The 52,474-nt window shown below is 56.3% G+C and carries 32 protein-coding genes, 1 tRNA gene and 3 pseudogenes (1 of these 36 running past the window's edge); 13 read left to right on the top strand and 23 right to left on the bottom strand.

Annotated features, from left to right (window positions below; all coding sequences use genetic code 11):
- The 3 genes from HY788_13220 to HY788_13210 form a co-directional block, all read right to left on the bottom strand.
- The coding region (locus HY788_13220) for a mechanosensitive ion channel (GenBank protein MBI4775112.1) at positions 1-311 on the bottom strand (311 nt) is incomplete at its 3' end.
- A 2,134-nt stretch (positions 312-2,445) separates the two neighbouring features.
- Complete coding sequence (locus tag HY788_13215) at positions 2,446-3,216, bottom strand: crotonase/enoyl-CoA hydratase family protein (protein ID MBI4775111.1); 771 nt, start codon at positions 3,214-3,216, stop codon at positions 2,446-2,448.
- Positions 3,217-3,317: 101 nt separating this feature from the next.
- A complete protein-coding gene (locus tag HY788_13210) occupies positions 3,318-3,812 on the bottom strand; it encodes a DUF3124 domain-containing protein (protein MBI4775110.1) in 495 nt (164 codons plus the stop codon).
- Positions 3,813-4,265: 453 nt separating this feature from the next.
- Here HY788_13210 and HY788_13205 point away from each other — a divergent pair, with 453 nt between their 5' ends.
- Complete coding sequence (locus HY788_13205) at positions 4,266-5,933, top strand: GMC family oxidoreductase (protein MBI4775109.1); 1,668 nt, start codon at positions 4,266-4,268, stop codon at positions 5,931-5,933.
- Between the two features lie 483 nt (positions 5,934-6,416).
- On the opposite strand, the pseudogene HY788_13200 reads toward HY788_13205, so the two are convergent.
- From HY788_13200 to HY788_13185, 4 genes and pseudogenes are all read right to left on the bottom strand, one after another.
- A pseudogene (locus HY788_13200) lies at positions 6,417-7,335 on the bottom strand (hypothetical protein).
- A gap of 242 nt (positions 7,336-7,577) precedes the next feature.
- Complete coding sequence (locus HY788_13195) at positions 7,578-8,222, bottom strand: pyridoxamine 5'-phosphate oxidase family protein (protein MBI4775108.1); 645 nt, start codon at positions 8,220-8,222, stop codon at positions 7,578-7,580.
- A 167-nt stretch (positions 8,223-8,389) separates the two neighbouring features.
- On the bottom strand, positions 8,390-8,707 hold the full coding sequence (locus HY788_13190; protein ID MBI4775107.1) for a hypothetical protein: 318 nt from the start codon (positions 8,705-8,707) through the stop codon (positions 8,390-8,392).
- Positions 8,674-8,976 carry a hypothetical protein gene (locus HY788_13185; GenBank protein MBI4775106.1) on the bottom strand — a complete coding sequence of 101 codons (303 nt, stop codon included), beginning with the start codon at positions 8,974-8,976 and terminating at the stop codon, positions 8,674-8,676. Before HY788_13185 ends, HY788_13190 begins: the two co-directional genes overlap by 34 nt.
- A gap of 882 nt (positions 8,977-9,858) precedes the next feature.
- On the opposite strand from HY788_13185, the gene HY788_13180 reads away from it, so the two are divergent.
- The 3 genes from HY788_13180 (at position 9,859) to HY788_13170 (ending at position 13,204) form a co-directional block, all read left to right on the top strand.
- Positions 9,859-12,003 carry a Cache 3/Cache 2 fusion domain-containing protein gene (locus HY788_13180; GenBank protein MBI4775105.1) on the top strand — a complete coding sequence of 715 codons (2,145 nt, stop codon included), beginning with the start codon at positions 9,859-9,861 and terminating at the stop codon, positions 12,001-12,003.
- 404 nt (positions 12,004-12,407) lie between these two features.
- On the top strand, positions 12,408-12,785 hold the full coding sequence (locus tag HY788_13175) for a hypothetical protein (protein MBI4775104.1): 378 nt from the start codon (positions 12,408-12,410) through the stop codon (positions 12,783-12,785).
- Positions 12,785-13,204: a hypothetical protein gene (locus HY788_13170; GenBank protein ID MBI4775103.1), complete on the top strand. Its 420-nt coding sequence runs from the start codon at positions 12,785-12,787 to the stop codon at positions 13,202-13,204. Before HY788_13175 ends, HY788_13170 begins: the two co-directional genes overlap by 1 nt.
- 552 nt (positions 13,205-13,756) lie before the next feature.
- Here the strand turns inward: HY788_13170 and HY788_13165 are convergent.
- The 7 genes and pseudogenes from HY788_13165 to HY788_13135 form a co-directional block, all read right to left on the bottom strand.
- Positions 13,757-13,833 (bottom strand) — tRNA-Met (locus HY788_13165).
- Between the two features lie 114 nt (positions 13,834-13,947).
- Positions 13,948-14,307: an acyl-CoA thioesterase gene (locus tag HY788_13160; protein ID MBI4775102.1), complete on the bottom strand. Its 360-nt coding sequence runs from the start codon at positions 14,305-14,307 to the stop codon at positions 13,948-13,950.
- A gap of 53 nt (positions 14,308-14,360) precedes the next feature.
- A complete protein-coding gene (locus HY788_13155) occupies positions 14,361-15,554 on the bottom strand; it encodes a cofactor-independent phosphoglycerate mutase (GenBank protein ID MBI4775101.1) in 1,194 nt (397 codons plus the stop codon).
- Between the two features lie 63 nt (positions 15,555-15,617).
- The gene (locus tag HY788_13150) at positions 15,618-16,961 is read right to left on the bottom strand and encodes a homoserine dehydrogenase (protein MBI4775100.1); all 1,344 of its coding nucleotides are present in this window, start codon (positions 16,959-16,961) and stop codon (positions 15,618-15,620) included.
- Positions 16,958-18,130: an aminotransferase class I/II-fold pyridoxal phosphate-dependent enzyme gene (locus HY788_13145; GenBank protein MBI4775099.1), complete on the bottom strand. Its 1,173-nt coding sequence runs from the start codon at positions 18,128-18,130 to the stop codon at positions 16,958-16,960. The genes HY788_13150 and HY788_13145 overlap by 4 nt, the downstream gene beginning before the upstream one ends.
- 98 nt (positions 18,131-18,228) lie before the next feature.
- Entirely contained in the window at positions 18,229-19,599 is a 1,371-nt protein-coding gene (locus tag HY788_13140; protein MBI4775098.1) for an MATE family efflux transporter, read from the bottom strand.
- Between the two features lie 348 nt (positions 19,600-19,947).
- A pseudogene (locus tag HY788_13135) lies at positions 19,948-20,366 on the bottom strand (YjbQ family protein).
- Between the two features lie 570 nt (positions 20,367-20,936).
- Between HY788_13135 and HY788_13130 the strand changes: the two are divergent.
- A complete protein-coding gene (locus HY788_13130) occupies positions 20,937-21,569 on the top strand; it encodes a hydrolase (GenBank protein MBI4775097.1) in 633 nt (210 codons plus the stop codon).
- 171 nt (positions 21,570-21,740) lie between these two features.
- Positions 21,741-23,672, top strand: a complete 1,932-nt coding sequence (locus HY788_13125; GenBank protein ID MBI4775096.1) for an amidohydrolase — start codon at positions 21,741-21,743, stop codon at positions 23,670-23,672.
- A 310-nt stretch (positions 23,673-23,982) separates the two neighbouring features.
- Here HY788_13125 and HY788_13120 read toward each other — a convergent pair whose 3' ends face one another.
- From HY788_13120 to HY788_13085, 8 genes are all read right to left on the bottom strand, one after another.
- A complete protein-coding gene (locus HY788_13120; protein MBI4775095.1) occupies positions 23,983-25,737 on the bottom strand; it encodes a hypothetical protein in 1,755 nt (584 codons plus the stop codon).
- Between the two features lie 274 nt (positions 25,738-26,011).
- Positions 26,012-26,605 (bottom strand): DNA-3-methyladenine glycosylase I, encoded by a 594-nt coding sequence (locus HY788_13115; GenBank protein ID MBI4775094.1) that lies wholly within the window; start codon positions 26,603-26,605, stop codon positions 26,012-26,014.
- A gap of 14 nt (positions 26,606-26,619) precedes the next feature.
- Positions 26,620-28,254 carry an AMP-binding protein gene (locus HY788_13110; protein MBI4775093.1) on the bottom strand — a complete coding sequence of 545 codons (1,635 nt, stop codon included), beginning with the start codon at positions 28,252-28,254 and terminating at the stop codon, positions 26,620-26,622.
- Between the two features lie 13 nt (positions 28,255-28,267).
- On the bottom strand, positions 28,268-29,014 hold the full coding sequence (locus HY788_13105) for an ATP-binding cassette domain-containing protein (GenBank protein ID MBI4775092.1): 747 nt from the start codon (positions 29,012-29,014) through the stop codon (positions 28,268-28,270).
- A 4-nt stretch (positions 29,015-29,018) separates the two neighbouring features.
- Positions 29,019-29,795: an ABC transporter ATP-binding protein gene (locus HY788_13100; GenBank protein MBI4775091.1), complete on the bottom strand. Its 777-nt coding sequence runs from the start codon at positions 29,793-29,795 to the stop codon at positions 29,019-29,021.
- On the bottom strand, positions 29,780-30,778 hold the full coding sequence (locus HY788_13095) for a branched-chain amino acid ABC transporter permease (GenBank protein MBI4775090.1): 999 nt from the start codon (positions 30,776-30,778) through the stop codon (positions 29,780-29,782). Before HY788_13095 ends, HY788_13100 begins: the two co-directional genes overlap by 16 nt.
- A 7-nt stretch (positions 30,779-30,785) precedes the next feature.
- A complete protein-coding gene (locus tag HY788_13090) occupies positions 30,786-31,658 on the bottom strand; it encodes a branched-chain amino acid ABC transporter permease (protein ID MBI4775089.1) in 873 nt (290 codons plus the stop codon).
- Positions 31,659-31,728: 70 nt separating this feature from the next.
- Complete coding sequence (locus HY788_13085; protein MBI4775088.1) at positions 31,729-33,009, bottom strand: ABC transporter substrate-binding protein; 1,281 nt, start codon at positions 33,007-33,009, stop codon at positions 31,729-31,731.
- 473 nt (positions 33,010-33,482) lie between these two features.
- Here HY788_13085 and HY788_13080 point away from each other — a divergent pair, with 473 nt between their 5' ends.
- The 7 genes from HY788_13080 (at position 33,483) to HY788_13050 (ending at position 51,447) form a co-directional block, all read left to right on the top strand.
- Positions 33,483-35,273: an acyl-CoA dehydrogenase family protein gene (locus HY788_13080; protein MBI4775087.1), complete on the top strand. Its 1,791-nt coding sequence runs from the start codon at positions 33,483-33,485 to the stop codon at positions 35,271-35,273.
- Between the two features lie 478 nt (positions 35,274-35,751).
- A complete protein-coding gene (locus tag HY788_13075; protein MBI4775086.1) occupies positions 35,752-39,258 on the top strand; it encodes an AsmA family protein in 3,507 nt (1,168 codons plus the stop codon).
- Between the two features lie 33 nt (positions 39,259-39,291).
- Complete coding sequence (locus HY788_13070) at positions 39,292-39,879, top strand: DUF1318 domain-containing protein (protein ID MBI4775085.1); 588 nt, start codon at positions 39,292-39,294, stop codon at positions 39,877-39,879.
- Between the two features lie 191 nt (positions 39,880-40,070).
- Entirely contained in the window at positions 40,071-48,419 is an 8,349-nt protein-coding gene (locus HY788_13065; GenBank protein ID MBI4775084.1) for a tetratricopeptide repeat protein, read from the top strand.
- A gap of 69 nt (positions 48,420-48,488) precedes the next feature.
- A complete protein-coding gene (locus HY788_13060) occupies positions 48,489-49,001 on the top strand; it encodes an SH3 domain-containing protein (protein ID MBI4775083.1) in 513 nt (170 codons plus the stop codon).
- A gap of 170 nt (positions 49,002-49,171) precedes the next feature.
- Positions 49,172-49,978: a M48 family metalloprotease gene (locus HY788_13055; protein MBI4775082.1), complete on the top strand. Its 807-nt coding sequence runs from the start codon at positions 49,172-49,174 to the stop codon at positions 49,976-49,978.
- Between the two features lie 77 nt (positions 49,979-50,055).
- A complete protein-coding gene (locus HY788_13050) occupies positions 50,056-51,447 on the top strand; it encodes a hypothetical protein (protein ID MBI4775081.1) in 1,392 nt (463 codons plus the stop codon).
- 98 nt (positions 51,448-51,545) lie between these two features.
- Here HY788_13050 and selD read toward each other — a convergent pair.
- Positions 51,546-52,474, bottom strand: a pseudogene (selD, locus tag HY788_13045) (selenide, water dikinase SelD); it runs 62 nt beyond the window's last position.

Raw genomic sequence — 52,474 nt, 5'->3', positions numbered from 1 at the left:
ATGAGGGCGGCGTTGTCCCAGGTCTGCACCACCGTGGATCGAACGTTTATCTTACGGACCACCCCCCATACCCCGTTGATCTCTAGTGCGTCTCCCACCTGAATGGGTCGCTCGAACAGGAGAATGAGTCCGCTTACGAAGTTGTTGAAGATGTTCTGGAGCCCGAATCCGAGCCCGATTACCAGAGCGCCCAGGACCACGGCCATGGATGCGGTGCTGAAACCGAGCACGTTGAAGGAGAGGAGGATTCCAAAAACCCAGATCGTGTAACCTGTAATCTTGACAATGGATTCCTGCAGGCCGGACTGCAGACCGCTGTCGGCGAGGAAGCGGGTCAGAAGAAAGGAACTCGACAGCCGGGCCACTGCGTGGGTGATCAGCAGGATGACGAAGGCATAGACCAGGCTCGACAAACTCAGGCTTATGCTTCCTATGGAAACAGGCGATCTCAGGGCGTTCAGGACCTTGAACAGGAAGGAATATCCGGCGCCCCAGGCCATAAACAGACTCATCAGAAGCAATCCCATCCATGCCAAGCCGCAGAGTCGCGTCAGGAACCACTGGAGTGTCGGACTTGCAGCATGCGCCTGGACGCCGGTAAGCGCCGCCGCTTCCTTGAGCCGGCGACTCCAACCCCGAAGGGACAGGATCAGCAGGCCGGCCCAGAGGAGGACCACGGCCGTGCGGCCCCAAGACGTATACCAGTAAAGGGCAAAGGAACCATATCCCGACAACTCCAACACGATCCCCCCAATGCCGATCCCGTAACACGCGGCGGACACGAATGCTTCCAATCCGGGCGGAGTACCCTTTTGCATCAGGCCTGGTTGCCCTTCCTCTTGTTTCAGATGCATGGCAAACCGGCTGCACCAGAGCACCAAACCCACTTCCATGAGGAACCGTACGAGAACCAGGATCGTGCTCGATCCTCCGAGAAACCATTGGGCCAACAAATACGTAGTTACCAAGGCGCGCACGGAGACGAGAAACAGGCGAACCGAGGGCAGGAGCGACTGGAGGGCGCCGGGTTTCTTTTCCGAGAGGCATACCTTCACAAAGCGGAGGCCCCATTGGGTGAAGAGCCAGAGGACCAGCAGTTGAATCAGGAGACGAATAATAGGTACTCCCGGATAGAAACTTTTGGTGAGTGCGTATGAATACAGGAAGAGCGCCGCTCCCGCCAGGGGAAGGGAGTTTCCGAATACCTCCAGAGAGACCTTCCACCAGAAGTGCCTGCGGGCTCGAGGCCTATCGAGCCATTTCCCGAACAGACTCCGGACCCGCCATGCGAAGTATTGCACCAATGCGAGCAGCAGCACGAGCGGAAAAAGCAGTTCCAGTCCGGACTCGCCGATGGTCCCGAACTGTCTCGACCAGTAGTCCGGGGAACCAATCGTCCGGACTTTGCCCCCAAGATCGAGTACTTCGGATCGGATCTCGCTCAAGGCCGACAGGGTCAGGGGGCCGAACTTCCGCTGGAATAGAGCTTCCTTTCTTTCTTGCTGTATGTACCGTTCGTACTGTTTGTCCAACGCCTCGTAGGCTCGATGCACATCCTGCAACCGGGCCAGCTTGTCGGAATACAGGTTTCGAAGCTTTTCCGTGGTGCTTCGTTTCTCTTGAAGGAGTCGTGTCAGCTCGCGAAGGGGTCCCAAAAGTTTTTCCCGGCCCACGGCTTGGGGTCGCTCCGATGCGATATCCTCCAAATACCGCGAGTTCAGAGCGAGCTGTTCCTCGATTTTATTGAACGCATGATCGAATTGGTCACGTTGCTTTCTCAAGTCCGCGGACTGTCGAGATATGAGGTCCAGGGAAGCCGAGATCTCGCTTCGGATGTTCTGGAGGTCTTCGATCCGAGTGTCGTTCAGATGAAGGAGACTGCCATGAGCGGCAATTCCGGCGTTGTACCTTTCGACTTCTCGATCGATTTCCCGGGCTCTAGCTTGGAACTCTTCAAGGGTTTGTTTTAGTACCCCGAGATTGACTTTCTCGGATGCTACAGCCTGTTCGATGGAGGATGCCGGGTTTTCCGACGGCGAGGAACTTCTTCCAGCCGGAACGCCGGGCGTCTGGGCCGAAGAAAGCCCTGAACACAGAAGAGTCACTGATAGGATCAACGTTCGAAAGGCCCCGAGGGCGACCCGTCGAAGCCTATCATTCCCGAGCGGTCCCGCGATGATTTGGAAAGCTTCTATGAACATGGGTTCCTCTGGACGTGAATACTGTTTAGGGTGGGCCAAGGTAGAGCGATCGGTCTTGTTCGACATCCGCTTGAAAAGCCCTGGGCCCCTCGAGGTAGGTTGCCTTGTGATCGCTCCCGCGCTTTTTCCTCGATTTCGTTCAGTATGCCTGCAGGCATGCAAAAGGTTGCTTTGAAATCAGAGCATAGGGCGCTTCGAATCGGTATCCTGTCCATGGCAACGACCGAGATCAACCCATACGACATCAGCTCTTGTCGAAGGCGCCCCCACGTCCGGCCCCGGACGCAAACCGGGCGGCGCCGGTCTTAGCCTCAGCCATGAGCGGTTTGAGCCCTTGCCGGCCCTCATTCTTGAGGGCTTCCTCGATCGTCAGATCCCACTGCCGGTACGCGGATTCGCGATCCGTACGCATGCAGATCTGCGGAAAACCGGCGATGTCCCGAGCCAAATCCTCCGCCGCGGTTCGCGCCTCCCCTGAAGGGGTCACCCGGTTGGCCAAACCCCACTCGAGGGCTTCGCGGGAACCCACGGGCCGGCCCGTGAGGATCATGTCCAGTGCTCTGCTCAGGCCGATCAAGCGCGGCAACCGCACCGTACCGCCATCCACCAGGGGCACTCCCCAGCGACGACAGAACACTCCGAAGACGGCGTCCTCCGCCATGACGCGCATATCGCACCACAGGGCAAGCTCGAGGCCGCCCGCCACGGCAAAGCCCTCCACGGCGGCTATGACCGGCTTGGAAAGAAGCATGCGGGAAGGGCCCATCGGACCTTCGCCTTCCGGTTCGTAGATGGATTCCACGTCTCCCCGGGCCGCGCTTTTGAGGTCGTACCCCGCGCAGAACGTACCTCCGATTCCGCAAAGCACGGCCACCGAGGCGTCCGGGTCCTCGTTAAAGGCCCTAAACGCGTTTCTCAGTTCCAGGCAGGTCTGGTAATCCACCGCGTTGCGCGCTTCCGGACGGTTGATGACCACCGTGGTGACCGGTCCCGCCTTTTCAACCAGCACTCGCATAGTACCTCCCTTCCAGATGGATGGAGCATTCTGATCCGATGCTCCGGACTTTGTGGTGAGGCCCCCCTCGATACCTTATTCAAGGCGTATCCGCGAACACGTTATTCGGTCTCTTCGATGACCTTTCCTCGAGACGTAAATGAGATTCCCTGCTGGCGCTGCGCACCGATCATGACCGATTCGACGATGGGCGGATTTACCATTTTTTCCGATTTCCATTGCACAAGGAAGTTCGCTCCGGAGCCTCCGGTCTTGTCCGATTCTTTTACCACGTATCGAGTCGACGCCATTGGATCCAGGACCACCGCTTTTTCTAGATATTTCTTCAATAGACTACCGGCGGAATCATAGTAATCCACTTTCGTAATCGTTATTTGATGGTTCGGATCCACATTTCGAATACTGAGAGTGGCGGCCAAGTAGAACGGCTGCTCCTTATCGCCGCTGTAAATGTGCGAGTAGATGGGCGCGTACACGGTCTGTCCCCTGGATAAGGATAGGGTGTTCCCGGCCCATGAAGCGCCCGAGCAAAAACAGGAGATTACGGCGACGAGCAGAAATCGGCTTAAGATCACCGACGTCCTTTGGCTGGTCATGGGATGATCTCTCCTTGTGTTAAAAAATGAGGAGTTACCCTGTTGCAGAACGCCCGTTCTCGGCCGGCCCGCGAGACGAACCGGTTTCGGATCTGCGCCGGCATGACGACCAAGCAGAAGGGGCTCCCGTCCACCCCATGCAAGCACGGGGCATTTGCCCGCCTATACTACCTGCTCCGGCCCCCGCCGGCAATGCCCTCGAGAGAATGATTAATTGTTGACAGGCAAGTGAAGGTTGTCGGAGTATAGGTCTGTTGTGGCGTTTCCAACGAGCCGGATCCGGAAGAAAAGAGCCGAAAACCGTATACCGTTCGCGCCGAGTATTCCGCTGCACGTCACAAACGGATAGATACCGTAAGCGGCCGTTCTTCTCAAGGCTCATACTGCGCGGGTCCGTTATTTTGCTTCTGGGTCGCTCCATGGACGATGTCCCGATCCACCTTATGCCGAGGAATGTTTCACCATCTGAATCGAGTTAGGCAAGAACCAATACACTGTCGCAGCCGAAAGGGGTCCAAGGTGTCCGAAGCATACGACTTCGATTTCATTGTGATCGGTTCGGGATTCGGTGGCAGCGTATCCGCCATGAGGCTTTCCGAAAAGGGCTATTCCGTGTGCGTGCTCGAGCGAGGGCGGCGGTACCGTGCGGAAGATTTTCCCAAGACGAACTGGAACCTCCGAAGGTTTCTCTGGGCGCCCAAAATGAAACTTCTGGGGATTCAGGTCATTACTCTCTTCAAGAACATTCTGATTCTGAGCGGGAGCGGTGTCGGCGGGGGCAGCCTGAATTATGGAAACGTACTGATGGAGCCCGGAGACGCGTTCTACAACGCCGAAAGCTGGAAAGGTCTTCGGAATTGGAAAGAGACGTTGGCGCCCTGTTACGCCGAGGCCAAACGAATGCTGGGCGTGGTAAAGAACCCAAGATCCACCGTTGCCGACGAGACATTGCTCGATGTCGCCCGCGGGATGGGACGCGACCGCACGTTCAGAATGCTCGACGTGGGGGTCTTTTTCGGGGAGCCGGAGAAAACAGTACCGGATCCGTACTTCGGCGGAGGCGGCCCCGACCGCGCGGGATGCAACTTCTGCGGAGGATGCATGGTCGGGTGCCGGTACAACGCCAAGAACACCCTGGACAAGAACTATCTTCATTTTGCCGAAAAAAACGGAACCAAGATCGTTCCGGATGCGCAGGTCTATGACATCCTGCCCATACAAGAAGGAAAAGAGGGTTATACGGTTCTTTTTCAGGACCCTTCGGCCTGGCTGACGAAGAGTAAGCGCCGCCTCACGGCTCGGTCCGTGGTGGTGGCCGCCGGCGCTCTGGGCACGGTGGACCTGCTTCTGCGGTGCAAGGAAATCAACCGGTCCCTTCCAAAGCTATCGGCCCAATTGGGCCGCAACGCCCGCACCAACAGCGAAACCCTCCTGGGCGTCACCACCAGAGACAAGAGTATTAACTTTTCCGAAGGTGTGGGCATCACGTCGGGCTTTTACCCGGACGACGTCACGTATATCGAGCCCGTCCGCTATCCGGAAGGCTCGTCGTTTATGAAGCTCGTTGCCGGACCCTTGACGGAAGGCCGATCCCGGCTGACTCGAGCCGTCAAGTTCATCGCCAACATATTCCTGCACCCCTTGGATTCGTTTCATCTGATCTTTCATCTCAACTGGGCGCGGAGCAGCATCATTTTTCTGGTTATGCAAACAGTGGACACCCGGCTTCATTTCAGCATAAAGCGGAGCATGCCGCCGTTTCCCGGAGCGAAACTGGTCACCACTCCGGACAAAGGCAAACGGATTTCCGCTTACATTCAAATCGGCTACGACGTGGCCAAGCGGTTCTCCAAGAAAGTGAAGGGCATTCCCCAAAGCACCATCACGGAAGCGGTTTTGAATATTCCGGCCACGGCTCACATATTAGGGGGCTGCGTCATCGGTAAAGATCCCGCGCGCGGCGTGGTGGACGAGGATTGCCGGGTCTTCGGCTATGACAATCTGTATGTTGTGGACGGCTCCGTCATTCCCGCCAACCTCGGCGTCAATCCGAGTCTCACCATTACCGCTTTGGCGGAGCATGCGATGAAGGGCATTAAGGAGAAAGAGCAGAGCGCATGATCGGTCGAAGGGTGCACACGGGAGCAACCAAATCGGATGAAAGGGGAGAGAGGAACGTACGATCCCGGGAGTCGTGCGAGGAAACCGTGAGGATCGGCCGACCGGATGAGACTCAATCCCATCGCTCCCGTTCGATGACGCACGTCACGCCCTCATCCCGGCCTTCTCCCAGGGAGGGTGTCGATTTTGGCGTTCCTTGACCCCGACGACCTCGTAGACCATTCATGCGCGGTAGGGGCGGTTCGCGAACCGCCCCTACTCGAGGCCGGTGGTCGATTGATAGGATACCTTCGTAAGAGATTCCCAAGTCCTCCTGCCGGACTTGATCCGGCATCCGAAAGCATTTGAAATAACGGGATTCAGGCTTTCGCGCGAATGGCGAAAGAGGGCCTCCTGCGCTTCTTCTGTGTGTTTATCAGCAGAAGTAGGGTGCGCGCCGCGCACCGTCGAGTTGTCTGAAGTGGACGGCAATGCAGCGCTTTTTCAGTTTCGCCAGAAAAACCGCCGGCACGTCCGCTCGCTCATCAATCCGCACAGGCGAACCAGCACACCGATGACCGCCAGCGAGAACAACAGCCTGGCCCACAGAATCCCGGACAGATGTCCGCCCCCCACCACCATGAGCAGGGTGTCCTCGATGAGGCCGTGGCTGAGTCCCATCAACGATAGGGAGAAGAAGATGTCCCTGGGTTCGACCTGGCCCTGATGTGCTTCATGGATTGATGGAGGAGGCCTTTGGCCGCACTCCCATGAGCTTCAACACCGGTTTGAGCAGACGTTCCATGAGATCGATGATTTTGATGCGGCGAAGGAATTCCACCACGAGCATCAGCCCCGTAACAATAAGAAAGACGTACACCAGATTGCGGATTTCCCCCAGGACCCAGAACAGAATCGTTTGGCCGCCCTTCAGAGCCTCCGGTTCGACGTGCAGCAGGATATGTGCGGGGCCTTGCAGCAGTCCGGATCGGGAGTAGGCGATATGAAGCAGCCAACCCAGAACAAAGGCGCCGCTCACCCGGAAAACCAACTGAAACAGGGGCCGGGCGCCGCATTCCTGCGCGATTCTCAGCTCCCAGGGAAGGGCGTGGGCTACCAGCATCATGGTGCATAGTATCGTGGCCTGGGCCTGCGTGATGGGCGTTTTCGCCGTCAGGGCCGCCAGCACCACGAGAGCGGTGTAAAGATTGTTGAGCATGGCTGTGGCCCACACAAGACCCAGTTCGGCCGGCAGCCCGACAATCTCCATCACGGGTCCGAGGGGCAGGGCGAGGTATTGAATCACGTGCAGTTCCTGGAGGATTTTGACCAGGACGATCACGGGTATGAGGATCTTGAACAGTATAAGACAGACCCGGCCGGAGTTTCGAAGGGCGCTCCAGATCACTCCTATCCATCCCATGCGTTGAGTCCGCCGAGGTTCAACGGGATGTCGATCCTGCACGTTCCGTCCTTTGTCGACCTCGCCTGCCTTCCCGGCAGGCAAATTAAGCTTCGTGAATATTGCTGGATAGAGAGCCTGAACCGCGATCGGCTACTCGTCAAAAAAGTCAATCGGCCAGCTATGAACCGGGGGAATTCCACCGGCCGGAAGCAACCCCGGACCCCTTTCGAGCGCTCCACTTCTCCCGTGCGCCATGGTCCCTATCCGTCGGTGGGCCCTTGTCTGATCTTCCAACCGCCCGATCCGCCTTTTTCGATCTCATATCCCATGGCCTCCAGGGTCTCCAGATCGACGGGAAGTCCCCGTTTGGCCAATTGTTCCGCGATAAAATCCCGGTAGGGGCGTTGAAACGAGGACTGTCCCAGATCCGCCTTGGCCGTGGTGCGGATGGGCGTAATTTCGACCACGTGACACCTGGCGTGGCCCGGCGCATCCGGCGTGACTCGTTGAAAATCCGGATGCTGTTCGTGCTTGGCAAGGAGCGCGTTGAGGGCCGCTGTTTTCAGTGCGGGATCCGTAACGATGCGGGCGCGGCCCCGTATGACCACGCTCCTGTAGAATTGGTGAGCCCTGCAGGGCAAGCGGTCGGGATTGAATCGAACCTCGAGGTACGCCAACGGCCGGTCTACTTCAAATCCGACTTTGGGTTCGCGAAGCAGATTATCGAGCTTTTCGCCCTTGAGCGCGCAGTGAAAATAGATCCGCTTATCCATGAAAACGAAGTTGACCGGCGTGACGTAAGGATATCCTTCAGCATCCATGGTGGCCAACCGGCCGATGTTGGTGGAATCGAGAATCCGGGCGATCTCCAATGAATCCGTAATTTCACATTTGGCGCGGTGCATGTGGTTCCTTGTAGCACAGTGTTAAGGGACAGAAGCCTATGCGGCGGTCTCCAAGGCCGGCGTTACCGGGTGCAAGGAGTTTAGAGGATGTCCGGTCGGTTTTCAACGACCTAAACGACATGAAACGTTTCAGAGACGTCCGTGAGGTGTTGATATTTGGTGCATTTTCAGATGGGTGGAATTCGAGCTATGGCAAGCGCCCACGTGCGCGAACAGGACTTTCGAATGACCGGGACCAAGGGTTCGATGTCGGGAAGATGGCCGGCGCACGACGTAAACCCGATTCGGATCTCGTCCGGATGCGCTTCTTTCTCCACACCGTCCAGCATACCAAAGTCATAGAATGCGGGAAGCACCTCGACGGTCGGATTTCGCCTGCGAACGTCCTCCGCCAGGATCTCTGAATTGACAATGACGCACGAGGCATTCCCGACCATCTCGTCGAGCGTATTCACCAGGTCCGTGTTATCCCGGAACTCTTCCATCTGATTTCGTCTCCATCCCGCCAATCCAGCTCGCTTTTCGGGATGTGAAAAGCCAGATGAAGCCCGGCCGTGCTCGAGCATAAAAAGTGAGCGTGGGGGAGCCAGGTGGATGTTTTCCACGCCGTCTCGAACTCCAAGGTCTTGAACCCGAGCCCTGTCCAGCCTGCGGTAAAACACTCGCGGATTTGGTCGAGACACTCGTCCACCCGGTACTTGGGCAAAAAGGGTATCGGCAATCCCGCCGTTATTGGGTTCGTCGAAAAGGTCATCGTCGGAAGCTCCTGGAATTGGAAATCGTCGGTCCGCGGGAAAAAATAGCCTCCGGTGCGGGGAATGTCAAAGCAAAAGGCGGAAGACGGTGGAACGTTTCTCAGCAGAGGTGGATGATGCGAAAGGGTGTTGGAATCCTTCATCGGACGGAAGACAGCAGATATGATTGTACGGTCCGTCCTCACGAAGCGGACTAAAAGGGGGTTTCGATTCACCTTGACCTCAAAGACGGTTCTTCCTACACTCCCTGACCAAGAGCGCGTTTTGTCGAGCAGGGTGGAGTTGTTCGCACCAAGGCTCGATAGGCGCGCGTATTCGCCCGTCAGTGAAGGAGTGCATGAGCGCCATTGCAGGAATCATCCATACTTGGAGACTGCCGTGAAGTGTTGATATTTGTGATATTCAAGAATGAAAACCGGGCGGTCTTTCATGGCTCGAAGAGGGCCCGTGAGCGCAAGTAACGGCCGCCGGAAATCGCCTTGTGTCCCGGTGGATGCCTATATAAACCACCTCCTATGTACGGATTGCGCTTCGGGATACCTCCCAAAACATCCTCCTTCTATCCCGTGCGCTGATCAGGAAGCCATTCGCGACTTCATAAGAAAACGTCCGTCCCTTATTCCTCCGTCCTCGTGCGGCATAAAGCCGGAGCACCACTCCATCCGCCGAATATGGAATATCCGCTTTCGGCGATCCGCCGCACGAATCGACCGGACCTTCCGTCTTCACACGATGTTCGCAGATCTGTAAGACAGAATACGCGTTTCTAAATCAGCTCCATGAAATAAAGGGCTCAACTTGGATGGAAAAGTGCCGATTTTATTTCTATGGTGAAAAGTCGGTTTGGCCCAATCCGGTAACCTCAACACAGGTGAGCAAACATGTTAAGAAAAATGTCGCTGCGTTCAAAGCTGCTCTCGTTCGGAGTGGCGATTTCGATCATCCCGTTCGTAATCAGTCTGATGCTCTCCTACATTACCAACAATAAAATGAGCCGCATCGCCGCGGAAGAAGCTCTGAATATGGCCAAAACCGGCCTGAGGCACATCGTAGGCGGTATTTTTGACATGAGCGTCGCCCAGAACGATTTGGCGCAGCAAATGGTGGACAATGCTCTGAAAACGGCGCGCAATATTCTCGATGAAACCGGTGCGGTGACCTTTGCCGAGAACGATACCGCCTCCTGGAACGCGATCAATCAATTCACCAAGGACGCCACAACCGTAGATCTGCCCAAAATGCTGGTTGGGGGCCAATGGCTGGGCCAAAACACTGACATGAAGACCTCGTCCATGATCGTGGACAAAACTCGGGATCTCTCCGTAGAAACCTGCACGGTGTTTCAACGCATGAACCCCAAAGGCGATATGCTGAGGGTTTGCACCAATGTGGAAAAGCCGGACGGTACTCGCGCCATAGGCACCTATATTCCCGCGGTTAACCCAGACGGCAAACCCAATCCGGTTATTGCCACTATATTGGACGGCAACATCTATCGAGGACGCGCGTTTGTCGTGAACGCCTGGTACGTCACGGCCTACGAGCCGATTCGGGCTGAGAACGGTTCCATTGCGGGCATTCTATACGTGGGTCTCAAACAAAACACGGTGGCGAAAGGCGTTATGGCCGAGATCGGCGATACAACGATCGGGCAAACCGGATATGTCTTTGTTGTGGATTCAAAAGGCGGGTTTGTCGTGCCTGAAAAGAACGGCCGGGGGGCGTTGGAGAACGGTCTGGATGCGACGGACGCCAATGGCGGACGATATATTGAGGAAATCATCGGCAAGGCCGTAGCCGCGCCGGACAACGACATCGTTACGCACACCTACGTGTGGAACTCACCCAACGGTGGGACTAGGACCAAAATTGCATTGGCGAAATATTTTAAGCCCTGGGATTGGATCATCGTGGCCGATGCGCCCGAAGATGAGTTCATGGAAACCCAGAACAGAATCAGGGAAATCGGCCGGCAGTTCAATGTCCGATTCATCCTGATCTCGTGCTTCATCATCGCTGCGGTGATCTTTTTGTGCCTGGTTTTTGCCATGCGGATATCAAAGGCTCTGCGGACGGTGGCCGAGGGATTTACCGAGGAAACCCAACGAGTGATCGATGCCTCACAGGGCGTTTTCGCATCCAGTCGCAACTTAGCCGACAAAGCCGCCGCGCAGGCCGCTTCCATCGAAGAGACGTCAGCCTCCCTTGAAGAAATTTCCTCGATGACCAAGCAAAACGCCCAAAATGCGGCGGAGGCGGACAAATTAATGAAGGAGACCGGTCATGTCATAGACAAGGCCAATGAATCCATGACTGCGTTGACCTCATCCATGGAGGAAATTTCCAAAGCCAGTGCGGAAACGTTCAAGATCATAAAGACCATTGATGAAATCGCCTTTCAAACAAACCTCCTTGCGCTGAATGCCGCGGTGGAAGCGGCTCGAGCCGGTGAAGCCGGGGCAGGGTTCGCCGTGGTGGCCGACGAAGTGCGCAACTTGGCAATGCGCTCAGCCGAGGCGGCCAAGAGCACGGCGAACATGATCGATGGCACCGTGAAACGGGTGGAGAGCGGTTCACACATAGTGGCGGCCACCAATGAGGCGTTCAGGGGGATTTCAAGAAACGCCGGCAGAGCCGGCCATCTCGTAAGCGAAATCGCCGCCGCATCGGACGAGCAGAGCCATGGCATTACCCAGATTAAGGATGCCGTAACGGAGATGGAAGGCGTTGTGCAGGAAGTGGCCTCCATTGCCGGGGATTCGGCCGGCGCCTCCGAACGGATGAATACCCGCGCTGAACATATGGCAGGAATGGCGGACCAGCTATCGGCCCTGGTGGGCAAGGACGGCCGAACATCGCGGCAAATCAAGCCTTCCGCATCTGTAAATTCTGAAAATCGACCAGGAACGACGAAAAGGCTTCCTGCACCGGCCGGCGCAAAGGCTCCGAAATCTTTGCCAAATAAAACGACATCCGTGTCCGGCGATAAAGCAATGGACGACCCTGAGGGCTTTGAGAATTTCTAGCCTGGAGTTACCTGGGACGAGACGTAGTACGGTGGTACCTGTTCTCAGGTTCACGCGAATCCTGTGTTTCTGGGGGGAACACTGTTGGCCGATGTGAACGGAAAGGCGTTTCCTGTCCGTTTCATTCGTCGCCGCATTAGGTATCGATCATGATCGTTGGGTGGCCCGGACAAGTTGTTGTCCGGGTCCCAAGGACAGGAGGCGGCTGTACGTCTTAAACCGTAGGGCTGCTTGATGTTATACGCCGGGTTGGACCTCTTGTTGCCGCGCCACCCCGGGGAACAGGAGGTAGGGAGCGATGATTAATCGAGATTCAAATACGAATTGAAATTGACGAAGGATGGTGTAATGTGTACCTAAGATATACAAGGATTTCAACGGATCAGGAAATGGGAGGCGCTGAAATGGCCACTGAAAAGCCGAAGCAAAAATCGGAAATCACCTTCAAGTACGTTTACCAAAATGACTACAAGCCGGTTTACGTGAATGGGGTTTATGGAGGCACCTCGCCGAGGGGCGAAATTGAATTAAATTTTTTCCACGAGCGCCGGGATTTGGCGAATGAGATAACACATGACCTCGACTCATCTGGAAGACTGGGAAAAGTAATCAGAACTGACCCTAAAAATCTAAATGCCACTATGGTGCGATTCATATCCACAGGTGTAGTTATGTCTGTAGAATCAGCGAGAGAATTGAATGTTTGGCTTCAGCAGAAAATAGAAGAAGCCGAAAATTTAAAGACGATTTTGCAGCAAGCTTCTAGTCAAGAGAGGATCTAATGATGGCGAGTAACCTCTACTCAGCGAAGAATTACGATATGTATCCCTTCCTAAATGAACTACTTTATCCTGAGCGTTCCTATGATAGCCCTATAGGTGGAATGGACCAAACAACTGCAAGATTGGCAGTAAGATCGTGGAAAAATTATGCTGCTCAAATAGCTAGTTACGTAGAAAACACATTTGATGACAATTCTAAGAGATGTATTTATCAGCTATATGAGAATACTGAAACTACAAGAGAGATGCAATTACGTGAGATGCCTTATGAAGAGGCAAAGAACGAAATTCGACAGTTTTTTAATAAACATCCAAACGAAGATATTGTTCCTTCAGATATTATGTTTGAACTTAATATCGAGTATGTTTTAGTTTCCAGGATATGCGAAGAATTGAGAGAGGAAGGGGAAATTGAGTAGTATTTCTAAACAAATAGGATGCAATGAAACGACATTTCCCGATGAGGGCAAGTGTTTTCAAGCCGAAAACGTATTAATACTATGCCGAAATCCTATTGACTTCAAAACCTCCAAGGAATTTCGGACTGGTAATCACAGAATGTATATTGGTAACGCAAAAAAAAATGTTATAATAAAAATTGAGCGAACTTACAGGAAAGTTAGCAAGTGACTATCCAGTGTTTGCAAACCAATGGGTGCTCGGCATAGACAACGCAGCCATCGGTTATTTACTATCCAAGGGAACCTTTTCTTTACCTCCAACACATCCACATGTAAGCCATAATGCAAAATCACCGAATTCAAGCGGCTCCAAGACCGATCCGTCTTCTATGTACTGAATCGCTGCTTGCCAGAAGGTTTCCGTCACTTCCCGGCCAGGAACCTGTTTCCGGTACGCTGGCGTTATAGAGTAGAGTCTCAATAAGAACGCCTATGAGGGGAATACTGAGGGGAGCAATACACAGGGCAATAAAAAAGGACCTCCGATTTCTCCTCAGTCCCTGAACTTTTTGGTAGCGGGGGGAGGATTTGAACCTCCGACCTTCGGGTTATGAGCCCGACGAGCTACCTGACTGCTCCACCCCGCGGCACAATTTCTTATTAATACTTATTCCGAGCCTTCCTGTCAAGAGCATTCCTGACGTCTTATCATTTATAAAAGAGACCGTTCCCGGTTCAGGGAAGTTTAGTTCGGCGGAGGGCTAAAGTTCAGACGCGCCGGCGGACAGGGCTTCGGCAAGAAAGTCCGGCATGCGCACCATCCGTCCGTCGCGGTCCATACATACGTGCACGGTATAACCCGTGGCCAGGACCCGTTCTTTTGCATCCAACAGCCGGTAGTTGAACTGGGCGCTCACTTTGCGGAGGTTGTCCGGCCACGCTTCGATGGAAATGAGATCGTCGTAACGGATGGGTCTGCGGTATTTGCAGTAGGCTTCATGCACCGGCAGAAAGGTGCCTCGACGTTCCACTTCGGCGTAGGACAGACCCCGGGCGCGCATGTATTCGGCCCGACCGATTTCGAACCAGCGCATGTACTGGCCGTAATAAGCGAATTTCATGGCGTCCACGTCCCCGTAAAGGACGCGGACCTGCGTGCGGTGGCGCTGTGTGGTCACGGCCGCGCCACCTGTCCCATCAGTTCGTGGGCGGCTTCCACAACGTCTCCCGTGCGTGCGGCGGCCGTCTCGTCAAAGGATCTGTCCGGGTTTTCCTCGAGCAAATCCGAGCTGTCCAGCACGGCGAAGGGTACCGGCTCGCTCGTGTGGGTCCGCACGGAAATGGGCGTATTGTGATCCGTGATCAAGAGGACCCTGTAGCGCCCGAATTGCCGTAGACCCTTGATCACAGGGCCCACAACCCGCCGGTCAAAGTCTTCTATGGCGCGGATCTTGTTCTCGATGGAGCCGGAATGGGCCGCCTCGTCCGGGGCCTCGACGTGCAGATACACCAGATCCAGGTCCTTTAAACGATCCAGCGCATATTGAGCCTTTCCCTCGTAATTGGTGTCGAGGTACCCCGTGGCCCCCGGCACCTCGATGCTCTCCATGCCCGCATATACTCCGATGCCTTTCAATAGATCCACGGCCGAAATCACCCCGCCTCTGATGCCGAAGCGTTCGAAAAGGCCCGGCATGTTGGGCGCCTTGCCGGATCCCCAAAGCCAGATCGAGTTGGCCTTGAGGCCGTTTCCCGTGCGGGGGGTCGATTCGATGATCCCCCAGGATCGCCGGATGAGCTCGTTCAGGACCGGCATCCTTTCGTCGGTCAGCAGTGTACTCACCTCCTGACCGAGGAGGTCGTGGGGAGGAAAACTCGGGGCGTTTTCAGGGCCGCCTTTCCACACCATCAGATGCCTGTAGCTGACACCGGGATAGAAAGCCAACTCGCCGTTTCCCAGTTCTTTATCCAGTGCTTCGATCAACGGGCGGGCTGACGCGGATTCGATATGGCCGGCGGAATAGTCCTCCATATAGACGGCGCCTTGCCGGAAATCGAGGGTGACCAGATTGCAACGAAACGCCACTTCGTCCGGCGCCAACTCGATGCCCATGCTGGCGGCTTCCAGGGGAGCCCGTCCGGTGTGGTATTTCCTAGGGTCGTACCCCATAATGCTCAGATTGGCCACATCGCTGCCCGCTTCCATGCCCTGGGGAATGGTGCGCACCAGTCCGAGGCGGCCACGGCGGGCGATGGCGTCCATATTCGGCGTGTGCGCCGCCTGCAGCGGGGTACGGCCGGAAAGCTCCTCCAAGGGATAGTCTCCCATGCCGTCGCCCACCAGAATAACGGTTTTATGCCGGCTCATGCTTGGAATCCATTCAAAGATGATTTGGGGAGCCCCTGTGGAGCGGTTTACCCCTGTCAATGATCATTGTGGTTCCGGCTCCACGGTTTCGTCTTCATCTTCAACGCGGATCATCATGGTCTTGTTCCGGACCTCCTCGAGCCGATCGATTTCAGCCAACGCGGCTTGAACGTTTCGCTCGAGGGCCCGGTGGGTCAGCATGACAATAGGGACCGCGCCCCTGTAACGCCGGGCCTTCTGAATCACGGACGCTATGCTGATCAGACGGTTTCCGAGGATGCCTGAAATCTTGGACAGCACACCGGGGCGGTCCAGGGCGGAAAAACGGAAATAGTACCGGCTTTCTACGTCGTCCATGGGTTTAATCGGCCGCTCTTTCAGATAACTCTGCTCGAAAGCCAGGCTCGGAACCCGGCCGCTGACATTATGGGGGATGTTTCGGGCCAGTTCGATGATGTCCGCCACCACGGCGCTGGCCGTGGGCATCTCGCCTGCCCCCGCGCCGTACAACATGATATTTCCTACGGCGTCCCCCACCACGAGCAGCGCGTTGTAGGCCAGATTCACAGTGGCCAGCATGTGCTTTTCGGGAATCATGGTGGGATGAACCCGCGCCTCGATATCGCCCCCATCACACCGGCACATACCCAGTAATTTAACGCGGTATCCGAATTCCCCGGCAAGCTGAATGTCCAGTGGCGTGATGTGGCGGATGCCTTCCACGTATAACCGGCTGAAATCCACGTCCACGCCGAAGGACAACGCCGTCAGTATGGCTACTTTGTGCGCAGTGTCATGTCCGTCCACGTCGAAGGTGGGATCCGCTTCCGCGTAACCCAGGTTCTGAGCTTCCGCCAGAACGGTTTCGAAGTCGCTGCCCTCTTCGGTCATCTTGGTCAGGATGTAGTTGCACGTACCGTTGAGGATGCCCTGAATCTGGAGGATCCGGTTGGCGGCCAGGCCTTCCTTCAGAGTTCGGATGATGGGAATGCCTCCGGCCACGCTGGCTTCGAACAGGAGGTCCTTGCCGTACCGGGTCGACGCCTCGAACAGGGGTTTTCCGTCTTCCGCCAGAAGGGCTTTGTTGGCCGTGACCACGTGTTTTCCGTTCTCGAGGGCTTTCAATATAAAACGCTTGGCTGCGTCTTTGCCGCCGATGAGTTCTACGACCACGTCAATTTCCGGATCGTCCAGAATCCTCGATACATCCCCGGATAATAGGCCGGGGGGAAGGTTCAGTCCCCGGTCACGGCTGACGTCCAAATCCGCTATGGCCTTGAGGTTCAGGTTCACGCCCAGCCGATTTCGTATCCGATCGCCTTGCTCGAGCAGAATGCGAGCTACGCCGGCGCCCACGGTCCCCAGCCCGATAAGACCAACGTTGATGTCACGGCGGGTGTTGTTCATTTGCTGAATACCTTACGCAATCCCCGAATGGCCTGATTGGTTCGCTGCACGTTTTCGACCAGTGCGAAACGCACGTGATCGTCACCATATTCGCCGAATCCGCGGCCGGGAGATACGGCCACTTTGGCTTCCCGCATCAGCATCAGGGAAAATTCCACCGAGCCCATATGCAGGAACTCGTCCGGAATCTTCGCCCAGACAAACATGGTGGCTTTGGGCGATTCCACTTCCCATCCAATGCGGTTGAGACCGCCGACCAAAGCGTCTCTGCGCTCCCGATAAATGTCGACAATCTCCTTGACGCAGTCGTCCGGTCCGTCCAAGCCGATGACGGAAGCGATCTGAATGGGCTGGAAAACGCCGTAATCCAGATAGCTTTTCAGTCGAGTCAGGGCCTTGATCATCTCCACATTGCCCACGGCGAATCCCATTCGCCAGCCGGGCATGCTGTAGCTTTTGGACATGGAAAACAGCTCCACGCCCAGATCCTTGGCCCCCGGAACCTGTAGGAAACTCGGAGCCTTGTATCCGTCGAACACGAGATCCGCGTACGCGAAGTCATGGATCACCAGAATGTTGTGTTCCCTGGCGAACTCCACGATCCGTTCAAAGAAAGTCAGGTCAACGATTTCCGTGGTCGGATTGTGCGGAAACGAGATGATCAGCATTTTTGGAGCCGGCCAGGTGGTTTTGGTGGCTGTGAGCAGATCGTCGAAAAAGTCCCGTCCTCCCCCGATGGGGATGCTCCGCAGATCGCCTCCGGCAATGATCACCGAGTACGGGTGGATCGGATACGTGGGATTGGGAGCGAAGACCACATCACCCGGGGTGATAATGGCCAGAACGAGGTGCGACAGGCCTTCCTTGGCCCCGATGGTGGCAATCGCCTCGGTTTCGGGATCCAGGTCCACGTCGTACTTGCGCTTGTACCAGTTGCAGATGGCCTTTCGCAGACCGGTAATACCTCTCGATGCGGAATACCGGTGGTTGGCTCCTTTCTGGGAGGCTTCGATGAGCTTTGCCACAATGTGCTCCGGAGTGGGAATGTCCGGGTTCCCCATACCAAGGTCTATAATATCTTCGCCTGCCCGCCTCATCTGCATTTTGAGTTGGTTGACCGTAGCAAATACATACGGTGGGAGGCGTTTCATTCGCCTGAATTCTTCCATGACGCGTTCCTTCCAAAGCTTGAGATGAATCACGTATTTTATACAATTCGCCGGCGTCCGTCAAAAAAAATCATCGGGGGGAACTTTCTTGAGGCCTGTCATTCGATGACCCTCATCTGTTTCCATTGGCCTTGTCTGTAGCGCCACCAGAATATCAGGGCCAGGGCGAATGCATAAGCCGTAGCGAACGCCCAGGCCGCATAGAGGCCGGCATCGAGAAAGCGTATGCAGATGAACACCGGGATGATCATGACCCCCAGGGACAATACCGCCGAGGCCTCCATGACGAAGCGGGTGTCTCCGGCCCCCTGCAGCGCGCCGGCGTACACCAGATTCATGGCGTCCAGCACGCAATACAAGGCCACAAACCGCAAGAGCGCCACGCCCAGGCGGACCAAGGTCGACATTTCGGCCTGATCCCGGCCTCCGCTCACAAAGGGGCGCAGCAGTGTTTCCGGAATAAGCAGAAACAACAGGGCGACAAACGCCATGTACGCCGTCGTGATATGGATCGTGCTCGTGGCGGCTTCTTCACCCGCCTCGGGCTTACGGGCGCCGATGGCCTGTCCCACAAGTGTACTGACGCCGATGGAAAAGCCGATCATGGGCATGAAGGCCAGCGTATTGATGGCGAAAACAATATTGGTGGCCGCCAGTTCCACGGTGCCGAGGCGACCGATCATGAACACAAAGAACGTGAATGCGAATACGTCCATAAAGAACTGGATCCCTTTGGGGATTCCGAATTTCATCAATCGCAAAAACAGCTTTCCGTCGAACGAGCGGTTTCGCCAAACGCCGAAGGCGGCGTCGTGTTTTTGTGTAAAAATCAGACGCACGTACAAAAGGAACATCAAAGCCTGGCCCGCTACGGTGGCGATGCCCGCTCCGGCAATACCCATTTCCGGAAATCCCCAGACACCGTTGATCAGCGCATAGTCCAATGGAATATTGAGGGCCGCGCCCACGGCGTTCACGGCCATGACCGTGCGCGTGAGTCCGCGCCCCGAGTAGAAGCAGGCGAGGGTCCATTCCAACAACAGGAAGATGGAACCCAAAGTAAGGATCTGAAAATAAACGATTTCCAGCTTCCTGACCTCGGGAGGATGTCCAACCAGATCAAACAGCGGGCCGGCTAGAGCGGCCGCAATCCCAAGCAAAACGCCGGAAGCCAGCGAGAAATAGACGGCCTGCCAAAGCGCCGCTCCCAACCGGTTGTAGGCGCCCGAGCCCGTGTACTGAGCGACGAACGTATTGGTATAGCCGGCGACCCCTAGAAAAAAAGAGACGAGCGCGAAGGAGGCGATGCCCGCCGGCATGGAAGCCGCGATGGTGTCCACCGAGTAGTTGGCGAGGAACACCCGATCCGTGAAATGCATAAGCGTCAGGGAGCCCATGCTGGCCACCATAGGCAGGCTGATGGCAAACACATCTCTGTACCCGTTGGGCGAATCCCAGCGTTTCAACATCGCTAATCCGTTGGCTCGAGTTTGGTTGGAAATCGGAAGCGGACTCCGACGGCGGGAACATGCCTACATCGAGGTCAACATCCGGTCTGACCGGAAGGTGCTCCGGGAGCGTATCCTTTCGCGGGTTATACTAATTCCGAATTGACATATAGCATGCCTTTAATTCAGTTCTTCTATGCTCTCGACAAGCTCGGAATATAAGACAGCGGGAGATGAAGAAAAGATGAAAAAAAGATTCGTTCCGGTTGCAGCAGGAAGGAGGGTAGGGGCGTATGGCCATACGCCCCTATGACTAAGAAACCTCATGACGTCATTTGCTTTTTCCGGTCTTCCTACTGCCCCCCTTGCTCATTCGCCAATGATCTTGACAAGGACCCATTTCTTTCGGCCTCCGTCGAATTCCCCGTAGAAAATGCGTTCCCATGTTCCGAAATCCAGTCTTCCCCGGTGACGGCAACGACCACTTCGCGGCCCATGATCGAGCGCTTGAGGTGAGCGCCGCCGTTTTCCTCTCCGGTCTGGTTGTGCTTGTACTGCCTGACCGGTTCATGTGGGGCCAGCTTTTCCAGCCAATGTTCGAAGTCATCGTGAAGGCCGGATTCGTTGTCGTTGATGAACACGGAAGCAGTGATGTGCATGGCGTTTACCAGGCACAACCCCTCCTGGATTCCCGACTCCTCGAGACACTCTTCAACTTGCGGCGTAATATGAACAAAGGCTGTTCGAGTGGGGACATTCAACCAGAATTCCTTGCGATAGCTTTTCATCTGCATTCTCCTTTGCACTTGGGAAAACGGTCCCGATAAGAACCAAGTGTAGCAGATGTGACCCTTGATTCTCAAGCGGGTGCGACTCCTCTGGTTGCGTTCATTGCCGCATATATGAGATCAAGCGAATCCCCAGCATGGAATACTGTAGAATACGGTGTGGACCGGCAAGAATACAATATTCACCCGATTCGCCCATTCAAGAGCTGCTGATAGCCTCAGAGTATCCTTGAGCGCCCGGGTTCAACGGCTGCCGTGGGATCCGCAGGATTCGCTTGGACTCGATCAGAATAGCGGTGTTTGGAGCGGGGGACCCCGGTTGTGGTCGATGGAAACCCTCGCTGTGATGGAAACACGCAAGTTTCCATCTCTGAGCAGCAAGTAGAGGGAATTGATTAAACCGAGAAGAGCACAGGGGAGAGATCTATGAAATCACTTCAGTCATCAAGAATGGTTGTGATGTTCCTGGCTATAACCTTGCTTGCGGCAGGCGTGCTCGCGATCCAATCTGGAGGCGACCGCGCGGGTGCGCAGGAGAAGCCGTCCGGGGCGGCGAAAACGGAGGTGAGTATGCCCCTGCTCGACCCCGCGGATACCGTGCTGCTCTTGCTCGATCACCAGACCGGCCTGTTTCAGACCGTCAAGGACATCAGCGTGGCGGAATTGCGAACCAACACCGTAATCCTGATGAAAGCGGCCAAGCTCATGAAGGTCCCTGTTATCACGACCGCATCCGTACCGGATGGGCCGAATGGTCCCTTAATGGAGGAGATCCGGCAATACGCACCCGATGCGATCTACGTGCCGCGCAAAGGCGAAATCAGCGCCTGGGACAACGAAGATTTCATAAAAACCGTACGCAACACCGGCAGGAAAACACTGATCATTGCCGGCGTGTGGACCAGCGTTTGCGTTGCCTTCCCGGCTCTTCAGGCGAAGGCGGATGGCTATGAGGTTTACGCGGTGATGGATGCTTCCGGCGACCCGAGTGAGATGGCATCCAGAACAACGCTGGCGCGTCTGACCCAGGCCGGGGTTATCCCGGTCAGTACAAACGTGGTGTTTTGTGAACTGCAACGCACTTGGAATCGGCCTGACGCTGCGGATTTTGCCGAACTGTATGCCGCCTATGCTCCGAACTACCGGGCCGTGATGGAGAGCTTCGGAAAAGCGCAAGCAGCCCTCAAGGGAGAGAAGAAGTAGGAGCATCGCCGGAAGCCAATGCGTCCGGAAGGCATTTGTAAGCGGCCGAGGCGTTTGTCTCAGGTTGCGCCTCCGCCAAGAGAGAACGAACGTCATTCTCCAGTCTGCTTAGATGGTTCGGTTTCTAGTTTGGTTGTGAATGCCTTGAATGGAAGGAGGTGGCTCCAGAGCATGGATGGCAACTGCACAAGGAGAGATTTTCTGAAGCTGGCGGCGGTGACAACGGCCTATTCGTTGAGTGGTGGAGGCATGATCGCTCATGCAAGGTTGGAGAAGAACAACGTTGCCGACCGGGTGATTACGAATGCACGCGTCGCGACGATGGACCCAAGAAACCCATCAGCATCTGCGATAGCAATAAAAGACGGCCTCTTTCTGGCTGTGGGTTCCGATGACGAGGCGATGGCGCACAGGGGAATCGGAACAGAGGTGATCGATGCCGGCCGGGGGACCGTCATCCCCGGCCTTAATGACTCACATACCCATGTCATCCGTGGGGGTCTGAACTACAATTTGGAGCTGAGGTGGGATGGCGTTCCTTCCCTCGCCGATGCGTTGCGGATGCTCCGAGAGCAGGCGAAACGCACCCCACCTCCTCAGTGGGTGCGCGTTATCGGTGGGTGGTCGGAATTCCAGTTCGCCGAACAGCGGATGCCTACGCTCCAAGAGATCAATACCGCTGCGCCTGACACTCCCGTATTTGTGCTGCTGCTTTATGCCCGTGCACTACTCAATCAAGCGGCTCTCCGAGCCCTCGGTTTTACTAAAGATACGCCGAATCCTCCGGGCGGCCTCATCGAGCGTGACGGGAAGGGTATCCCCACGGGCATGCTGATTGCCGAGCCCAACGCGTTTATTCTCTATTCGACGATCGCAAAAGCGCCGCGACTTTCCTATGAAGACCAGCTCAACTCGAGCCGTCAGTTTATGCGCGAGTTAAACCGGCTCGGCGTGACGAGTGTTATCGATGCAGGCGGAGGGGGACAGAATTACCCAGAGGATTACAGGGTGATCGAAGATCTCGCAAAGAGCGGCCACCTCACCCTGCGGTTTGCTTATAACCTCTTTGCACAGAAGCCCTCGAACGAGCTGCAAGACTTTGCCCGATGGATCAAAATGACGGGCCCTGGAAGGGGGAACGATTTCCTGCGCATGAACGGGGGCGGCGAAAACCTCGTCTGGTCCGCGGCGGACTTCGAGAACTTCCTTGAGCCTCGCCCCGACCTCTCCCCTGTCATGGAAAACGAATTGAAAGCCGTGGTCGGGTTGCTCGCTGAAAATCGGTGGCCCTTCCGCATCCACGCAACGTACAACGAATCCATTTCACGCTTTCTGCGGATCTTCGAAGAGGTCAACAAGGAAGTTCCTTTCAACGGTATGCGCTGGTTCATCGACCACGCAGAAACGATTACCTCCCAGAACATCGAGCGCGTGCGCGCATTGGGCGGCGGCATCGCCATTCAGCACCGTATGGCGTTTCAGGGAGAATATTTTATCGGGCGTTACGGCGCACAAGCCGCCGAGCATACGCCCCCCGTTAAGAGGATGCTCGAAATGGGAGTGCCTGTCGGCGGCGGTACCGACGCCACCCGCGTTGCCAGTTACAACCCGTGGGTAAGCCTCTATTGGCTTGTTGCAGGCAGGACGGTCGGCGGAACGCCGCTCTATCCCGAACTAAATCGTCTCAGCCGAACGGAGGCGCTGAGGCTCTGGACCGCAGGCAGTAGCTGGTTCTCAGGCGAGGAAGGGAAGAAAGGGATGATCGCGCCGGGAAAGTTCGCCGACCTGGCGATTCTCTCTGACGACTACTTCTCGGTGGAGGAAGAACGAATAAAGCGCATTGAATCCGTTTTAACCATCGTCGATGGCAAAATCGTCTACGCGACGGGTGATTTTGGCCGCTTGGCTCCGCCGCTTCTTTCTGTAAGCCCTGATTGGTCCCCGGTTAACGAGTATGGCGGGTATCACCGCTCTGCCGCTCCTCTTTCATCGAGCGTTTCATCTTGTTCTTGCGCTCACCCACACGAGGGTCATGGCTATCCACTCGTGCTCGGTTCATCCGGAGAATTATGGAGAATGGGCTGTGATTGCTTCGTATTGTGAGTATGGGTTGGAAGTGGTCAGAGAGATGGAGCACACGCTCGATACGGCGCTGCTGAACAAACGCACCGCAGCGAACCGCCTCTAAGATCCGCTGTGGCGGGGTGCGACGATGGGACTCACGTTTCCCGCTCCACCTCGTCCCCTCGGAAGGCGCCGATGGTCGTCCCGGCCGAGAGGAAAATAAGAGCCGACACGCGTCGCTCACGAGCCTTCGAAAAAGTCCGGGGAAGTTCTTTTACCAGAAGCTTCCCCGGGCTGTTCCATAGGATTCCGTTATCTTATTGCGACAACAGGTTCATTCCACGGGCGTTCACTGAACCACAGGCGGCGTATCGCATCCCTGGTACGTAATGGTTGTGGTTGCCTGACTCGCGCACGTAAAGACGATCTGGCCCCCCGTAGGATAGTTGCAGTTCTGCGCCAGGTCCACCGTCATATCCGTGATCGTCAGACTGGTGTTGCCGAAGGTGCTCGTGGTCTGGGACGAAGTATTCACCGTCAGGATGTCGTTGAGCACCACAAACGTGAGTTCCGCCTGGGTAAGGTGGGATCCGGTTGTGCCTGTGATGGTCATGTCGGTCGTCACGTTGGCCGTGCTCTGGGCGTCAGACAATTCGGCGTCAATCGACGCGGTTCCGTTCAGGGAAACCTCGGCGGAGCCGAAGTTGGTGAAGGTCAGATCAGCGGCTATTTTCTGCAACTGGTTATTACTGGCGGCCGCCGTACCGGTTGCCGAAGCCGAGCCGTTGATGGCGTTGCCCATAACCGTCAGTCCGTTGGACGTGAAGGTGGCCGTAAAGGGGATATTATCCATGGAAGTGGCGTCCAGATCAAAGACCAGCGACCCCCCTCCGGCAAGCAACTGGGTTGCTCCCTGCTGTATGCTGGAAGAAAGGAGGTTTACCTGTCCGGAGAGTTGAACTTGCGTTCCCGTAATGTCTCCCGCAACGGTTATGTCCACGTTGCCTGTCGCCGTGCCATTGACCGCCCCTTCGGCGGCGCCGATATCCAGATTATTGATCGTTAGGGCAAAGTCTCCCTTGACGCCAATGTCGGTCAGACTGCCTAAATCGATATCGAGATTGTCGAGTTGTATGACCGCTGAACCGGAAACCGTCAGGTCCCCCAAAGTGCAGCCGGTTACGAAGTCGAGCGTGATGGTCATGCTCGAGGGAATATTAAGCAGGTTAAGGGGCGGATCGAAGGTCACCGTGGGACACGTACCGGCGCCGCCCAGAATTCCCTGCACAAGGGTGCTCAGAGCGTCCAGAAGAGCGCTTGCCGGTGTTTCCCCGCCCACGCTGTACAGTGTACTGAGAGTAGCCGATATATCCTGAGCCTCCTCGGGTCCCACGTCGCAATCGCTGATACCGTTCGTGACGTCCGGTGCGGTGAAGCTCTTTGTCAAGGTCCAGGCCTCTGAACCGTTCTGACCCGACTCTATGGTGGCGCCTACGGTGCCGTCCTGGTTGAACGTCATGGTGAGGTTGCTGGCGCCGTGAATGTAGTCGGTGACTTGAACCCCGTCCGTGTAGTCGTTATCCAGAAACACATAATACGTCGCCAGATCCTTGGTGAAGATGGCGATCATGGATTTGGCGGTGTAGAACTGCAAGTAACAGCTGACGGCGTCGGCCGTGGGCCGGAACGTGCTGCTCATGGTAGCGGGAGACTGATAAATGCCGTCGCCTACGTGTCCAGTATCCGGAGAAGTGAAAGATCGGCTCAGGATCAGCGATCGCTGGGGTTGGCCCGGCAGGGTCAAGGTTCCCGTTGCGGACGAATCGCCGCTGAACGTCAACTGGAGATGTTTGTTTGCGTTGTCGAGTCCTGCGATATCCACTCCGTCGCGGTGATCCGGATCCAGAAATACGTGAAAATCATCGCCCTGCGGGGTGAGAATCACTAAAATCGAGTGTGTGGTGTATGTCTGGATATAGCCGGCCAGCGATTGGCCGGCATCCTCGGTGAACCAGATACCGTCCACCTCTGCCGCCAGACCAGCCGTGCAAAACAGAAAGACTATGGAAATGGTCGAGAAAACCAGAAACGCTTTTCGCCTCATAGCCTTGACTCCTTCTTGTCGTAATGGTTGGGTGTAGATCAAAAATCGAACGCTCTCCAAGGAAGGCCGGTCGCGGAATGTCTCTGAACGGGCTGGCCGTTCAATGCGTCTTCGGGTGCGAAATGCGCCTTCCGTCCCTCCCGCACTCTTGTTTCATGGAGTAGCCTGTCCACTCGGTCCGTTCCGCGGAAGAATCCCACTGTCGTACGCAAATCCGTATACAGGGCGGGTTGTTGTTCTCTATCTAATAGCATAGTGTATCCGCTAAACTCCCTCAAGTCTTTTCTTGGGGAGATCCGGCCTGTTCTCTCAACCGGCGGTACCGGAAACAGTCCGTCACATGATCGTTCACCATGCCCACGGCCTGCATGAACGCATAACAGATGGTGGGGCCTACGAAGGTAAATCCTCGTTTTTTGAGGTCCCGGCTCATAGCCGAGGATTCGTCGGTGCTTGCGGGGATCTGATCCGGGCGGTCCCAGGCGTTCTGGATGGGGGTTCCCTGAACGAATTGCCAGATGTACCGGTCGAAACTTCCAAAGCTCTCCTGAACCTCGAGAAAGGCCCGGGCGTTCCGAATCGCCGACGTTATTTTTCTCCGGTTTCGGATGATTCCCGGATTGGCAAGAAGCGATTCGATTTTCTCTGTGTCGTATCGGGCAATATCTTCCACGATCCAGTGGTCGAACGCATTGCGATAGTTTTCCCGTTTCCTTAAAATCGTCAACCAACTCAATCCTGCCTGGGCGCCTTCCAGTATAAGCATTTCGAAGAGCTTTCGATCCTCGTGCCGGGGCGTCCCCCATTCCTTGTCGTGGTATTCGATATACAGCGGATCCGTGTCGGCCCAGGCGCATCGTCTGATCATGTGTCCCTCCGTATTTACACGGTCAGGCGCTTCTGTTCTTCGCTGCGGATCTCGCGCCGGAGCAGTTTTCCTACTTTGGACTTGGGAAGCATGTCCCTGAACTCGATGTATTGAGGTACTTTGTAGGAAGGTAGTCGTTGCCGGGTCCATTTCATAAGGTCGTAACCCGTTATTCCTTTTATGTCTTTTTTCAAAACCACAAACGCTTTTATGCGTTCGCCGAGCTTTTCGTCCGGTATGCCCACCACACACGAGCTGATCACGGCCGGATGCTCCTGGAGCACCGCTTCGATTTCGCTGGCGCTTACCCGATATCCTTTGTGCTTGATGGTGTCCACCGTGCGATCCACGAAGTACAGATATCCGTTTTCATCCTGCCGGACGATGTCACCCGTACGGTACCAATTGCGTTCGCCGATACGGACGAAGGACGATTGGGTTTCCTCGGGCTTATTCCAGTAGGAACTCACCATCTTGTCCGAGGATACCAGAAGTTCCCCAGGGTCGCCCGGAGTCACGCGATCGAGGCTCACAGCATCCACGATGAGGATTTTCTTGCTTGGAAGGGGCAGGCCCATGGCTCCCGAGGGGTTTTCGACTCCGGTCGGGCACATGGCCACGCCTCCGACGGTTTCGGTGGCCCCGTAGCCCTGATAGACCTGCCGGTCGAGGGTGGACCGCCATCGTTTTCCCACTTCGGCGGGAAGCACGTCTCCTGCGCTGAAGCAGTATTCGAGGGAGGTCAGATCATACTGGTCCAAGCGATCATGCTCGAGGATCATGCGGTACAGCGCGGGTACTCCGATGAACGTTTTGGCGCCGGAACGTTGTATGGCGTCGAGGATGCCGTCTATGTTGACCTTCGGAGCCACGATGAGCGTTCCGCCCACGAGTAGCGTTCCCAGGCCGCATGCCTGGCCCAGTATATGAAAGAGGGGGGCGGCGCACATGATAACGTTGTCTTCTTTTTTGAACAGTCCCTCACAAACGGCCAGTTGTTCGAGAGATGCCTGCATGAACGCGTCGTGGGTGATCGGCACTCCCTTGGGGTATTTCGTGGTGCCGCCGGTGTACAGAATTTCGGCCGTGTCTTCCGGCTTCACGTCCGGAAGCGATGCGCCGGATCCGCCTTTCTTGACGATGTTCAGAAACGAGTGGGTGTCCCGACCGGAAACGACGTTTCCGGAAGGCGCCCTGTCAAACAGCCATCCCACGGCCTTCTTGTACCACGGGAGCAAGTCCACCACTCGGGTGATCACGATCTGCTCGATGTTCGAGTCAGGCTTGATCTGTTTCACGTATCCGAAGTTCCGATCCGTGCACACAATGGCGAAGGCGCCGGTGTCATTGGCGATGTAGTCGAGATCGTACGGCGTGTAAATGGGGGTGATGGGAACGGCAACGGCTCCTGCCCTCAAGATGCCGAGCCAGGCCACTACCCACTGGATGGAATTGGGCGCGTACAGGATCACCTTATGACCTTGGCGCACTCCAAGGTCCTGCAGTCCGCCGGCAAATCTCCGGACGTAATGACCCAGCCGCTCGTACGTGTATGTGGCGCCGAGATAGATGAGGGCGGTTTTCCGGGCGTTCGTCCGGACGGACTGTTCAAATGCGTCGAGGATGGTCGGATTTTCCGGCGCTGTCATGAAATACCTTTACTTACACTCCAAAGTACGCTGATTTTACTTCGGGATTGTCCATCAGTTCCTTTCCCGTCCCTTTCAGCGTGAGCATACCGTTTTCAATAACGTAGCCCCGATCGATCATGGGCAATATGGGTCGGGCGAACTGCTCGGTGATGAGAATGGTAGCTCCTGAGGCCTCGTTGACTTTTTTTATGGATTCCACCAGCGAGTTTTGCATGGCAGGACTCAGGCCCAGCAGCGGTTCGTCGAGCAGGAGCAGGGAAGGCCGGACCACGAGAGCCATTCCGATGGCCAGCATCTGCTGCTCGCCCCCGCTCATGAACCCCGCCTTGCGGCGTCTCAATGGACCCAGAATGGGAAACAGTTCAAAAACGGAATCGATGTTGCGGTCTCGTTCCTTTCGGCTGCAGAGGTAGCCGGCGATTTTCAAGTTCTCGTGCACATCGCTTTCCCGGAAAATGGGATGACGTTCCCGGCACAGCACGATTCCCTTTTTCACCCGTTCGTGAGGAGGCATTGGAGTGACGTCTTCCCCTTTGAAAGACACCGTTCCTACCAGGGTGATTCGTTCGCCCCCCTTTCGCTGTTCCTTGATTTTCATATCGATGATCAGGCCGGAGATGGTGTTCATCAGCGTCGTTTTCCCCGCGCTGTTGGAACCGATCACGCCCACGATTTCACCTTGATCTACGTCCATGCTGAATTCGTTGATCGCGAGGGCGTTTTCATAAAAAACCATGAGGTTCCGAATCTTCAGCACGGACTTACCCCTCCGTTTCCGTACCCAGGTAGGCTTTCTTGACGGCTTCGCTGTCCATAACCGTCTGCGGCGGTCCCTCCGCTATTTTTCGGCCGAAATTAAGCACCATCACCTTATCGGCGATGCGGAACAGCTCGCGCAGGCGGTGTTCGATCATGACGATGGTTTTCCCATCGACCCGAAGTTTCTCGATGATCGGAAGGATGGAAGCCACTTCCGCCATGCTAAGCCCGGAAAACAGTTCATCGAGAATGACGAGATCCGCCCGCATAGCCAGGCACTTGCCCAGTTCGAGGCGTTTCAAATAGCCGTGGGGCAGCACTTTGGCGGCTTTGTTGATAACGTCGGAATCCCGCTCGAATCCGACTTCCTCCAGGATGTCCTTGGCAACGGCGTCCCGGTCTCCATATTTTCCGCCGGCCAGTCGTTTCACCCTAGGGGAGTAGAGGGGTACGACGAGATTCTTGAAGGCGGGCAACTGATAAAAGGGCCGCACCATCTGGAAGGTACGGACAATGCCGGCATGGGCCCTCTTGCTGGGCGACATTCGCGTAATATCCGCGCCTTGGAATACGACCCGGCCCGAATCCGGTTTCACGAATCCGGTGATCAGATTCACCAGGGTCGTTTTCCCGGAGCCGTTGGGACCGATGATCCCGAGAAGGCGGCCTTCCTGGAGGTCGAAACTCACCGAATCGATGGCTGTGACCCCACCGAATCTTTTGGTGAGTCCGGATACCGATAGAAGGGTATGGTCTTTTTCGGCTAAAGCTCTTTCCATCGTTCGAATTGGGAGTACTTCCTCTGGAGGTAATGGAATATGCCTTCAGGCAGCGCCACAATAAACACCACTAAAGACAGGGAGTAGACGATGATGCGAAGTCCTCCTATGCCCCGAAGCAGTTCGGACAGGGGCACAAGGATAAAAGAACCTAGCATCGGCCCGGCAAAAGTGCCCATGCCGCCCACCACGGCGGACGCAATGGGGAGGATCGAATAGTCCAGGGCAAACACCGGCATGCCCACAAACATATAGATGTGGGTCATGATTCCCCCGGCGAACGCGCTCATGGAGGCTCCGATGAAGAGAGCCTGGGCTTTCAACACATAAATGTTTATGCCGGAACTGATGACGGACCGGTCGTTGTCATTGATGCCCGAGAGCACGAGCCCGTAATCGGAACCCATCAGGCGGCGCAGTCCGAACAGGGCAACCCACACGGCGATCAGCGGAAGATACAGTTCAACCCAAGAATTGGGAAACGGATCCAGGCCGCTGATGCCTTCCGTGCCTCCCAGAATCTTGGTGGCCTCGATGATGCGTTCGAACATCAGGGGCAACACCAGGGTCACCATGGAGAAATAGATGCCCCGAAGCCTGAGTACCGGGACCAGCAGCAACGTACAGAACGCCCCGCCGAGGACGGCGCCGAGGGGGACCGTAATGACCGGACTCCATCCGAGGGAATGATTCAGGTATCCGGACACGTACGCGCCCGCTCCGAAAAAGAGGGCCTGCCCCAGGGACACCATGCCGCAGCGTTGCAGGAAATCCCAACTCAAAGCCAGGATGCCGAAAACGGATGCGGAGATGAGCACTCTCTGCCAGTAAGGGGGGGCAATCAGGGACAAGACGATGGCTGCAAGAATGGGCACGGCGCGGGGGGCGATCAGGTAGAGCATCTCCCTGTAGGAAGTCACGGCGAAGATATCCTCGCTGCGCGCCTTGATGCCCCGATCTATCCGTTCCTTGCGCAGTCCCATGCCTGCCTCAGATCCTTTCTTCCAGTTCTTTTTGCTTGCCGAACAGTCCGGAAGGCTTGGCCACCAGGATGATGAGAATCGCCACAAGACTGACAATCATTACCCAACTCGCCCCAAGATAGGTGGAGGTGAACATCTGAGCGTACCCGATGAGGAAGCTTGCCACCACCACTCCAACGGTGCTTCCGAGTCCTCCTACGATGCATACGGCAAGGGCGTTTACCAGAACGTCGTAGCCGCCCTCCACCGAGATGGTTCCCAGCGGGAGGATGGTCACGGCCGCTACGGCCGATAGACCCGCTCCAAAGGCCACGCTCAACGTGGCCACCCAGTCGGAGTGGATGCCGAGGGACAGAGCGGTCTGCTCCTCCTGGGCAATCCCTCGAAAAGCCAGCCCGGTTTTCGTATGATGAGTGAACACATAAAGAAAAGCGGCCAGAAGCAGGCCGATGCCCACAATGCCGAGCCGCTGATAATCCACGTACACGCCTAGGAACTCGATGCTCTCTGATGAAAAAACCGGGAGCGTGTACTGAAAGCCGATAAACCCCAGGTATCGGAACGTTTCGAGTATGGTCAGTCCGATGGCGAAGGTGGCGATCACCTCGGACACGACCATGCCTCGGAGCCGTAGGAGTACGAACCTGTACGTCAGGGCTCCGACCAACGCTGTGGCAAGGATCGATAACGCAACACTCACCAGGTAGGGAAGGGAGACCAGGTTGATGAAAATCCAAACCAGGTATCCGGCGAGCACGTACAAGGCGCCGTAAGAAAAGTTGGCGACGCCGCTGATACCGAAGGTGAGGTTAAAACCCAGGGCAATCAGGGCCAGAATGACGCTGTTTATAAAGCCGTAGACGAGAGTTCCGACGAGCAAGAATCAAGCCCCTGTAGCAGCCCCGAATCCTCCCTGGATCGGGAGGAGACGGGGTGACCGATCGAACGGTTTACTGTTTAGCCGGCGTTACGAAGGAGGGTAGTACGATTTTTCCCTCTTCAAGGGACGGGGGATATACGATAACTCGCTTTCCGTCCTCGGTCCATTGATAGACACAGCCCAAGGCCTCGGCTTGCGGATCGGCTCCATAAAGGACCTGATTGGACTCGCTGAATTTGATCCTGCCCATGACACCCTGTCTGTCCGTCGCCTTGAGCGCCTCCACGATCTTGTCCGGGTCCAGGGACCCCGCCCTCGTTATAGCCTCCGCCAGGAGGTATACGGACTCGTAGGAGGGAGCGGGACCATGACCGGCCTCGATGGGCTTGCCGTACTTCTTCTCGTACGCGTAGTAGAAATCCTTAGCCGGGGCGTATTTTTCGGTCGGGATGTTGCCGATCTCGAAGATGGAGTTCAACGCGCCGCCGATTTGTCCGTCGAAGGTCTTCCAGGCGCCCGGACCGGCCAGCGGGGAATTGAAGCCGGCTATGATGGCGGGAACCTTCATGCTTTTCCACTGTTTTACCAGGATGCCGCTTTGCGGCATGTCGAAAATGTTCAAAATGACCTGGGCTCCTGTTGCTCTTACCTTCATGAGACCGGCCGAGAAATCGGAAGACCCGGTGGGATAGATCTCCTGACCCAGCACGGTCCATCCGGTCTTCTGGAAAAAGTTGTCGATCATGGCCTTCGCCACACCTCGAGCCCAAGCCACGTCCTGGTTCATGACAAACACCTTGTTGAAACCGAACTCCTGGTTCAGGAACTTCATGCCGCCGATGAGATACCCCACCAGATACTTGCCGTTCAGACAAGTGCGGAAAATATATTTGTATTTTTCGGGGTTTTCCATGAGCTTGGCTTCTGAAGTGGGCGCCACGGCGATGGTGCCCAACATGGGCACTTTGTATTTGGCGATGATGTCCATGGCCGCCAGAAGGGCTTCGGATCGAAACGGCCCCACCACGAGGGCATTGACTTTCTTCTCGAGAATGATTTTTTCGATTCCCAACAACGCCTCGGGCACGGGAACCCCCGGAGCCGCGTCGCGTATGTCAATGGATTCTATTTCCAGCGGCATTTTCTTGTCGCCGACTTGTACGCCGCCCTGCGCGTTGATTTCATCCACGGCCAGTCGGACGCAGTTTAGACTCTCTTCGCCCTCTAGAAACGTGAGGGAGGTCGGCACGCCGATGACGATACTTTCGGCGGCGTACAGTTTTCCGGTTGGACAAACAACCAAAACTCCCACGAGGATCGCCACTAGGTAGCCAAGCGCACGTGCCTTCATGTCATTGCCTCCCGAAGCTAAAAGGTTCAATCGTTAAAGAAGGAAGCTGCGACAACCGTTGAGCTGCTCACCAACTTCCCACTGGCGTTTTTTAGGAGGGTGATGATTAGTCGTTCGGAAAATTGAGAAGCTGTGGGAACCCGTTTCTATCATCTGTCACAAATCTTTTATACACGAAAACGCCGCCCTGTATACAATTTTTTTCTACAGTGTTCGAGACGTACGTGTAACATATTGTTATACATGATTAATTTGCTAGGTGTGCAGGTTGCGTCGTGCTCGTCGCGGAGTCGGACCCCACTTCCCCGGCAACACGTTTTGCACCGAGTCCAATTTCCAGCCCTCTTTTTGAATGTTGGTCGTGCGATGATGAGGGCGTATCGCGATACGCCCCTACTTGACAACCATCGGCAAACGGTTCTAATCAGACTCCTTACCGTCCATAACACGCATATCTACGCAAGGGAGCAACAATGACCCACGACCGCATTCCAAAGGGAATCGAATTCTTGTTCAAGGAAAGCCTGCCCGAACATTGCTTTATTCCCGAAGATCTCACCGACGAGCACCGAATGATCCGCAAAACGTCCCGGGATTTCGCCCATAAAGAGGTGATTCCTCGCCTGGACCGAATCGATGCCAAAGACGAAACATTGATCATCGACCTTTTGCATCAGGCGGGAGAGCTGGGGCTTCTGGCGATTGACGTACCTGAGGCATTCGGCGGCCTCGGGCTGGACAAGATCTCGAGTGTCGTGGTGGCGGAGGAACTGGGGTCCACCGGCACGTTTTCCGTGATTTTGGGGGGCGCCACGGGTATCGGGTCTCTGCCCATCGTGTTTTTCGGAAACGATGAGCAAAAAGACAAGTACCTTCCGGATCTGGCGTCGGGCGCCGCCATAGGCGCTTTCGCTCTCACCGAATCCGGCGCCGGCTCCGACGCCATAGGGGGGTGCCGCACCAAGGCGGTCTTGAGTGCGGAAGGGACCCATTATGTTCTGAACGGCGAAAAGGTGTTCATCACGAACGCCGGGTGGGCCGATTCCTTCATCGTTTTCGCCAACCTGGAAGGCTCGGGCTTTTCGGCGTTCATCGTGGAACGATCCCTTTCAGGAGTTCAGACGGGCGCGGAAGAGGTGAAGATGGGGATCAAGGGGAGCAGCACCACCACCGTCGTTCTGGAGGACGTCCGGGTCCCTGTCGACAATTTGCTCCACGAGCCGGGAAAGGGACACGTGGTGGCGCTCAACGTCCTCAACATCGGACGTTTCAAGCTGGGGGCCTCGGCCATCGGCGCGTGCAAGATCGCCCTCAAGTCCGCCGTCGGCTATGCCAAATCACGCGTTCAATTCAAAGTCCCCATCAGCGATTTCGGAGCCATCCGGGAGAAACTGGCGCGCATGGCCACCCGACTGTACATGGGCGAATCCGCCGTCTATCGCGCCGCGGGCCTGATCGACGCCTCGCTGGAAACCATGGACACTTCGGTGGACAACTACGCCAAAGCCACGGCGGCCGCGATACGGGAGTATGTGGTCGAGTGCGCCATCAACAAGGTGTACTGCACGGAGGCCCTTGATTTCATTGTGGACGAGTGCGTTCAAATCCATGGCGGTTACGGCTATGTGGCCGAGTATCCGGCGGATCGTTACTACCGCGACGCTCGCATCAATCGGATTTTCGAGGGCACCAACGAGATCAACCGGCTCCTGATCGCCGGCGATACCTTGAAACGCGCCGCCGCTGAAAAGCTGCCCCTGATCGACCGCGTGGAACAGATCCTGGAAAAAATCGGAGCGTCTTCCTTTCCCGAGGCTTTCTCTGAAAGCGATCCTTTGGGCCTCCAGGAGCGATGGATTTGGGGGTGCAAGGAACTGATTCGCCTGACGGCTTCCGCAGCGGTCGAAAAACTCGGAAGACAGACGGCTGAGGATCAGGAACTCCTCACCCGACTGGCGGATATGATCATCGAAACGTTCGTCATGGAGTCCGGCCTGTTGCGGGCCCGGAAGGTTTTGGACCGGCTGGGGGTGGAAAAGGCTCGATTTTACGTGCACATGGTGCAGTCGTATGTGGATGAGCAGATTCCGGGGATGGCCGCCCGTTCAAAAGAGGCGCTGGCGTATCTGGAATCCGGCGAGAAGCTGAGCGCTCTGTTGAAGGGAATGGACGGACTCCTCGACCACCCGCCCGTGAACGGCATCAACATCCGGAGAGATATTGCGTCCGTGGTGGTGGAGAAGGAAGGCTACCCCCTGGATTGAACGGAGAAGCACCCTAAGAGATTCTCCAAACGGCGTTTTCCGAATGCCCTTATTTTAAGGTGAAATACCGACCTCCAATGCCTTTCGGCTGCCGGTGTCGATCATTCCCGGCAAGAGAGCCCTGTATACGCCACTAGGGTATGGAATTGTGTCCGGACAACCGTAAGCACCATTGCTTTCGGCGTTGCCCGGAAACAATTCCGCGATGTTCTCTACGGCGTGCAACGCCGGATGTGCGAAGGGAATATTAAGAACCTACCGATTTATGATATACTCATTTTATTGATCTTCGATACTTAAAAGAAACAGAATGAGTTGGGCTGAGGGAACGTGAGCTCGGCCGACTCGGAAAACACCTCTACTGCGATGGTAGGACGGCAACGGGGATTTCCGTCGCCAAGATCCAATGCCCCGCCAACTCCGGTTACGCAGGTCGGGACGTTGTGAGAAGATATAATTTCCTATTCGGAAAGCGACCATGGCCGACGGTATAGATTCCGGAACGAAAACACGCCGGGCCGGTAAATGGCTGCTCTGGTTTGGCGCATCCCTCCTGATGCTGATCGCGTTCATTGCGGTCGCAGTCTTCTTTTTGCCCCAAGTGGTTTCAACAGAGTGGTTCAGAAACCGCCTTGAACAACAGGCGTCGCAATCTCTTCATCGCCCCGTCGAGGTGGATTCGTTAACGTGGACCTGGTCTCGGGGAATCATTCTCGAGGGCGTGCGCATTCCCGACGATCCCGAACTTTCCCAAAAGCCGTTGTTCGAGCTCGAGTATGCACATCTGTTTGTGGACCTGAAAAACCTGCTTCGTCGGAGAATCCTATTCGATGTCGATGTGGACGGATTGGCCGCGCGCCTGATCAAAGGACCTGACGGCCGGACCAATCTCGAACGCCTGCTCGCCCCGTTCGAACCTTCCGAAGAGGAAGAACCGGAACCCTCCGTAGGGGATTGGAGAACCCTCACGTTCGAAGCTCCGAAGGAGATGGAGGGACGCGTTCGCCTGAACAACCTGTCGTTGCTGTACGAGGATCGAGTCCGAGGAAGCACGCTGAAGGCGGACGAAGGATCCCTACAACTCGATATACCTTCCATGGATCAGCCGATCGAATTGAAAACTTCGTTGAATTTGGAGGTGGACGGTAAACCCTTGCAGGGCGTCACGATGTCTGCACGAATAGAGAATTTTACAGATACCCACGGCCGGATCGCCCTCACTTTGGCCAGGACGCATATGGAATTGAATGTACCCGGAGGCCGAGTGCTGGTCGATGGTTCGCTGGAGGAAACCAGCCTGGACACCCGGATTCATCTGGATCTGGCTCAATTGCTGAAATCTGTTGAGCCGTTCCTTCCGGTCGGCCTGCCGACATGCACCGGCTCCGTGGATCTTAGTGTTACTGCGAAGGCCCCGGATCCGGAGACGTTTCTTTTTGACACCAAAGTGGCCGCCATAGGCCTGGAAATCTCGGGTGGACCTTTGAAGGCGGGCCGGATGGGACCGGCAGACTTAAAAGTGTTTCAGGATGGGGCGTTCCACCGGAAGAAGGACCTGCTGGAAGTGAAATCGGGCGAGTTGCAGCTTCAGAAGAACTGTCGATTGGCCTGGCGGGGCAATCTTGAAGGGTTGAGTCAGGCAAAGCCCATAGCGGACATTCATCTGGGTCCGGTCTCTCTGGACTTGGGCCAACTGCTGACCCTGGTCCAACCGCTGTTGCCTGCATCCCTCGCTCTTCCCAAGGGACGCAACGGAGAAATGATCAACGCCGAACTCTTGATGGACGCACTGCGTCTGACAGGGCCTGTACCGGAAGGGCCGAATCAAGTGGAAATCGAAGGCGTTTCCTTGACCGTGCCTGGTCTGGTCCTGGATCTCCCTGGAGGAGCCGCTTCCTTAGACAAGGTGGTATTTCTGATATTGCGGGGAGAGGCCGGCATCGAGGCCGGCCTGCCCTCACGGTTCCGATTGTCGGCCAACTGCGGGGTCGAGCGGTTCGAGCTGAGCGGATCCCAACCAATGTCTTTCGAGAAACTCGAGCTGACGCCGGTCGAGATTTCCGGCGAGGACCTTGCGCCGTCGGAAAATACCTTGTTCGGCCTCCTCGGCAGCATATCCGTGTCGGAGACCTTGATTCTTAAGGGGCTGGAAGTTCCGAAGAAGATTCGCATCGCCGAACTGCGGCAAGGTCTGGGCCTTCAATGCCGTCTGGAAGCCGACCGGTCTATCACCATCGATGTGAAAGAATTGGGTGTCGCCGCGCCTTCCATCGAGTTGCAGGCCTTGCCCCAAGGGAACGTGACAACCTCGTTGGATTTGAAGGGGGCCGCCGACACGATCCGTTTGACCGGATTGAACCCGGTGCGTTTGGATGCGGGGCGCTTCGAGGCCCGGTTGCAACTGGGAAAATTCATCGATGCCGGAGTCAAGGTCGGAGCGCGCAACACGGGCTTCGAACGATTGGACGCTGAAGGTCATACGACCTTACGCCCGGCCGAGTTGATGCCTTTGTTGCCCCCGGACCTGGGGGTTAAAGGAAAAGTGGACGGGGAACTGACTTTGAATTGGCGGTTTTCCGGGCGGCTTCCCTCGACCCAAGAAGTGGAAGACGTGAAAGCAAGCTGGTCCTCCAAGGATCGGCCGGCTAAACGTATCCCCTTCGTTGACCAGATTCAATTGGTGACTTCATTGAACCATATCTCTGTGGACATTCCCGGAGAAAACGAAACCGTTTTAAAGATCGGTCGAATCGGCTCGAAAAAGCCCTTCCAACTGACGATGGAAGAGGGCCTTTTGCGAAACCGGATTTCGGGTGAATTGGAAATGGAGCAAATCGAGTCGCTCCCTGTCTTGGGGGACCTCGCTCAACCGCTTAAACTGAATCTGACCCTTTTCGGATCTTTTGAAGACTTCAAGCGCATTTCCCTGGACGAGACCGTCGCCGTCGTGACCCTGAAAGGGGCTATTGACGCCGGGGCCCAACTACAAGTGACCCCGGACAAAGAATTGCAGGCCAGGGTCTGGTTCAACAGCCCCAAACTCGATGCCCGTGTGGGTGATCTGCTCCAGGTGTCCAATTTTCAGAGTCATATCAACATAGAGAAGCAATACCATCTGACCATGGACGGCAAGGCCGCGAGTTCCCCTACGAATGAAAAGTCGTTTCTGTCCGTGCAGGTGCTCGAACCCAGGCCCCTCATTTCGCAAAGCGGGAACATGGACGACCAGATGGCGAGAAGACTGGCGGACGATCTGCAGGGACGTTTCGGAAGGCAGCGTAGTCTGGCTTTCGATGCGGCCCGCCTTCACGCGGGTGGGTTGAACATTGACCTGACCAACGAGCAGATGGAATTCCGGCTCGTGAAGGGACTGCCGGTTGTCGACTATTTTCGCATGGATCTGCTGGGAGGAAGTATCCTTGGCTCGTTTTCCGTTGACCGGGCTGAAACGGACTTTATGATTAGAGCGGACCTTGCGTTTTCCGGCATAAACGCCAAGAAACTGATGCCCGATACCATCGGAGGCGTGCCGGACGAAGAGGCGGAAATCAGCGGACAGGTGTCCCTGCGCGCGCCTCTTCTCCAGGACGTAAACCGGTTCCTTGAAGACCTGAACCTGGACTTGGATTTCACTCGAATCGGATCGAGAGCCCTCGAGAGATTCCTTTTTGCATTGGACCCGTATGAAAATAACGAGAGCATCGTCAGCCAGCGAAAGCTCTTGCGTATCGGGACCCCCAGATGGATCAAACTGGGTATTCGCGAAGGAAATCTTTCTTTATCCGGCGAGGTCGAGGCGGGCGGCGCTCGCATCGATTTGCCGGGCATCGACAGAGTCAATATAGCGAATCTGCCCAAACTTCAGGGCATTGAAAAGAGCCTTTCAGGCCTGGGTATGGTGATCTCTTTGATGAGAGCGGCCGGCGCCACGGCCATCACGGTGGACTCGGACGGCCGACTCAAGTTTGAAAACGATCGGTCTTAACTTCCGATCTCTTTGGTTTTGAAAGGAGCCTACATGCGGCGAGTTCTCATTGTGCTCGTTCCATTGATCGCCCTGTTCGGGTGTACGTTGGCGAAGGTGCAAGTGAACGTGGTGAGCGAACGTACCGCTCTGGAAAACCAGGTGTTGGGTTCATACAATTCGTTGAACAGGGAGGTGCTGACCGTTGCGTCCGTTCGTGGAGTGGATCCTCTGGGACGTATCGAGGAGCCTCCCCGCACAAGTGGGGAACAGGAGGAGGTAAACACCGCCCTGGAAACGATCGCCTTTCATGCGGACGATCTTGACGCGTTCAAGCGACTGGGATGGGTGGGAGAGAACAATGAAGGACTTCTGGCGTCGTTTCCCATGGACAAGGATAACGCGCCCGAGAGTCTCGGAGAGTTCGCGGCTCGGTATAAAGAAGACGAGTTCAAATACGTGGTAGGGCAGATCAATGACGCGCGGGAAAAAGTCATGCGACGGGTGATCCAGATCAATGAAAGCTTCACCCAGGACGATCTGCCCAAAATCAGGCGCGTCTTCGGCGATCTTAACCGGGAAAATGCCTCTTCCGGGGACCGGGTGCAGGCGGAAGACGGCGCCTGGACGGTGAAACCATGAACGGGTTCGGGTTATCCGTTTCAACCTTGTGCATCAGGGCGCGTTTCGCTCTGCTATTGCTCTTCGTCCTCGCTTCCTCACTCGTTATAAGCGCGTGCTCCGGATGGCGAGGTGCGGCGACGGGGACGGCGCCGGCGCCGCAACCGTCTGTAGACGCGGCTCCTCCTTCCGGATATGCGCCGAAACCCGTGATGTTTCAAAGTACGGAGCAGATTCGCCCCAAACGACTTCCCGTAAATGTTCCACTCCAAATTACGTTCGAATCCGACCCCGTTCTATACACGACGTTGTCCCATGACGGTAAATGGTTGGCCTACGTTACGGAACGCGGGGGTATTTCGGCTCTCTGGTTGAGATCCGCCGATCCTTCGGTGGTGGTATTACCCAGGCGGGTCGCGACGGATCCGGGCAAGATCCTTGCTCCGGCCTTCTCTCAGGACGGCCGTTGGATCGCCTATGTGGGAACCAGTTACGACGCCAAGGGCGACATTTTCGTCATGCCGCTCGACCAGGACGGAGTCCGGCCCCGGCGTCTAACGGGACGAGATACGGAAGACAGCTCGCCCTGCTTTTTTCCGGACGGCGGAACCTTGATGTTCCATCTGAACCGTCCACCCGACCCCCAACGTCACCTGGCGACTTTGGACCTTCGTGCAGTGGAAACCGTACCTCGCGTCCTGGATACGGGAGGAGATGCAGCATTTCCGTCGGTATCGCCGGACGGGTCCAAGTGCGCGTTCGTATCCGACAGAAACGACGGCGGAGGCGATCTTTTTCTCCTGGACTTACCGCACGGGACGGTTACCGCGCTCACGCAGGGACCCGAATGGGACCTTTTCCCCACCTGGTCCGGAGACGCGGAAAGCGTTTATTTTACGCGATTTGGATCGGATACGAATGGCGACGGAACAATAAACACGTTGGACAACGCCGTAGTGGCTCGAGCGCCTGTTACCGGAAAGGTGGAGACGGCCTATCCGTTGACGTCTGCGTCCTACTCGGCCCTGGAACCCAAGACCGGTGAGTCCGGACTCTACTTCCTGTCCGGTCGCTCGGGTATCAGCAATGTCTGGGCCCTTCCGACGGAGGGAGAGATCCCGCTGCAATCCGAAGTGGCCTCACAAATGGACCTGGCCGGAGAACTGTCACGGGCCTATCCTCCGGATCTTCATCTGGCCGTATTGGGATATTACAAAGTCGTCGAGCGTTTTCCGGACCAACGTCCGTACGTGGCGAAGGCAGCCTATGACATGGGCGAATTGTATCTGCGGCTGCACATGTCCTCTGCAGCGGAAAACGCCTTTCGCCTCGTAGTGGAACGTTTTCCTGAGATTCAGCCTCAGGCGGGCTTTTCGGAGATTCACCTGGTGTCCATCAGAACGCGCCGGCAATGGAGTGCTTCCCGAAACGAGGCTGAGCAGCAAGCCCTGCTGAAAAAGGGACGAGCGGACCTCGAATCGCCGGCGAAAAAGCATGAGCAACAACTCGCGATTGGGCTTCGGAGCGGCATCGAGCAGGGACGTCTGCTGTTGGATCTGGGGCGGAAATCGGACTCGTTGCTCGATGCGGTTCATATATTGGACAGGGTGATCCGGAACGCTTCGGATGATCGCAGCCAGGCGGCGGAGGCGCGCGTTTTGCGGGCGGACACGCTCAGCCGCTTGGGCCGCGCCGATGCCGTGATTCCTGCGTACATGGAAGTGGTCAAAGACTACTCGGATGTTGAGACATGGGCGGACCTCGCCGTGGACCGGATATTGGAACTCAGCACGGAGGGCGTCGGCGACAGCAAGGTTGAAACCCGTGTGGCTTTGCTGCAGAGGATTGCGCACAAGCGTTTGGAGTCTCTGCCGAGATTGGCCATGGGCGCATGGAACCGTATCGGCGATCTTCACTTCGCGGACAACGAATGGCAGGCGGCCAAGGAGGCGTACAGGCGAGTCCTCGAAACGTTTCCCGGGGTGACCACGCAGACGGCGGCCGCCCGGCTGGCGCTGGCGGAAATACTGTATCGGGAAGAACGATTTCACGAGGCTTTGAATCTATACGAGACGGAGATCGCTAAGCGTCCCTACGAGGATCACATCTACCTTCTGGCTAGAGAAGGGTACATACGAAAGTCCGTTTCCGCCGGCGACTTCTTGTACAGGATTGGTGAGGTGGCCTCCGCGCGGACGACGTTCCGGGATCTGATTCGCTACGACTATACCATAGTGGAAGCTCACAGGGGCTATATCAAGTGCGCGGCGGCTCAAAAACAGTTGCCGGAAGTCCTGTCTCTGTATCGAAAACAGATCGGACAGGATTCCGCGGACGCTGTTGCACTGTACAGTGCAGGTCTCTGCTACACGTATTTCGAGGGCAAAAAAGAACTCGATGAGGCCCGGACACTCATCGAGCGGGCCATTCATCTCCAGGGGCAGATCGAGTATTTCCACCAGACGCTGGGCTATGTGTACGAAGTCCTGGAGACCGTGCACGACGAAAAGGGCCAACTCGAGAAGGGGCTGGAAGAGTACCGGAAGGCTTTCTTCCTGAACGATGCCGCGAGAAACCCTGACAACCATTCGAATCTGCTGCTGAATCTGGGCAATGTGCACTTTTTGCTCGGGCAATACGGGAAAGCATTTGAGTACTATTCGAAGCGGTTCGAAACCGGAATGGCGTTCGATAACGAAGACACGGAAGTACTTTTTCTTCGACGTTTTGGCGCCGCCGCTTTTCAAGTCGGAGACCGAAAACAGAGTATCGCAGCGTATAAGCAGGCCCTCACACTCATCGAGGAGCGGATTCAGCCGCGTCATGCCTCCGAGCTGTTCGGCCGCATGGATCGTTACATATCCGAAAGCATCCTCAATCCAGCCATGGGAGAAAAAGAGCTCGAAGGAAAGGCCAAAGACTTGGCGCGGCGCCAGGCTGCGCTCAACCAGAAATTGTTCGAGATCAGCCGGAAGACAGTGGACCCGCCGCCCAGCCCTGCGTGGCAATCCTACCGGAAGGCCATGGAATCGCTGCTGTCCGAACAGGCGTCTCTAATCCCCGATCTGCTGAAGCTGGTCCCGAAGAATCGGGACGAAGCCCAACAGGCGTTGGCGTATAAGCTTTCAAGAGTTCGGGACGCCCTCGTATTTCCCTCCCGACTGACCGAGTTGAAGGCCGAGATGTTGGACCGGTTGGGATTGGCGTACCAGGAAGACGGGAATTGGCCGCCGGCGCAGGAGATGTTTGAAGGAGCTTACGAGATTAACCAGCGGCTGGGCCTTACAAGGAATCTGGCGACAAACAAACGGTCCATCGCTTTCAACGCGTATATGGAAGCGGGAGCGGTTTCCGGAGAGGAACGAAACCGGTTACTCGAAGGGGCATCCAAGGACTTTCGGGAAGTCATAGACCTTGCGCGCAAATACGGCGTGACGTCGAAGCAACAGGAAAAACCGACAGGCGCGGGGGTGGGTTTGGCCTTTGACGTGGCTCTGGACAAAATCGGTTCCACTCAGGCCATGTACGGATTTACCGCGGAACAGGAGGAGCGGTTGGCCGAAGCTTTCATCGCCCGAATCCAGACGGATTTGGGGGCGTTGCAGCCGGCCGAAGCGGCGCTGGAAAAGGAGTTGCAACGGTATCCGCCGGATACGGAAGTTCAGGACGAAAATGCCTACGGTGTGTCCTTGTTGTTCCACCGGGCGGGTCTGGTGGCTTATGCCCGGCAAGACCCCCTCCGGGCTTTCGATTACTTCCGACGTTCGGCGGAGTTGACCCTTCGTCTCGGGAATCCTGTGAGCACAGTGCTCAATGTTACCAATATGGTTCGCTGTATGTTGGCCATGCCTGCGGGCGAAAGCCAACAGGAGCGGCGCCGGGAACTGTTGATCGACCTCGATCGCAAAACCATGCAGCTGTTGTCCCGTTTCCCCGATCCGGCCGATCGCCGGACCGTGGCAACCTATCACAATACCATGGGAGTCGCGGCGCTGAGCACTCCGGTTTCCGGCGATATCGATAAAGTGGAGGCTGCGGTTCGACGGATGACGGCCGTGGAGCGCGCGGCCACCCATTTCTATTTGGGCCTCGAGACCCTTGAACTCGACAAACCGTCGGTGGACAGAGAATCCCTGGCCCTCGGGGGGGCGATTCAGATAAACTTGGCGGACACCGCGAGATCGAACGGCGACGTTAAAGGCATGAGGAACCATTTCGAATTTGCGCTGGACCTGTCCCGTCGGGGCTTGTTGCCGGACATCCAGTGGCGTGCGCTTGCCGGGCTCGGCCGGTTCGAGGAGGCCCTGGAAGCGCTCGAATCGGTAACCGCGATTCGGGCCGGTTGCGGTCCCATGGAGGTCGCAGACCGGTTCGCCCCGATGGTGACGGAAATGATCGGATCCGGGCGGACGGAAGAGGCTTTCAATCTGATCGAGCGCCTTTCGGAGCTTGATCGGGTCCAGCGGATGGCTCCCTTGGTCTTGGGCGATATCCCCAGGAAAGAGCAGGAACGTATTCGTAAAAGCTACCCGGTGCTGTTGTCCTTGAGGAAGCTCGACCGTGATCGCACAAAGGCCAACGAAGCGGAACGAGAGTATGTTTCCATACGATTGGGGCAGGAAAAGGAACTTCTATCCCTGTCCATCGGGAAAAACCGCGAGAATCTCCCTTTTCCGGCTACATTGGCCACTAAGGAATCCGACCAGGATCGGTTGCTGATCCTCCTGGGGCTGGCGCTCGATGCCGAGGAGGAGGCGAGAAACGCGGTCCGGGACGGAGAGGCGGAAAAGAACGGACCCCACCTGACGAAATACCTCGATCTCGTTCGAAGATACGGGAGCGAGGTCGAAGATGCCGCTCTCTCCCGCTCTATCGAGGAGCCTGCCGGCGTTGTGGGGATTTTTGTTCCCGAGCCGGTGGAAGCTATCGATGTGATGGAATCGCTGCCGGCCGACGGCCTGTGTATGCGGTTTTTCGCACTGTCCGATCCAAAGCCGCAATGGGCGGCGTTCGTTCTGACACCCGACGAGATCCGCGTCGAACATCCGGTTCGCCGGGAAACTCTGAAACGATCGGAATCCGGGGTTGAGGTTCGGGCATTCGAGGAACCGTCGAGACTTCCGTTTGACGTTCAGGGCCCCCTGGCTCTCAGCGGCACTCATCTGGTTCGTTCGGCTCGGAACCGGAAGCCGTTCAAACGGAAAGTGCTCGAATTCCCCGGCGTATATGCCCTCCCGGGGCCGTTCAAGGTAACGAGTCTGCCTGAGGATGCGGTGGAAAGCGACATTTTCGCTTCGGTTTCCGGGGCCCACAGTCTCCTGGTCAATACGAACGTATATTCGGCCATTTCCGTACCCACCAGACCCGGGGAAAGCGCTCAAAGGAAGCCTGCCATTGAATTGAGTCAGGGCCGCAACCTGCCGCTAGACCGGCTGTTCGGCCGACTGCCGGGAATCTCCATGGCGGTTCTCCCCAAAGCTTCCCTGGAATATGCGTACGAGTTGGGTCAGCTGTTTTCGCTCATGGGATGTCCAACGCTGTTGCTGCCGACGCGTCCGCAGGAGAAATCGGCTTTCCTCGAACCGTTTTTCCGACTCTACGCGGATACGTCCGCATTGGACGCGATTCGGGCTGTCCGGTCCGAGGGGGCGACGGAAGATTGGCATCTTGTCGGATACTGGGGCCTTTCCCCGGAAGCCGCTTTGGAACTGGGCAGGCAGCAGTTCGTGGGTTACGTGGACCGGGGAGTGGGTGCGTTCAAATCCGGAGAGTATCTGAAAGCCCTTTCTCTTTTGGAAAACGCGTTGAGCGTTGCCGGGGAAACGGAGTCTCTAAAGCGCCACCTTCCGGACCTGTACCGCTACGCGCGCGAATCCGCATTCCTTGCCGATCGGTTGGACGAGGCGGCGTCTTACGCGAAGGCATTAGTGGACATCATAGCCGGCAGCCAACCGGACTCGGAAAGCCACGCTGAAGCCCTGCTGAAGTGGGGTCTCGTGCTGGCCCGTGCGGAACGATACGCAGAAGCCGTTCCCGCCTTGGAAGACGCCCTCGAGATCATGTCCAATCTCGAACTCAGACCGGAACAGGTTCGGGCCCTATCCGATCTTGGCGTGGTTCTCGAGAACGCTACGGAATACGATCGCGCCCTGGTGAAATTCCAGGATGCCGCTTCCCTCAGCAAGGCGCTGGACAAGAAGGAGCTGCTGGCCCGTCAATATGAGAGCATCGGCCGCATCTACGACCTCAGGCTCAGCCAATACGCTCTGGCCCGGCAGAATTATGAACGGGCCTTGGGTATCTACAAGGAACTCGGATCAAAACACGGAATGGCGCAGGCGCTCCTGGACCTCGGACGCTGCTGCCGGCTGCTGGGCGATTTCGTTGAGGCGGAACGAAACTACTCCCAATCCCTGGATCTGGCAGGTAACGATGCGTCTCTGCTGCGCCTGAAGGCCGGTGTTGTTATCGAACAAGCGAACAACGCCTGGTACCAGGCCAGATACCAGGAAGCTTTCAAGCTTCAGCGCCAGGTGCTTGACTGGGCCCGGCAAAACGGTTGGCCTCTCGAGGAAGTGCTCGCCTTGAACACCTCGGGGCTCATCTGGTGGACCCTTGGGGATCCCCAAAGGGCCCTGCGCCAATTGGAGCAAGCCATGACTTCGGCGCAGAAGCTGAGGGTCAGGAAGGATGAAATCGCCACCATTTTGAACAATAAGGGGATGGTGTATCGTGAGATGGGCAGGTTCGAGGACGCACTTGCGAGCCTGGATCAGGCCTTGGCCATGGATCGGAAACTCAAGTCCCGATGGGCTATTGCGTATGACCTGCGCAACACGGGCCTCACCTACCTGCGCATGGGACAGCCGGAGAAGGCCGTTCCCTATCTCGAGGATGCTCTCGCGGAAGCTTCGAGTATCGGAAACCGAATAAACGAGGCCAAGATTCTCTTGGCTCTGGGCGAGGCTCTCAGCGCGTTAAAGCGAAGCAAAGAAGCCCTCTCGGCTTTCGAAAAGGCTCTGGAAGCTTCCCGTTCCATGGCTTTGCGGGAAACGGAATGGCGTGCTTTGTATGGGATCGCTCTGATACGACTCGATGAAGGTCGCAAACAGGAGGCCCGTGAGCTGCTGACTCGAGCCGCCGATATCGTTGAAGGCATGCGTGCGGAAATCAAGCTGGATCAGCTTAAAGACGGGTTCATTAACAATAAGCTGGTGGTGTACGAAGCCTTGGTTACCCTGCTTTGCGATCTCGGCCACGTCGAGGAAGCGTTCGACGTGGGGGAGCGATCCCGTGCCCGCGGTCTCATCGATCTTCTGGGAAACCAGCAGTTGACCTTGCGAGGCCAACTGGATCAGCAGCTATACCAAAAGTTGACGACGGTCAGGGCGGGAATACGGGAGCAGGAGGCTCTGGCGGCCCAGTCCGCCGACGAGGCCGAACGAGCCATCTATCAGCGGACGCTTCAGCAGCTCAACGACGAGTATCGGGACATCATGCTGGACATCGAGGCTTCTAATCCGGAACTGGCCTCGCTGGTTTCGGTAAATCCCCTCTCCTCGAAAGGAGTGCAGGAGTTGCTGGCCCCCGACGTGGCGCTTCTAGCCTATTACGTCACGGCGGTGGAAACATTCTGCTGGATCATGAAAGCGGATTCGCTGGACCTGTTTCGAGTGCCCGTGGGACGGGAGTTCCTTGCCGCTTCCATCGTGAACTACCGGCGGAGGCTTCAGAATCTGGAACCACTCGAAACCGAGTCCCGAGGCTTATATGCGAACCTCTTTTCGCCGGTGATTTCCCGTCTGAAAAGCGGCCAACTGGTGGGCATCGTTCCCCACGGGCCGTTACACTATCTTTCCTTTGCCACGCTCCAGGATGGGGAAGCGTACCTGGCCGACCGGTATCCGCTGTTTTACCTGCCGAGCGCAAGTGTGCTAAAGTATACACTCGAGCGGAGGAGAGGGGACAAGAACGTTCGGGTTCTGGCCATCGGAAATCCGGACTTGCACAATCCGGCCCTGGAGCTTCCCTTCGCCGAGCGTGAAGTCACCAGCATCGGCTGGAATTTTCCCAATGTTACAACGCTCACCGGCGACAGGGCCACGGAAAGCTGGATAATCGAACATATCGGGGAGTTCGGCATTATCCATCTGGCTTCCCATGGTGAATTCGACCCCATTAACCCGCTGTTTTCAGCCGTGCTGCTGGCGAGGGACGCTCAATCGGACGGGAATCTCGAGGCGGCCGAAGTGTTTGGCCTTCGGATTAACGCAGATCTCGTCGTGCTTAGCGCCTGTCAGACCGGCCTGGGAAAACTAACGAGCGGCGATGATGTAATCGGCATGAACCGTGCGTTTCTGTATGCGGGCACGCACGCGATCATATCCAGCCTGTGGCGGGTGAGCGATGTTTCCACCGCCATGCTGGTTAAAAAGTTCTATCGCGAATACAGTCTCAGAAGCAAATCCGAAAGCCTGAGACGGGCCATACTTCACGTGAAAAACCGCTATCCGCATCCGGGTTACTGGGGAGCGTTCGTCCTGGTGGGGGATTACTTTTAGGTCTCGGAGCGGAGGGCGAACATGTTCGTACATGCGCTAATGTTCCAAGATAACAGAGGGAGATGATTCATGAGAGTTCAGAGGTTTCTATGGCTGCTCATCACGAGTCTGATGTTCGCAGGCGCCTTGGCCCTGGCCCAGAGTACGCTTTGGGTGACTTCCCAGGCCGCCAAGCTCAAAGCCGACAAAAAGGCCTCTTCGGAGACCATCGCCACCCTTGCTGTTGGTGACGAGGTGAAACTGGTATCGGAAGAGGGAAGTTGGTACAAGATTCGGACCTCGGACGGACGGGAGGGCTGGATGTACAGAGGCCGCCTTTCGGATTCCCCTCCCCAAAAGGAAGTGGAGGGCGAAGGGACTCAGCTTTTCTCCGCGCTCTCGGGGAGCAGCATCCAAGCCGACGAGGCCGATACGGCTCGAAGCATCAGGGGCTTGTCCAAAGAGTCGGCGACCTATGCCGAGAACCAGGGTACGCCGGCCAAGTACAAAGAGGCGTTGGATCGCGTCCTTTCGATAAACGTGACGGAAGATGAACTGTTTGCCTTTCTCAGAGAAGGCAAAATCGGCGAATATGCTGAGTGAACCGTGAGGAAGCTATCATGAAATCGAAGATGTTGATCTTGAGCATGGTTGGTTTGGTCCTGGCTGCGACCCTGGTAGCGGCCAACATGGTGGCATGCGAAGACGCGCGCCAAACGGAATCGGTCGATACGCCGTCGCAGCAAACGGAATCCGCAGCCGAAGAGATTCGAATGGCGGGACTTTTGGACTTCCTGGGAAAGGAAGACTCGAAAGAGCGAAAGATTTTCGAGGGAGTCACCACTCTTCTCTCCGGCGCCACGGAAATTGACTTTGAATCTGAAAGAACCATTGGCGAAAGTCTGGCCTTGGAAGGGTTTCATCGATACGGTCTGCCGGTGAACAATGCAGCGCTACAGAAATACGTGAATCTCGTCGGCATGGCCGTTGCCAGGAATTCCACAAGACCTACGATTCCGTACCGGTTTGTCGTGGTGCAGAGCGATATTTTGAACGCGTTCAGCTGTCCGGGCGGAATCATATTCGTCAGCGAAGGTTTGGTGAAGCTGCTGGACAACGAGGCCCAACTGGCGTGTGTGCTGGCTCACGAGGTTGGACACGTAGCGCACAAACATGCGCTGCAGTCCATTCGGCGCGCGCGTTTTTTCGAGGGAATCGGAAAAATAACGGCCGCCAACATGAAAGGGGAGAAAGGCAAGCAATTCGAGAGCATGATCGGCGACCTGCAGACTGTACTCTTTGACAAGGGATTGGACAAGGCGATGGAATTCGAAGCCGATCAAGCGGGTATGGAAACCGCCTATCGTACCGGTTACGATCCCATGGGCATGATCGAAGTGTTGAAGGCATTGGAAGAGGTGCAGAGCCGATCCGAGAAAAAAGGCTCCTGGTTTTCGACCCATCCTCCCCTGGACCAGCGGATTGCCAAATTGGAAGAACGTCTGAATCAATATCCGGGCCGGAAGGATCTGGCCACGGTCGAGAGAAGATTCCAGAAGTACGAGAAAGGCGTAAAATAAGTCATTAAAAAGGACACCCAACTACATTGTTGGAAGATGCCGGACCCTTAAGAAGTCGATCACATGCGTGAAGCGTCGTGCTGCTTTTCGTGGCGTCGCCGGAGCTTCCCCAACAGATCGTGATTACCGTGCTACAGACCCCTGAGTTCCTACGCCGGACCCTGCGTTTCGGCGCCGGCTACATATTCGAGAGAAAGAAGTCTTTGTCCGGATATCTGAGACCGATGTCGTATTCACGGAGATCGAGTGCAGGACGGTCGTGTGTATCGATCGTCCTGACGGCGATGTTGGTTGGATTCCTCGGTTGCACGTCCGGCCCCGGGGGCGGCTCCATAAGATCCTCGGTAGCGGATCTGTCCGGAAGAAACGGCGCTGCGGTCCTGAACGGCCTGCGAAAAGCCGCACCGGCGGACGCGGGTCTCCTTTGCGTGTTGGCATCCCGCTGCAGCGGGACGGACGTGCAAATAGACGTGCGCGCGGGGTATCGGCCTCTGGGGCGCATCGGGTGCGAAACCTGCACAATGGGGATTCTTGAACCAGGCACCTATGTACTGCTGTCAAGGAGAGCGGACTCTATTGAAGGGCCTGTGGCTGTTTTAGCCGTGACGATCCGAAGCGGGAAAACACTTTTTGTCTTCCAAAGGTGGGATCCGGCGCATACGTCATTCGAACTGGAAGCCATGAATGAGCAAAGCGGCTCGGACCTGTTGGGAAAGCAGTTCCCGAGCGTGGAAGGCGCCGCACAGGATTTCGTGAAAACCCTTGCCGGCCAAACGGATGTCGAGAGAACCTGGGAGAGGCTGTTTCGAATCGAGGCGCTCGATGCTCGAGAGATCGCGTTTGAAGGAAATATCGAGGCGGCGCTGAAACGGGTGGCGTCCGTTGTCGGCTACGGCCGGGATTTAGGGCCATACGCCAATCCGATCCTATGGAACACATTGCTGCAACTTTCGAGCGTATTCGCTGACGAAGAATCGGGAATATCGGCCGAGCCGTTTTCAGAAGGAACGCGACGCCGGCTCGAGTCCATCGAAGCCTATTTCTCGAACGTGACTTTGAAGAAAGAGGAGGCATCCGAGGGAGTACTCGCCGTCGAACTGCTCAGAACCGTGTTGTCGGCTCGCGCGATGCGTCTGGAACAGGATCGAATCATCCGTGTGAAGGTAGAGAAAGAGGGGACGGGTGGGGGGCTGCTTTACGACTATGCCGAGCGGCGGGACGGCTACCTATGGGTATTTCTATCCAGCCTGGAAAAGAGCGTGCATCTGGCCTCGGCCAAGGGAATTCCATCGGACACGCGTCTTCGCGTACTTGAATGCATCGACCAATTGAACACTACCACACTCAAAGGAGGCATCAAGGACGCCCACGTTCATCGTGAGATCCGCAAACTCGGAGAGATGGACCCGGACCCGGTGGTCCGTTCCCGAGCGGAACGATTGACGGAAAGCATCCTCGAATACCGGTGACCGGTGTTCACCGTATAGCCGGGAGTCTTTGCGCGGTCTGTCGGATGGAGCCGGGAGGGCTTCCTTCGGACGTAAGGCTGTCCGGCCCGAGTTTCAGGTTAAGTGACCTTCAAAAATCCGCTGTCGTGTCTCGCCGATACCTTTCCTATCAGCCTTGCGTCGGACAGGCCCCCTTCATGGAGGGCCTTCAAAAGGGCGTCACCGTCAGGACTTGAAATGAGCAGGCCGCCGGACGTCTGAGCGTCGGCCAGAATGTCGAGCAGTACCGGGTCCACGGTGTCGGAAATCTGCAGGGCCTTCCGGCAGAAGTTTCTGTTCTTGTGCGTACCCACGGGCACGAGGCCCAAGCCTGCAAACTCGACGGCTTCTTCGATCAGGGGTACGTTGCGGGCGTAAAGGTGCATTTCCGCGTGGCTGGCCCGGGCCACTTCCAACGCGTGTCCCAGCAGGCCAAAACCCGTAATGTCCGTGCAGGCGTTTACGGGGAACCGGGACATGATTTCCGCGGCTTCTCTGTTGAGGGCGGCCATGATTTCGATGATCTTTTTTTCGAGGTCGGGAGGGGCCATGCCGGCCTTGATGGCTGTGGCGATGATGCCTGTGCCGATGGGTTTGGTGAGAATCAAATCGTCGCCCGGCCGTGCTCCGGCGTTGGTCCGCACCTCATCGGGGTGCACCACACCCGTAACGGAAAGCCCGTACTTGATCTCCGGATCCTCGACACTGTGTCCTCCGACCAGAGCGGCTCCGGACCGCCGAACCACATCCGAGCCACCTCTCAGGATCTCCTTCAGTATGCTTTTGTCCAGTTCGTTGATGGGGAAGCATACGATGTTCATCGCGGTGATAGGACGTCCGCCCATGGCGTATACGTCGCTCAACGCGTTGGCTGCGGCGATGCGGCCGAAGTCGTATGGATCGTCCACAATAGGGGTAAAGAAATCCACCGTTTGAATAAGAGCTACGGTCTCGGAGATTTTGTATACACCGGCATCGTCGGACGTTCCCCGGCCTACGATCAGGTTAG

It is taken from the genome of Deltaproteobacteria bacterium (assembly GCA_016208165.1).
Lineage (GTDB): Bacteria > Desulfobacterota > Desulfarculia > JACQYL01 > JACQYL01 > JACQYL01.
This window is presented reverse-complemented; position numbering and strand designations above follow the sequence as displayed.

Coding starts and splice junctions, on each gene's coding strand:
- HY788_13215 (MBI4775111.1), bottom strand. CDS start 3,216: ATGCGAGTGCTGGTTGAAAAGGCGGGACCGGTCACCACGGTGGTCATC.
- HY788_13210 (MBI4775110.1), bottom strand. CDS start 3,812: ATGACCAGCCAAAGGACGTCGGTGATCTTAAGCCGATTTCTGCTCGTC.
- HY788_13205 (MBI4775109.1), top strand. CDS start 4,266: ATGTTTCACCATCTGAATCGAGTTAGGCAAGAACCAATACACTGTCGC.
- HY788_13195 (MBI4775108.1), bottom strand. CDS start 8,222: ATGCACCGCGCCAAATGTGAAATTACGGATTCATTGGAGATCGCCCGG.
- HY788_13190 (MBI4775107.1), bottom strand. CDS start 8,707: ATGGAAGAGTTCCGGGATAACACGGACCTGGTGAATACGCTCGACGAG.
- HY788_13185 (MBI4775106.1), bottom strand. CDS start 8,976: ATGACCTTTTCGACGAACCCAATAACGGCGGGATTGCCGATACCCTTT.
- HY788_13180 (MBI4775105.1), top strand. CDS start 9,859: ATGTTAAGAAAAATGTCGCTGCGTTCAAAGCTGCTCTCGTTCGGAGTG.
- HY788_13175 (MBI4775104.1), top strand. CDS start 12,408: ATGGCCACTGAAAAGCCGAAGCAAAAATCGGAAATCACCTTCAAGTAC.
- HY788_13170 (MBI4775103.1), top strand. CDS start 12,785: ATGATGGCGAGTAACCTCTACTCAGCGAAGAATTACGATATGTATCCC.
- HY788_13160 (MBI4775102.1), bottom strand. CDS start 14,307: ATGAAATTCGCTTATTACGGCCAGTACATGCGCTGGTTCGAAATCGGT.
- HY788_13155 (MBI4775101.1), bottom strand. CDS start 15,554: ATGAGCCGGCATAAAACCGTTATTCTGGTGGGCGACGGCATGGGAGAC.
- HY788_13150 (MBI4775100.1), bottom strand. CDS start 16,961: ATGAACAACACCCGCCGTGACATCAACGTTGGTCTTATCGGGCTGGGG.
- HY788_13145 (MBI4775099.1), bottom strand. CDS start 18,130: ATGGAAGAATTCAGGCGAATGAAACGCCTCCCACCGTATGTATTTGCT.
- HY788_13140 (MBI4775098.1), bottom strand. CDS start 19,599: ATGTTGAAACGCTGGGATTCGCCCAACGGGTACAGAGATGTGTTTGCC.
- HY788_13130 (MBI4775097.1), top strand. CDS start 20,937: ATGCCCCTGCTCGACCCCGCGGATACCGTGCTGCTCTTGCTCGATCAC.
- HY788_13125 (MBI4775096.1), top strand. CDS start 21,741: ATGGATGGCAACTGCACAAGGAGAGATTTTCTGAAGCTGGCGGCGGTG.
- HY788_13120 (MBI4775095.1), bottom strand. CDS start 25,737: ATGAGGCGAAAAGCGTTTCTGGTTTTCTCGACCATTTCCATAGTCTTT.
- HY788_13115 (MBI4775094.1), bottom strand. CDS start 26,605: ATGATCAGACGATGCGCCTGGGCCGACACGGATCCGCTGTATATCGAA.
- HY788_13110 (MBI4775093.1), bottom strand. CDS start 28,254: ATGACAGCGCCGGAAAATCCGACCATCCTCGACGCATTTGAACAGTCC.
- HY788_13100 (MBI4775091.1), bottom strand. CDS start 29,795: ATGGAAAGAGCTTTAGCCGAAAAAGACCATACCCTTCTATCGGTATCC.
- HY788_13095 (MBI4775090.1), bottom strand. CDS start 30,778: ATGGGACTGCGCAAGGAACGGATAGATCGGGGCATCAAGGCGCGCAGC.
- HY788_13085 (MBI4775088.1), bottom strand. CDS start 33,009: ATGAAGGCACGTGCGCTTGGCTACCTAGTGGCGATCCTCGTGGGAGTT.
- HY788_13080 (MBI4775087.1), top strand. CDS start 33,483: ATGACCCACGACCGCATTCCAAAGGGAATCGAATTCTTGTTCAAGGAA.
- HY788_13075 (MBI4775086.1), top strand. CDS start 35,752: ATGGCCGACGGTATAGATTCCGGAACGAAAACACGCCGGGCCGGTAAA.
- HY788_13070 (MBI4775085.1), top strand. CDS start 39,292: ATGCGGCGAGTTCTCATTGTGCTCGTTCCATTGATCGCCCTGTTCGGG.
- HY788_13065 (MBI4775084.1), top strand. CDS start 40,071: ATGTTTCAAAGTACGGAGCAGATTCGCCCCAAACGACTTCCCGTAAAT.
- HY788_13060 (MBI4775083.1), top strand. CDS start 48,489: ATGAGAGTTCAGAGGTTTCTATGGCTGCTCATCACGAGTCTGATGTTC.
- HY788_13055 (MBI4775082.1), top strand. CDS start 49,172: ATGGCGGGACTTTTGGACTTCCTGGGAAAGGAAGACTCGAAAGAGCGA.